General features: G+C 63.8%; 39 protein-coding genes. 18 read left to right on the forward strand and 21 right to left on the reverse strand.

The features are described from left to right. Positions 1–212: 212 nt before the first annotated feature. The 8 genes from CGS25_RS16790 to CGS25_RS16825 all read right to left on the reverse strand — a co-directional run bounded on the left by CGS25_RS16790 (position 213) and on the right by CGS25_RS16825 (position 9,310). A complete protein-coding gene (locus CGS25_RS16790; RefSeq protein WP_089032357.1) occupies positions 213–779 on the reverse strand; it encodes a DUF805 domain-containing protein in 567 nt (188 codons plus the stop codon). Positions 780–1,043: 264 nt separating this feature from the next. Further along, positions 1,044–1,454, reverse strand: coding sequence for a CBS domain-containing protein (locus tag CGS25_RS16795; protein WP_089032358.1), 411 nt, complete (start codon positions 1,452–1,454; stop codon positions 1,044–1,046). Between the two features lie 70 nt (positions 1,455–1,524). Next, entirely contained in the window at positions 1,525–3,660 is a 2,136-nt protein-coding gene (gene mdoH, locus CGS25_RS16800; RefSeq protein ID WP_089032359.1) for a glucans biosynthesis glucosyltransferase MdoH, read from the reverse strand. Beyond that, positions 3,657–3,911 carry a hypothetical protein gene (locus tag CGS25_RS16805; protein ID WP_101676173.1) on the reverse strand — a complete coding sequence of 85 codons (255 nt, stop codon included), beginning with the start codon at positions 3,909–3,911 and terminating at the stop codon, positions 3,657–3,659. The genes mdoH and CGS25_RS16805 overlap by 4 nt, the downstream gene beginning before the upstream one ends. Then, positions 3,911–5,461 (reverse strand): glucan biosynthesis protein G, encoded by a 1,551-nt coding sequence (locus CGS25_RS16810; RefSeq protein ID WP_232802456.1) that lies wholly within the window; start codon positions 5,459–5,461, stop codon positions 3,911–3,913. The genes CGS25_RS16805 and CGS25_RS16810 overlap by 1 nt, the downstream gene beginning before the upstream one ends. A gap of 328 nt (positions 5,462–5,789) precedes the next feature. Further along, on the reverse strand, positions 5,790–6,272 hold the full coding sequence (gene rraA, locus CGS25_RS16815) for a ribonuclease E activity regulator RraA (RefSeq protein ID WP_101676174.1): 483 nt from the start codon (positions 6,270–6,272) through the stop codon (positions 5,790–5,792). Between the two features lie 53 nt (positions 6,273–6,325). Continuing rightward, positions 6,326–7,021: an NAD(P)H-binding protein gene (locus CGS25_RS16820; protein ID WP_232802457.1), complete on the reverse strand. Its 696-nt coding sequence runs from the start codon at positions 7,019–7,021 to the stop codon at positions 6,326–6,328. A 42-nt stretch (positions 7,022–7,063) separates the two neighbouring features. After that, the gene (locus CGS25_RS16825; RefSeq protein WP_232802459.1) at positions 7,064–9,310 is read right to left on the reverse strand and encodes a response regulator; all 2,247 of its coding nucleotides are present in this window, start codon (positions 9,308–9,310) and stop codon (positions 7,064–7,066) included. A gap of 300 nt (positions 9,311–9,610) precedes the next feature. Between CGS25_RS16825 and CGS25_RS16830 the strand changes: the two genes are divergently transcribed. From CGS25_RS16830 to CGS25_RS16870, 9 genes are all read left to right on the forward strand, one after another. Beyond that, positions 9,611–10,018, forward strand: coding sequence for a MerR family transcriptional regulator (locus CGS25_RS16830; protein ID WP_089032363.1), 408 nt, complete (start codon positions 9,611–9,613; stop codon positions 10,016–10,018). Positions 10,019–10,039: 21 nt separating this feature from the next. Then, positions 10,040–11,203 carry an isovaleryl-CoA dehydrogenase gene (locus tag CGS25_RS16835; protein WP_101676176.1) on the forward strand — a complete coding sequence of 388 codons (1,164 nt, stop codon included), beginning with the start codon at positions 10,040–10,042 and terminating at the stop codon, positions 11,201–11,203. Between the two features lie 172 nt (positions 11,204–11,375). Continuing rightward, positions 11,376–12,986, forward strand: a complete 1,611-nt coding sequence (locus CGS25_RS16840) for a carboxyl transferase domain-containing protein (protein WP_089032365.1) — start codon at positions 11,376–11,378, stop codon at positions 12,984–12,986. A 174-nt stretch (positions 12,987–13,160) separates the two neighbouring features. After that, entirely contained in the window at positions 13,161–13,940 is a 780-nt protein-coding gene (locus CGS25_RS16845; RefSeq protein WP_101676177.1) for an enoyl-CoA hydratase-related protein, read from the forward strand. A 27-nt stretch (positions 13,941–13,967) separates the two neighbouring features. Beyond that, positions 13,968–15,908, forward strand: coding sequence for an acetyl/propionyl/methylcrotonyl-CoA carboxylase subunit alpha (locus tag CGS25_RS16850; RefSeq protein ID WP_101676178.1), 1,941 nt, complete (start codon positions 13,968–13,970; stop codon positions 15,906–15,908). Further along, the gene (locus CGS25_RS16855) at positions 15,905–17,890 is read left to right on the forward strand and encodes an acetoacetate--CoA ligase (protein ID WP_101676179.1); all 1,986 of its coding nucleotides are present in this window, start codon (positions 15,905–15,907) and stop codon (positions 17,888–17,890) included. Before CGS25_RS16850 ends, CGS25_RS16855 begins: the two co-directional genes overlap by 4 nt. 437 nt (positions 17,891–18,327) lie before the next feature. Next, the gene (locus CGS25_RS16860; protein WP_101676180.1) at positions 18,328–18,639 is read left to right on the forward strand and encodes a BrnT family toxin; all 312 of its coding nucleotides are present in this window, start codon (positions 18,328–18,330) and stop codon (positions 18,637–18,639) included. Continuing rightward, positions 18,560–18,808, forward strand: coding sequence for a BrnA antitoxin family protein (locus tag CGS25_RS16865; RefSeq protein ID WP_101676181.1), 249 nt, complete (start codon positions 18,560–18,562; stop codon positions 18,806–18,808). Before CGS25_RS16860 ends, CGS25_RS16865 begins: the two co-directional genes overlap by 80 nt. 44 nt (positions 18,809–18,852) lie before the next feature. Next, positions 18,853–20,049, forward strand: a complete 1,197-nt coding sequence (locus tag CGS25_RS16870) for a hypothetical protein (RefSeq protein WP_232802461.1) — start codon at positions 18,853–18,855, stop codon at positions 20,047–20,049. Here the strand turns inward: CGS25_RS16870 and CGS25_RS16875 are convergent. After that, the gene (locus tag CGS25_RS16875) at positions 20,046–20,480 is read right to left on the reverse strand and encodes an acyl-CoA thioesterase (protein WP_101676182.1); all 435 of its coding nucleotides are present in this window, start codon (positions 20,478–20,480) and stop codon (positions 20,046–20,048) included. The genes CGS25_RS16870 and CGS25_RS16875 overlap by 4 nt on opposite strands. A gap of 149 nt (positions 20,481–20,629) precedes the next feature. Between CGS25_RS16875 and CGS25_RS16880 the strand changes: the two genes are divergently transcribed. Together CGS25_RS16880 and CGS25_RS16885 are read left to right on the forward strand one after the other, a co-directional pair. After that, positions 20,630–21,709, forward strand: a complete 1,080-nt coding sequence (locus CGS25_RS16880) for an AsmA family protein (protein ID WP_089032372.1) — start codon at positions 20,630–20,632, stop codon at positions 21,707–21,709. A 55-nt stretch (positions 21,710–21,764) separates the two neighbouring features. After that, positions 21,765–22,262 (forward strand): hypothetical protein, encoded by a 498-nt coding sequence (locus CGS25_RS16885; protein ID WP_101676183.1) that lies wholly within the window; start codon positions 21,765–21,767, stop codon positions 22,260–22,262. Between the two features lie 153 nt (positions 22,263–22,415). Here the strand turns inward: CGS25_RS16885 and CGS25_RS16890 are convergent, their stop codons facing one another. Further along, positions 22,416–23,978 carry a GMC family oxidoreductase gene (locus tag CGS25_RS16890; RefSeq protein ID WP_101676184.1) on the reverse strand — a complete coding sequence of 521 codons (1,563 nt, stop codon included), beginning with the start codon at positions 23,976–23,978 and terminating at the stop codon, positions 22,416–22,418. Further along, positions 23,975–24,637 (reverse strand): hypothetical protein, encoded by a 663-nt coding sequence (locus CGS25_RS16895; RefSeq protein ID WP_232802463.1) that lies wholly within the window; start codon positions 24,635–24,637, stop codon positions 23,975–23,977. Before CGS25_RS16895 ends, CGS25_RS16890 begins: the two co-directional genes overlap by 4 nt. 615 nt (positions 24,638–25,252) lie before the next feature. Here CGS25_RS16895 and CGS25_RS19355 point away from each other — a divergent pair. The 5 genes from CGS25_RS19355 to CGS25_RS16915 all read left to right on the forward strand — a co-directional run bounded on the left by CGS25_RS19355 (position 25,253) and on the right by CGS25_RS16915 (position 31,604). Continuing rightward, positions 25,253–25,573 (forward strand): type II toxin-antitoxin system RelE/ParE family toxin, encoded by a 321-nt coding sequence (locus CGS25_RS19355; RefSeq protein WP_198588837.1) that lies wholly within the window; start codon positions 25,253–25,255, stop codon positions 25,571–25,573. Continuing rightward, positions 25,570–25,866 (forward strand): addiction module antidote protein, encoded by a 297-nt coding sequence (locus CGS25_RS16905; RefSeq protein WP_101676185.1) that lies wholly within the window; start codon positions 25,570–25,572, stop codon positions 25,864–25,866. The genes CGS25_RS19355 and CGS25_RS16905 overlap by 4 nt, the downstream gene beginning before the upstream one ends. A 281-nt stretch (positions 25,867–26,147) precedes the next feature. Next, positions 26,148–26,900 (forward strand): hypothetical protein, encoded by a 753-nt coding sequence (locus CGS25_RS19075; RefSeq protein WP_157933861.1) that lies wholly within the window; start codon positions 26,148–26,150, stop codon positions 26,898–26,900. After that, a complete protein-coding gene (locus tag CGS25_RS16910; RefSeq protein ID WP_157933862.1) occupies positions 26,897–28,327 on the forward strand; it encodes a Y-family DNA polymerase in 1,431 nt (476 codons plus the stop codon). Before CGS25_RS19075 ends, CGS25_RS16910 begins: the two co-directional genes overlap by 4 nt. A gap of 142 nt (positions 28,328–28,469) precedes the next feature. Next, on the forward strand, positions 28,470–31,604 hold the full coding sequence (locus CGS25_RS16915; protein WP_101676187.1) for an error-prone DNA polymerase: 3,135 nt from the start codon (positions 28,470–28,472) through the stop codon (positions 31,602–31,604). Between the two features lie 65 nt (positions 31,605–31,669). On the opposite strand, the gene CGS25_RS16920 is transcribed toward CGS25_RS16915, so the two are convergent. From CGS25_RS16920 to CGS25_RS16930, 3 genes are all read right to left on the reverse strand, one after another. Beyond that, positions 31,670–31,963: a type II toxin-antitoxin system RelE/ParE family toxin gene (locus tag CGS25_RS16920; protein ID WP_089032378.1), complete on the reverse strand. Its 294-nt coding sequence runs from the start codon at positions 31,961–31,963 to the stop codon at positions 31,670–31,672. After that, positions 31,960–32,184 carry an addiction module protein gene (locus tag CGS25_RS16925; protein WP_089032379.1) on the reverse strand — a complete coding sequence of 75 codons (225 nt, stop codon included), beginning with the start codon at positions 32,182–32,184 and terminating at the stop codon, positions 31,960–31,962. The genes CGS25_RS16920 and CGS25_RS16925 overlap by 4 nt, the downstream gene beginning before the upstream one ends. Positions 32,185–32,451: 267 nt before the next feature. After that, a complete protein-coding gene (locus CGS25_RS16930; protein WP_101676188.1) occupies positions 32,452–32,733 on the reverse strand; it encodes a putative quinol monooxygenase in 282 nt (93 codons plus the stop codon). 192 nt (positions 32,734–32,925) lie between these two features. Between CGS25_RS16930 and CGS25_RS16935 the strand changes: the two genes are divergently transcribed. Further along, positions 32,926–34,104, forward strand: a complete 1,179-nt coding sequence (locus CGS25_RS16935; RefSeq protein WP_101676189.1) for a saccharopine dehydrogenase family protein — start codon at positions 32,926–32,928, stop codon at positions 34,102–34,104. Between the two features lie 96 nt (positions 34,105–34,200). Here CGS25_RS16935 and CGS25_RS16940 read toward each other — a convergent pair whose 3' ends face one another. The 3 genes from CGS25_RS16940 to CGS25_RS16950 are packed head-to-tail and all read right to left on the reverse strand — an operon-like array spanning position 34,201 to position 35,381. Continuing rightward, on the reverse strand, positions 34,201–34,551 hold the full coding sequence (locus tag CGS25_RS16940; protein WP_157933863.1) for a hypothetical protein: 351 nt from the start codon (positions 34,549–34,551) through the stop codon (positions 34,201–34,203). Then, a complete protein-coding gene (locus tag CGS25_RS16945; protein WP_089032383.1) occupies positions 34,548–34,853 on the reverse strand; it encodes an antibiotic biosynthesis monooxygenase family protein in 306 nt (101 codons plus the stop codon). Before CGS25_RS16945 ends, CGS25_RS16940 begins: the two co-directional genes overlap by 4 nt. Before the next feature lie 21 nt (positions 34,854–34,874). After that, positions 34,875–35,381, reverse strand: a complete 507-nt coding sequence (locus CGS25_RS16950) for a DUF2244 domain-containing protein (protein ID WP_101676191.1) — start codon at positions 35,379–35,381, stop codon at positions 34,875–34,877. Between the two features lie 115 nt (positions 35,382–35,496). Between CGS25_RS16950 and CGS25_RS16955 the strand changes: the two genes are divergently transcribed. After that, positions 35,497–36,594 (forward strand): NAD(P)/FAD-dependent oxidoreductase, encoded by a 1,098-nt coding sequence (locus tag CGS25_RS16955; protein WP_101676192.1) that lies wholly within the window; start codon positions 35,497–35,499, stop codon positions 36,592–36,594. 74 nt (positions 36,595–36,668) lie between these two features. Here CGS25_RS16955 and CGS25_RS16960 read toward each other — a convergent pair whose 3' ends face one another. From CGS25_RS16960 to CGS25_RS16975, 4 genes are read right to left on the reverse strand one after another with little or no spacing between them, the layout of a single operon-like run. Continuing rightward, positions 36,669–37,388: a proteasome-type protease gene (locus tag CGS25_RS16960; protein ID WP_101676193.1), complete on the reverse strand. Its 720-nt coding sequence runs from the start codon at positions 37,386–37,388 to the stop codon at positions 36,669–36,671. A gap of 31 nt (positions 37,389–37,419) precedes the next feature. After that, the gene (locus CGS25_RS16965) at positions 37,420–38,217 is read right to left on the reverse strand and encodes a transglutaminase family protein (protein ID WP_089032387.1); all 798 of its coding nucleotides are present in this window, start codon (positions 38,215–38,217) and stop codon (positions 37,420–37,422) included. Continuing rightward, complete coding sequence (locus tag CGS25_RS16970) at positions 38,214–39,140, reverse strand: alpha-E domain-containing protein (protein WP_089032388.1); 927 nt, start codon at positions 39,138–39,140, stop codon at positions 38,214–38,216. The genes CGS25_RS16965 and CGS25_RS16970 overlap by 4 nt, the downstream gene beginning before the upstream one ends. After that, positions 39,134–40,570: a circularly permuted type 2 ATP-grasp protein gene (locus tag CGS25_RS16975; protein ID WP_089032389.1), complete on the reverse strand. Its 1,437-nt coding sequence runs from the start codon at positions 40,568–40,570 to the stop codon at positions 39,134–39,136. The genes CGS25_RS16970 and CGS25_RS16975 overlap by 7 nt, the downstream gene beginning before the upstream one ends. Between the last annotated feature and the right edge of the window lie 296 nt (positions 40,571–40,866).

Consider the following 40,866-nt stretch of genomic DNA (forward strand, 5'->3'; position numbering starts at 1 on the left):
GGTGCCTGGAGGGAGCTGTTTGGCCAGGGATGGCCAAACAAACAGCGACTAGGGATGGCTTGAGCGGTCCCGGAAGGCACCGCCCTTGTCCCGCGCCCTCAATAGCGCCACCCAGACACAATCCCAAAAGCCAATTCCCGCCAAAGCGCGATGAACCTTTTTTTTGCGGTTGAACACGGAAAACGAAACACCGAAGACAACCGCGACGGCGATCAATAACTCTGGTACTGGCTCTCAAACTGCGCCCGCTGCACGTAATCCTGATAGGCCGGCACGGCCACCGCCGCCATCACGCCAATCCAGGCCACGGTTAAAACCAGCAGCACCACCAGCGCGGCGATCAGGCCACCGCTGTTGGCGGTGGGTTTAACGCCGTATTTGTTGGCGCCCTTGCTGCCCGGCACGAAAAACAGGATCAGCGCGATCACGAAATTGGCGATCGGTACGAACAGCAGCAGAATCAACCAGCCGCTGGCATTGATGTCGTTCAATCGGCGGATGCCATAGATGATCGACATCACCGTGGCGAACACACCGCCCACCATCGCCAACAGGCCGACCACGTAAATCAGCGGCCCCGGCTCGCTGGAAAGCATGCCCACCAGCGCACCGACGACGCCAATGGCCACATAGACCAGCAGCGAAATCGTCATCGCATACACCACATAGCGGACCCGCCCAAGCCGCCCGCTGGCCTGCATTATGCGCGGTTGATACGTGGTGTGATTGTCACCGCCCTGGGTGAGGTCGGCGTTCGGCGCTTGATAAGGTTGATTCATGGTTTCCCCCTAGGGCCTGTTCACACTAATTTTGATGGTCGCGCCGGAGGCCGCTCGGGTTGCGCCCCAAAGCGGGCCAGGCGGTGTTGCTCGTCGGTCATTTAGCATACTAAACCTCTCTCCTCGCGCCTTGCCTGGCCCGCTTTGGGGCAGCAACGCGGCCGTCTAAATTAGTGTGAACAGGCCCTAGTGCGAATAATGAATCAGCGGCAGTGTATCCATGCGTGCCCGGCGCCGCTGGGAACCGGTACGCGTCTTTTACTTTCAAGACGGCAACGACGGCTCCGCGGAGGCCATGGCGGCACGCAAAATATCATTCCGATTCAACTGGCCGATCAATCGCTCGCCGCTCACCACCGGCAGGCAGCGACGGTGATGGCGCAAAAAAAGTTCAGCGGCTTCCTGCACCGTGGCCAGGGAACTCAGGGTGTGCAGCTCACGGCTCATGTAATCCGCGACGCGGCCCGGGTCGGCGCCATGATAGCCGGCGTCCAACGCTCCTTTCAGGCCGTCGGATTCCGAGAACATGCCCACCAGCCGGCCCTGCTCTACCACCGGGGCGCTGGAAAGCTTGTGATCAAGCAGCCCATCAATGGCCTGGCGCAAGCCCATTATCGGGGTCAACGTGAACGGGTCACGTTGCATATAATCACTGATCTGGAGTGTTTTTGGCATGGCTTCTTCCCTTGAAGCTTATTGTTCTTCCGTGCAATCGGCGTAACAAAGCCTAACGGCAAACGGGCGGCTATTCCAGGCCGCGCGCCGTGTCGTGAGATCGCCGCTCACTTTGGTGAGCCATCCATATCGCCAACCGGCCGCCCCAAAAGCCGCGCGCCGATGCCTGCCAGGCATGCTCATGCAAAATGGCCAGACTGTCGGCATCGTGGGCCAACAGGTTCAACTGCCGGCGATTGAGCGCGGCGGGGCCGAGGTCACGACAGCGCTCCCGGCAGTGCGCCAGCTCGTCTTGGTCCAATACCCGGCGGCGGCGCGCATGATGCCGATGCAGACGGTTCAGGGACGGGTCGATCACCGCCGCTTCAAAGCCGTTGAGAACAACGTCCTCCAATTGCACCGGCTCGGCGATGGCACTGACCAGCACTGAACGCTGCTGCTCCTCCGGGGTGATCAACAGACGCCGCCGGCGCAGCCAATCACCGATCGCCACCCGGCTCAGCAACACCGAGGTGGGCGCGGCGAAAATCAATGGCAGAGCCACGGGCAGGGACCAGAAAAAAAACATCCGGTCCAGCCACCAGGCGAACGCCGCCCACCCCAAGGCCAGCACGGTGCCCGGCGCCTGGCTGAGCAGAGCCTGGCGCCAGCCGGTCTCTTCGTCGCGGTTTTGCCCACCCCAGTGCAGCGACATGTTGGCCAGCGCTTCCAGCACATAGCGGCTGTGAGCGAGCATGCGAATCGGCGCCAGCAAGGTGGACACCAACAGCTCGCCCAGCACCGATACCAGCAAGTGGGGGAAACCCCCAAACTGACGACGCCGGCCAGTCAGAAGCACATCGACGATGGCCAGCAGTTTGGGAAAGAACAACAGAAACACGGTGCTCAGAATCAACCCCACCGCCCAATGCGGATGCCACTCCGGCCAGACCGGGAACATGCTGCTTTGCCGGTCGGGAAAATAGTTGATCGGCCACAGTGTCAGCCGCGTCGCTTCGATACTGGTGAGAATCAGGAACACCAGCCAGATCGGCGACGCCAGATAGGAGAGGATGCCATTGAGAAACGCCATGCGATGGGCGAAACGCAGCTTATGGCCGACCAGAAACAACCACAGATGTTGCAGATTGCCCTTCGCCCAGCGCCGGTCCCGGGTCAGCTCGTCCACCAGCGTGGGCGGCGATTCCTCATAACTTTCACCCAGCTCCGGCTCCATCCACACTTCATAACCGGCGCGCCCCATGTAGGCCGCTTCGACGAAGTCATGGCTCATGATCGAGCCCCGAAACAAACCCAGGCCGGGCAAACGGCGCAACCCGCAGTGCGCCATGAAGGCGTCGCAACGGATGATCGCGTTATGGCCCCAATAGGCGGCCTCCCCCAGTTGGATCGCCGCCAGGCCGGTGCTGAACAGGGGGCCATAGATCTGGTTGGCGAACTGCTGAAAGCGGGCGAACGCGGAGCGGGCATTGACCAGCGTTGGGTTGGTTTGCAGGATCCCCACCCCGGGCTCCAGCTCCATATGGCGCACCAGCCTGACCAGGGTGTCGCCGCCCATCAGGCTGTCCGCGTCGAGCACCACCATGTAACGATAATCACGGCCCCAGCGGCGCAGAAAATCCGCCACGTTGCCGCTTTTGAAATTCAGATTGACCGGCCGGTGACGATAAAACAGCCGGCCCTGCACACCCAGGTCGTCGCACAAGCGCTGCCAACCACCACGCTCGGCCAGCCACACGTCGGCGTCGCGGCTGTCCGAAAGCACGTAGAAATCGAAATAATCCAGCTCGCCGGTGGCGCGCAGGGATTCGATGGTGGCACGCAGGCCGGCCAGCGTGCGCGACACTGGTTCGTTGTAGATCGGCATCACAATGGCGGTGCGCGCCAGGGGCGTGGCACGCAGGCGCGCGGCATCGTGACGGCGCACCAGGGAAAATCGATCGCCACCAAAACGACGCACCACGAAACCCAGCATGGCGGTCCAGAAGCCCACCGAAATCCACGCGAACAGCACCGCGAACAACACCACGATGCTCTGCTCCAGATAATTGCTGGCGTGATAAGGCAGCACCGAGATCATCACGTAGACCCCGGCCAGGGTCTGGCTCAACACCAGCAGGCTAAGCAGGGAGCGACGCCACACCGCCGCGCGCTTCCAATGGCGACGGCGGCGTTCAAGCCGGGTGTCGTGGGGTACGTCGTTCATCGTTGCGCGGCGTAGCGAATGCTGCCACGGTGCAACGCCGGCACCGCCGATGGCAGCGGCGGCGCCGGCAGGTCGAAGTGGTCGGGCAACCGTTGCATCACCCGCGCCAGCAATCGCTGCGGGTCATCCATAAGCGCCTGCCCGATCAGCCGCAGCACGTCGGCGGTGACCGCCGGTGTGATGTCCACGCCGGCGCCGTGCAGATAGGAGAGAACCCGCGCCAGCGCCTGTTCCGCCAGGGTGCCTGACATCAGCGGCGGCCGCCGAGGATGTCGTTGTTGACGGGAATTTCGTAGGACCAGGTCTCGGACACTGTGTCCTCGCCTTTCTTGAGGAAAGCGCGCAGCTGCAGGGGCTGGCCTTCCGCCGGCCTGGCCAGGATCGACAGGCGCCAGCGCTTGACCGGCGCCAGGTATTCCACGAAGTGTTCAATCACCTCGCCGTCGCCGCCCGCGGTGACGTTGCTGGTCACCGCGGCGTCCGCGGACAGACTGTCCAATACGCCATCACCGAAGTCGATAATGACCCGGTACGCCCCTTCGCTGTTGCCGCCGCCCACCTTGTTGCCATCGCCCACGTAGGTGTCCAGCGCCTGGCCGGTTTGAATACCGGCGATGTCACGGTCGCCAAACGTCAGCCGGTAATCAAAGCTCAGCGTCTGATTCTTGGTAACCGGTTCCATGGGGGTCCAGAAAGCGACAATATTGTCGTTGGTCTCGGTCCGGGTGGGCAGTTGCACCAGGGTGATTCGGCCCTTACCCCAATCGCCCTGGGGTGCCACCCAGGCGCTTGGACGATCCTGATATTTGGCGCCGAAGTCGGCGAAATCCTCGAAGCGTTCCTGGCGCTGCATCAGCCCGAAGCCGCGCACGTTTTCGGTCAGGAAATAATCCATCTTGAGCCCGGCCGGGTTCAATAAAGGCCGCCACAGCCATTCCCCACTGCCGCCGTTCTGAATCAGCAAACCGTCGGAATCGTGCACCCGGGGCCGCCATTCGCCCAGTGGCCGGCCGGTGTTGCTGCCGTAGAAAAACATGCTGGTGAGCGGAGCGATGCCCAGCATCTGGATGCCATCACGGGGAAACAGCCGCGCCTTTACGTCGATCACCGTGGCGTCGCCGGCGCGCACATCGAACCGGTAGGCGCCGGTCAGGCGGCGGCCGTCCAGCAACGCATAGATGCTTACCACCTCGTCACCGGCGGCAGGACGCACCAGCCAGAACTCGGTGAAAGAAGGAAACTGCTCGCCGGAGGGCAGCCCGGTGTCCACGGCGATGCCCCGTGCCGACAAACCGAAGGCGTTATCGCGGCCCACGGCGCGGAAGTAGCTGGCGCCGGCAAACACCAGAAACTGGTTCTGGGTGCCCGCGTCGTGCATCGGGTAGGTCAGCTTGAAGCCGGCGTAGCCCAGATCCGCTGGCACCCGGCGGCTCAGTTCTTCGTTATCGAAGGTGAAATTGCTTTTGTCGTAGTCGATGTCGTGCAGACCCTGCGCATCGATGACATGCATGCGCACGGCGTGTTTGAAGAACAACCCCGGCGACACCAGCATCACCTGGAAGCGGGATTTGCTCGGCGCCCACAGGCTGTTCTGTGGTTTAAAGCGGATTCCCTGATACTGATCGTAGTTCAGATCCTGGAGAAACTGTGGCACCGGCGGCGGCGGCTTATACGCCTGATCCGCCAGACCTCGGGCCTCGGCGATCACATCGTCGAAGTCAAACGCCGTCGCCAGCGACGGCAACATCATTACCAAGACCGTTAACAAGCAGGATGCCAGCGCAAAACGATAACGCTTCATGGGCAAGCATCCAAAGCAAAACCAGAATGAATAACCGCGAAACACAGCATTAAAAACCAATCCTTGGCGCCACCGGGCCCAGCGCCCAGCGTTATCGCTATCATCGGCCAGGGACCCGAATGTGACAACACCGGGACGATCTCAGCAACGTATTAAAATATAAAATGGGAGGGGTGGCAGGCGCTAGACGCCGGACGCCGGACGCCGGACGCCAAACCCTGGCACCTCAACGATCGGTGCGCGCAAAGTGCGCTTGCGTAGCCGCAATGCTCGTAATATTGGGTTTTGATCCTAGCGTCCGGCGTCCGGCGTCCGGCGTCTAGCGCCCCTAAAGCAGCGCTTTCGGCGCGGTGATCACGCCGTTATTGTCCGCATAGACGTACTCGCCGGAGCGGAATACCACGCCACCGAAGACGATCTCGACATCAAGCTGGCCTTCGCCCCGGCGCACCGATTTGATCGGTACGCACCCGAGGGTCATGACGCCCACATCCAGCTTGGCCAACTCATCCACATCCCGGCAGGCGCCATGAATAATCACCCCTTGCCAGCCATTTTTCACCGCGCTTTCGGCGATCATGTCGCCGATCAGGGCATTGCGCAGGCTGCCACCACCGTCCACCACCAGCACCTTGCCGGTGCCGTCCGTGGCCAACCGCTCCTTGACCCGGGAATTGTCCTCGAAGCATTTCACCGTGACGATCTCGCCGCCGAAGGCCTTGCGGCCGCCATAGCTGAACCAGTTCAGCCCGGTTACCACCGACACCAGATCGGCGTTGTCATCGCACAGGTCGCAGGTGACGAAGCTCATGTTCACTCCTTGATTGGGGCCCGCCAAAGGCGGGCTGATTGGACGATTCAGGATTAGAAGGTTTGCGGATAACGCTGCTTGAACTGACCGGCGAACACCGGGAAATCCCGATAGCGCACCCGGTAAGTGCCGGTGGATGGCCCAAGCAGGGCCATGCCGACCATCGCCTGCGCCACCAGACTGGCCTGCACCGGCAGCCAGTGGGCGTCGGTCCAGCGGGTCACCGGCTGCAGCCATTTGGAAAGCCGCGCACCCAGGGCTTCGGCACGGCGTGCCTCGCTGCGCTCTCCGAGCAGCAACGAGGGCTGCATAAACGCCAGCATCGGCAAGCCCATTGTTTCCAGACGCTGCTCCATTTCGCCTTTCACCCGCGCATAGAAAAACGGTGAGCGGGCCCGCGCATTCACCGCCGAAACCACCAAACACCGTTGCACGCCGGCCTGCAGAGCGAGCCGCGCGGCGCGCACCACCAGGTCTTCATCGACACGCCGGAATGCCTCCCGGGAACCGGCCCGTTTCATGGTCGTCCCCAGGGCACAGAACAGGTCATCGACCTGGAACTCATGGTGATGCTGATCCAGGTGATCCGGATCAATCACCGTCTGACGCAGGCGCGGATGTTCAATGGCCAGCGGCCGGCGTGTCAGCACGCGCACCTCGTCATAGGCCTGGCTGGCCAGCGTCAAGCGCAGGCACTGACCGCCCACCAGGCCGGTGGCACCGAGGATCAAGGCTGTACGGGTCATCATCTCTTCCCCTTGCCCGGCGGGCGATGGAGATTGCGCCGATGTTCAGCCGCCGACGCCGCTTCCAGGGCCCGCGCCGCTCTCGCCGGAGTCATCGTCGGTGTCCGGGGGCGGACCCGCCAGCCAGCGCCGCAGTACGGTTTCCAGCTCCTGAAGATGCACCGGTTTGGCCAGAAAGTCATCCATGCCAGCGGCCAGACAGCGCGCCTGGACGCCGTCCGCGGTATTGGCGGTAATCGCGATCACCGGGGTGCGCGGCAGACCCTCGCGCTGCTCGCGTTCACGCAAAGCGCGGGTGGCGCTGAAACCGTCCAGCTCCGGCATCATGCAGTCCATCAGCACCAGGTCGAACGGCTCCTGCTCCAGCAGCGCCAGGCCGGTCTCCGCGTTGTTGACGGTTTTCACCGGGTAACCGAGTTTGCCCAACATGCCCCGCGTCACCAGTTGGTTGACTTCGTTGTCTTCCACCAGCAACAGGCGGTTAAGACCACGCCGGGCACGCTCTTCCGGGGTCTCGGTGGGCATGTCCCGCACCGGCGTTTGCCGTGGCACACCGAGCAGCTTGCTGAGCGCCGTGCGCAGGCTGGTGCGGTGCACCGGGCGCACCACCGTGACCAGGCCGTGGCGTTCCAGAAGACGTTGTATGGAGGGCTCGGCACGTTCTTCGATGGTGCACATCAGAATCAGCTTGACCGGCCGCAAGGCGGGGTCGTTCAGCACGCTGCGACACAGGTTCAGCGCCAGGTCACGGCGCCCCCAGGTGTCCACCAGCAGCAGATCGAACGCCACCTGTTCGCGGTGGCCGGCGCGCAGGGCCTGCAGCCCATGGTCGTAATCGCGTGCGCCCTGGCATTGGCTGCCGAGCGCTTCGAACTCCTCCTGCAAACAGGCCTGGGCGCCGGGCGCGGCGCCCACCACCAGACCCTGCAAACCGCCCATTGCCTTGATCAACTTGTAGGATTCGCTCATGTCCGCCTGCATGCCCAGACGCACGGTGAACCAGAAGGTCGAGCCCTCGCCCTCCACGCTCTCGGCGCCGATGGCGCCGCCCATCGCCTCGATCAGGCCCTTGCACACCAGCAGGCCAAAACCCGCGTGGCGCACCGCGAAGGCGTCCTTGCCGCCCTCCAGGAACTGATCCTCGAACAAATGCTTGAGGGTATCCGGGTCCATGCCCTGGCCCTGATCCGCCACCCGCACCCGCAACACGCCGTCGTTTTCCCCTTCGGCGGTAAAGTCCACGTCGATGCGAATCTCGCCCTGGTCGCTGAACTTGATCGCGTTGCTGAGCAGGTTGGTGAGCACTTGGAGCAGCCGGTCGCGGTCACCGCGCACCCGGCGCGGCAGCATCTGGTCGATCACCGCGGAGATCTCCAGCCCCTTGCTCTGGCCCATTGGCCCGAACGCTTCCAGGGTTTGCTCGAGCGCCCCGCGCAGGTCGAAGTAATCCGGGCTCAGGGTGATGCGGCTGGTGAGGATGCGCGAATAATCGAGCACATCGTCGATCAGCGTCAGCATCAGCTTGCCGCTCTGCCCGGCCACCTGCAGGTATTCCTTCTGCTCGTCGTTCAGCTCGGTCTCTTCCACCAACGACATCATGCCCATCACCGAATTCATCGGCGTGCGCAGCTCATGGGCGAGCCGGTAAACCAGGCTGAGCTGGATGTCGGTGCTGGCCGGAAGATCGCGGCGCTGCTCCGGGCTGCCTCGGCGCTCGCGGGTAACGGCGTGCCAGAACAGCTCGTACTGGCCACGGTAAAGGCGGAACAAGTAGAAGGTGTAAGCGGCGATCAGCAAGCCCAGCAGCCATTCTTCCAACCCGCTGTGCAGCATCAACGACCCGGTCACCGGCAGGAACATCATCAGAATATAGATCTGACGCAGCCGCAGACCCGCCATCCAGGAACTGCCCAGGGCGGTGGTCACACCCACGTTGTAGAGGATCACCACGAAGAAGTTGAAGCCAGTGCCCACGCGCCACACCAGCCACGCCGGGATCACGCCCCACACCAGCGCGTGCATCAGCAGGCCAACGCCGAACAGCCGCCGCCAACGCGCCGGCCCGGCGCCGTACAGAGCGTCGAAGCGCGCCACCAGCCACAGGCGGTACGCGGTCACCACCACCACCGCGCCACCGGCCAGCATGGTCTCCAGTTCGTAGGCGTAATACACCCCGCCCCAGGCCGTGACCAGGGCATACACCACAAGGGCCGCCAACACCCCCATCAACGAGTTCTTGGCGGCCCCGAAATCAACGCGCTTAAGGACCTTACGATCTTTCCGATAAATCACTGACCCTCACCCTCGGAACCAGCGGGCGCTAAAGGTAACACGGTGTGCGCTGCGCGGCACGCAAACACGCTGGACGCTGGACGCTGGACGCTGGACGCCGGACGCTGGACGCTAAGACCCCTAATCGGAAACTACCGGTGTGTTTCCTGCCAAGCCAGGAAAGCACCCCAGGAAACACGCCAGTGATGTCCGAACCGGTTTTAGCGTCTGGCGTCTGGCGTCTGGCGTCTGGCGTCTGGCGTCCGGCGTCCGGCGTCTAGCACTTTACGTTTACGTAAACTTCCCTTAGCCTCTCACCCCATGACCATCAAACAAACCTACGGCATCGGCGAGTTGGCGCGGGAATTCGACGTCACCACCCGGACCATCCGTTTCTACGAAGATCAGGGGTTGCTCAGCCCCCGCCGCCGTGGCCAGACGCGCATCTACACGCCGGCGGATCGGGTGGTGTTGAAGCTGATCCTGCGCGGCAAGCGGCTGGGGTTTTCGCTGGCCGAGTCCCGTGACCTGATCAGTCTGTACCAGCCAAGCAGCGATAACCGCCATCAACTGGACGCTCTGCTCAACAAGATCAGCGAAAAGCGCGAACAACTGGACCAGCAGTTGCGGGATATCCAGGGCATGCGTGAGCACCTGGACGACGCCGAGCTGCGCGCCCGCGAGGCGATGCGGCAACTGGCCGACAACGCGGAAACCTTCAAAGAATAACCACCGGGAGAAACACCGACCATGTTCAACGGCGGCCTGGATTTTCAACTCGACGATACCCTCACCGCCCTGCGCGACAGCGTGCAGGCGTTCGCCCGCAAGGAGATCGCGCCGATCGCCGCCCGCGTGGACCAGGACAATCTGTTCCCCAACGAGCTGTGGAAGAAGCTCGGTGATCTGGGCGTGCTGGGCATCACCGTCAGCGAGCAATACGGCGGCGCCGGCCTGGGCTACCTGGCCCACACCCTGGTGATGGAGGAAATCTCGCGGGCGTCGGCGTCCATCGGCCTGTCCTACGGCGCCCACTCCAACCTGTGCGTGAATCAGATTTTCCTCAACGGCACCGACGCCCAGCGGGAAAAATACCTGCCCGGGCTGGTCAGCGGCGAGCACATCGGCGCGCTGGCGATGAGCGAACCGGGCGCCGGCTCGGACGTGGTCAGCATGAGCCTGCGCGCGGACCAGAAAGGCGATCACTATCTGCTCAATGGCAACAAGATGTGGATCACCAACGGCCCCGACGCCCACACCTACGTGATCTACGCCAAGACCCAGCCGGACGCGGGCCCGCGTGGCATCACCGCCTTTATCGTCGAGCGCGATTTCCCCGGTTTCTCGCAAGCGCAGAAACTCGACAAGCTCGGCATGCGCGGCTCCAACACCTGCGAACTGGTGTTCCAGGACTGCCCGGTGCCGCGCGAAAACATTCTCGGCAAGCTCAACGAAGGCGTGCGGGTTCTGATGAGCGGCCTGGATTACGAACGCACCGTTCTTTCCGGCGGCGCCACCGGCATTATGCAGGCCTGCCTGGACGTGGTGATGCCTTACGTTCACGAGCGCAAACAGTTTGGCCAGGCGATCGGCGAGTTTCAGCTGATGCAGGGCAAACTGGCGGACATGTACGTCACCCTGAACGCCAGCCGCGCGTATCTTTATCAGGTGGCGCGCAACTGCGACGCCGGCCGCGGCAGCCGCAAAGACGCCGCCGGCGCCATCCTTTATTGCGCTGAGAACGCCACGCAAATGGCCCTCGACGCAATCCAATGCCTGGGCGGCAACGGCTACATCAACGACTACCCCACCGGCCGCCTGCTCCGCGACGCCAAGCTTTATGAAATCGGCGCCGGCACCAGTGAGATTCGACGCATGCTGATCGGCCGGGAGTTGTTTAATGAGACGGTGTGAACCGCCAGACGCCAGACGCCGGACGCCGGACGCCGGACGCCGGACGCTTTGTCGGCTTTCGCTATGCTCAAGCCGACGTACAAAAACAGCGCTGCAGGAAACACCGCAACGAATTCCGAATCGGGTTTTAGCGTCTAGCGTCTAGCGTCCGGCGTCCAGCGAGGTATAACCCATGCCAAAAATCATCACCCAACTCAACAAAAGCGCCCCCGAGTACGCTCAATACCGCGAACACAATCTGGCGTTGCGTGAGCAGTTGCAGGAAAAACTTGAACGGGTTGCCCATGGCGGTGGCGAGGCGGCGGAGGCGCGGTTGCGCGAGCGTGGCAAGTTGCCGGTGCGCGAACGGATTCTGCGTTTGCTCGATCCGGGTTCGCCGTTTCTGGAAATTTCCGCGCTCGCCGCCGACGGCGTCTACCCGGGCGAGGATGTGCCCGCCGCCGGTTGCGTCGCGGGCATCGGCCGGGTCAGCGGCGTGGAGTGCATGATCGTCGCCAACGATCCCACCGTGAAAGGCGGCAGTTATTATCCGCTGACGGTCAAAAAACACCTGCGCTGCCAGGCCATCGCCGCCGAGAACCGCCTGCCCTGCCTGTACCTGGTGGACTCCGGCGGCGCCAATTTGCCGCGCCAGGATGAGGTGTTCCCGGACCGCGACCACTTCGGCCGGATTTTCTTCAACATGGCCAACATGTCCGCGCGCGGCATTCCGCAGATCAGCGTGGTGCTCGGCTCCTGCACCGCCGGCGGCGCCTACGTGCCGGCCATGGCCGACGAAGTGATCATGGTGCGCAATCATTCCACCGTGTTCCTGGCCGGCCCGCCGCTGGTGAAAGCCGCCACCGGCGAGGTGGTCAGCGCCGAAGAGTTGGGCGGCGCCGCGTTGCACGGCGAGCAGTCCGGCGTCGCCGATCACCTGGCCGACGACGAACCCCACGCCCTGGATCTGGCGCGCCGTTGCGTGGCGCGCCTGAACTGGCGTAAACCCGAGCAACTCGACGTCAGCGAGCCACGCCCGCCGGCGTTCGACGCGGACGAACTGTACGGCTTGATTCCGCCCACCACCCGTTCGCCGATGCCGGCGCGGGAATTGATCGCGCGCATTGTCGACGGCTCCGATCTGGACGAATTCAAAGCCAACTACGGCACCAGCCTGGTCACCGGCTTCGCGCGCATTCACGGCTATCCGGTGGGCATTCTCGCCAACGACGGCGTGCTCTATTCGGAATCCGCGCTCAAGGGCGCCCACTTCGTGGAGCTGTGCAACCAGCGCGGCATTCCGCTGCTGTTTCTGCAGAACATCACCGGCTTTATGGTCGGCAAAAAATACGAAGCCGAGGGCATCGCCAAACACGGCGCCAAGATGGTCAACGCGGTGGCCTGCGCCAGCGTGCCCAAATTCACCGTGATCACCGGCGGCAGCTTTGGCGCTGGCAACTACGGCATGTGCGGGCGCGCCTACGACCCGCGCTTTATGTTCATGTGGCCCAACGCGCGCATCTCGGTGATGGGCGGCGAACAGGCGGCCAGCGTACTGACCCAGGTGAAGGCCGCCTCGCTAAAGAAAAAAGGCGAACACTGGAGCGACCAGGACGCGCAACGGTTCCAAGACGACATGACCGCGCAATACGAAACCATGGCGCAGCCCTGGTACGCCAGCGCCCGCCTCTGGGACGACGGCGTCATCGACCCCACCGACACCCGCGATGTTCTGGGTCTGGCGATTTCGGCAAGCCTTAACGCGCCGATTGGGGAGACTCGGTATGGGGTGTTTCGGATGTGACGATAACGCCGGACGCCGGACGCCGGACGCTTACACCCGGCTTTGAAAGGATCGGCGTGTTTCCTGTCAGCTCGGCACAGCCTGTCAGGAAACACGTCACACCTGGACGCCCAGGGTTAAGCGTCTGGCGTCTGGCGTCTGGCGTCCGGCCTCCCCCAAACTTCGGAGAAAACAATGAGCGTGGAAACCACCACCACCGGCCCGGTGACCCGCATCACCCTGAACAACCCGGACAAACGCAACGCCTTCGACGACACCCTCATCGAAGCGATGATCGAAGCGTTCGAGCGGGCCGGCACCGACGGCCATACGCGGGTGATGGTGCTCGACGCCGTCGGCAAACACTTTTCCGCTGGCGCCGATCTCAACTGGATGCGCGCCATGGGCGCGCTCGACGCGCAGCAAAACCGCGACGACGCGCTGCGCCTGGCGGCGCTGATGCGCGCCATCGACCGCGCCGCCAAGCCGGTCATCGCGCGGGTGCAGGGCGCCGCTTATGGCGGTGCCCTGGGGCTGATTTGCGCCGCCGACATCGCGGTGGCCGCGGACGACGCCCGCTTTTGCCTCAGCGAAGTCCGCCTCGGCATTCTGCCGGCGGTGATCGCCCCTTACGTGGTGCGTGCCCTGGGCGCGCGCCAGGCACGGCGTTATTTCATGACCGCCGAGGTGATCCCGGCGCCACGCGCCCTGGCCCTGGGCCTGGTCCACGAGGTGGTCCCGGAAGCACAATTGGACGCCACCGTGGAGACCCTGGTCGAGGCATTGCTGGCCGGCGCGCCCGACGCCCAGTTGCGCGCCCGTGAGCTGGCCCACCGAGCCGACCACAGCGCCGTCGACGACGCCTTGATCGACTACACCGCCGCGCTGATCGCGGAATTGCGCACCGGCCAGGAAGGCCAGGAAGGCCTGGGCGCCTTTCTGGATAAGCGCGCGCCGAACTGGGTGACCCCATGACCACCGCCTGCCAACGAGGGTAAACCGATGCCAGCCATCAATACGCTCCTGATCGCCAACCGTGGGGAAATCGCCCGACGTATCCTGCGCACCTGCCGGCAACAGGGCATCCGCTCGGTGGCGGTCTATTCCGACGCCGACGCCAGCTTGCCCCATGTGCGCGAAGCGGATCAGGCGGTGCGTTTGGGCCCGGCCGCCGCCCGCGACAGTTATCTGGACATCGACAAAGTGATCCAGGCGGCGCTGGACAGCGGCGCCGATGCGATTCACCCCGGCTATGGCTTTTTGTCCGAGAACACCGCGTTCGCCGCCGCCTGCGAGCGCGCCGGGCTGATCTTCGTCGGCCCCGACGCCAAGGCGATCCGGGTAATGGGCGACAAAGCCGCCGCCCGCCAGTTGATGGCCGAGAGCGGTGTGCCGGTGCTGCCCGGCTTCGACCAGGAAGGCGCCGACGACGCCACCCTGGCCGCCGAGGCACAACGGGTCGGCTTTCCACTGCTGATCAAGGCGGTCGCCGGCGGCGGTGGCAAAGGCATGCGCGCGGTCAACGAAGCCGCCGGCTTCGACGAGGCCCTGGCCGCCGCCCGCCGAGAGGCGAAAGGCGCATTCGGCGATGACCGGGTGCTGCTGGAGCGCTACCTGCCCACCGCCCGCCACGTGGAAGTGCAGGTGTTCGCCGACCAGCACGGCAATGCCGTGCATCTGTTCGAACGGGATTGCTCGGTGCAGCGCCGCCATCAGAAGATCATTGAAGAAGCGCCCGCCCCCGGCCTCAGTGAAGCGCAGCGCCAGGCGCTGGGTGAGGCGGCGGTCAAGGCCGCCCTGGCGATTGATTATCGCGGCGCCGGCACCGTGGAGTTTCTGTTCTCCCCCGAGGGAGAATTCTTCTTTATGGAGATGAACACCCGGTTGCAGGTGGAACACCCGGTCACCGAAATGATCACCGGCGAGGATCTGGTCGCCTGGCAACTGACGGTGGCCCAGGGCCAGCCGCTGCCCAAACTGCAATCCGACATTCACCGCCACGGTGCCGCCCTGGAGGTGCGCCTGTACGCGGAAAATCCCTACCAGCAGTTCCTGCCCTCCTCCGGCACGCTGTCGCCGCTGCGCTGGCCCGCCGGCATCCGCGTGGACAGCGGCTTTGAACAGGGCGACACGGTGTCCGACCACTACGACCCGATGATCGCCAAGCTGATCAGCCACGGCGAGGACCGCGATCAGGCACGGCGCCGTCTGGCCAACGCCCTGGAATCACTGATGCTGGGCGGGGTTCATCACAACGGCGCCTTTCTGCACCGGGTGCTCAACAGCGACGCCTTCGCCAGCGCCGAACTGGACACCCGCTTGCTGGAGAAACAACCGCGACTGATGGAACCGGCGACGCCGCCGCAAGGCGCCATGGCGGTGGCCGCCGCGGCCCTGGTCGCCGAGCGCATCGAGGGCAACGGCCCTTGGCGAACACTGAACAGTTGGCGGCCACTGGGACGGCGTACCACCCTACTGCCAATGCGTCTTGATGAGCGGCTGGTCACGGTGATCCTGGATCGACACAATGCCAGCGTGGACGGTGAACGCAACGCTTACCAATGGCGCTGGCAAGCGCCGCGCTTCGAGCTGAATTGGGGCGCTCAACACCTGGCCGGCCACGGCCTGCATCACGATGGCGTGACCTGGCTGTTTATCAACGGTCAGGGTTACCCGATTCAAACTCATCCCAGCCGCGAGAGCGAACGCGCCGGCGGTCAGGGCGGTTTCAGCGCGCCGATGAGCGGCACCATCGTCGCCTGCCACGTGCAACCGGGCAGCACCGTCACCGCTGGCGCGGCGGTGATCACCCTGGAAGCCATGAAGATGGAACACACCCTGCGCGCCCCGGCGGCGGGCACGGTACGAAGCTTTGCGGTGAGTGCCGGCGACAGCGTCGCCGAGGGCGCCCTGCTGGTCGATTTTGCAACGGAGGAAGAATGACAACACAATCCACACCTCTCCCGACCCCTCTCTGGCAACCGGATCAGGCGCGCCTGAGCCACAGCCAGTTGAGCGACTTCTGGCGCCAGGCCGAGCAGCACAGCGGCGAACGCTTCGCCGATTACCGGGCCCTGCACCGCTGGTCGGTGAACCAACCAGAAGCGTTCTGGGATCAGGTCTGGCGTTTTTGCGACCTGCGCGGCGAACCAGGCGCCCGGGTGCTGGAAGCCTCGGGCACCTTCCGGCATACGCGCTGGTTTCCCGAGGCACGCATCAACCTGGCGGAAAATCTGCTCGCCCGCCAGGACGACCACCCGGCGCTGGTGAGCATCGGCGAAGGCGGTGACCGCCAGGAAATCAGTTACACCGGCCTGCGCGTGGCCGCCGGTCAGGTGGCGGCGCAATTGAAAGCCGCCGGCGTGCAGCCCGGCGACCGGGTCGCCGGCTATATGCCCAACCGCATCGAAACCGTGGTGGCGGCGCTCGGCGCCGCCTGGATCGGCGCGATCTGGTCCTCCTGTTCTCCGGATTTCGGCATCCAGGGGGTGATGGATCGCTTCGGCCAGATCGAACCCAAGGTGTTGTTCGCCTGCGACGGTTATCAGTACAACGGCAAGTGGATCGAACTGGACGATCGCCTTCACCAGTTGCGTGAACAATTGGCGCCGCAATTGATGGTGGTGATTCCCGGCAAGGGCGAGCGCACCGCCGTGCGCCAGGCACTCAACTGGAGCGACTGGCTGGCCGCCGCCGAGCCGGCGCCGCCGTTCGCCGAGCTGCCGTTCAATCATCCGCTGTATATCCTTTACTCCTCCGGCACCACCGGCGCGCCCAAGTGCATCGTGCACGGCACCGGCGGCACCCTGATTCAACACGCCAAGGAACACCGTCTGCACGGCGACCTGACCCGCGACGACGTGTTGTTCTATTTCACCACCTGCGGTTGGATGATGTGGAACTGGCTGGTCGGTGGCTTGCAGACCGGCGCCACCCTGGTGCTCTACGACGGCAACCCGGCGTGGCCGGACGCCACCCGCCTGTTCGATCTCGTCGACGCGGAAAACATCACCCACTTCGGCACCAGCGCCAAGTTTATCCAGGCGGTGGAGAAAGCCGGCGCCGTGCCGCGCGACAGCCATGATCTCGGCACCCTGCGCACTTTGCTCTCCACCGGCTCGCCGCTGCTGCACGAGAGCTACGATTTTCTTTACCAACAGGTCAAACCGGATCTGCTGGTCAGCTCAATTTCCGGCGGCACCGACATTATCTCCTGCTTCGCGCTCGGCAACCCGATGCTGCCGGTGTACCGGGGCGAGTTGCAGTGCCTGGGGCTGGGCCTGGACGTGGCGGTGGTCAACGACGACGGTCAGCCGGTGAGTGGCGAAAAAGGCGAGCTGGTGTGCCTGTCGCCCTTTCCCGCCTGCCCGGTGGCCTTCTGGAACGACCCCGACGAGCAGCGCTTCCACGATGCCTACTTCGAGCGCTTCGCCTCGCTGGGCAAGGACATCTGGGCGCACGGCGACTACGCGGAAATCATTGCCCACGAAGGCCACGACGGCTTGGTGATCCACGGCCGTTCCGACGCCGTGCTCAACCCCGGCGGCGTGCGCATCGGCACCGCCGAGATCTATCGCCAGGTGGAAACCCTGGAACAGATCCGCGAAGCCATCGTGATTGGCCAGCAATGGCAGGGCGACGTGCGCGTGGTGCTGTTCGTGGTGCTCGCCGACGGTGTTGAACTTACCGATGATCTGCAAAAAACCATTCGCGCCACCATTCGCGCCGGCGCCAGCCCGCGCCACGTACCGGCGGTGATTCTCACCGTGCCGGAGATTCCACGCACGGTGAGCGGCAAAATCGTCGAGCTGGCGGTGCGCGACGTGGTACACGGCCGCGAAGTGCGCAACCGCAACGCGCTGGCCAACCCGGACGCGCTGGAGCATTTCGCGGATCGGCCTGAGTTGGGGGCGCGTGACGCTTGACGCCGGACGCCGGACGCCGGCCGCTAAAACCCGGCGCGGAAAGAATGGACATGTTTTCTGCAACGCAGACGTAACAGAAAACACGTCACACCAATCCGATTAAGGGTTTAGCGTCCAGCGTCCAGCGTCCAGCTTCCGACGACGTCTTTTGGCCCAATGGCACGGCACTGTTGCCTCGAACCTTACGAGGCCGGGGCGCCAGCGCACGTGTTAGCGTGCAGGCGTGCTGCGTGTAAGCGCGCCAGGCTATCTCCCACGGCGGCGCTGCAGCGATGCCGGGAACAGGTAGCGCGTCCCGCCGCACCAGCTCGTCGAAGCACTGCCGCTGTTTTCCTACATTCCAAATCGTTTCTGACGGACAGACCCGCCCTACCTTGCCTGTTAGCGTGATGCACAACAGATTGTTGTTGTCATTCACTTTTATGTAACTACAATAAATGAATATTAGCTTTGATCGCGCTAAGCGGAAATGGACGCTGGCGGAGCGCGGTTTGGATTTCGCCGAGGCGGCGGTAGTGTTCCGCGATGTTCATTTCACGTTGATGGACGAACGATGGAATTATCAGGAGCTGCGCTATATCACGATCGGTCATTTACGGCGCCGTCTGGTGGTTCTGGTGTGGACACCACGAAACGACGGCCGGCGCATTATCAGCATGAGGAAGGCCAATGAGCGGGAAGAAAAACGTTTCCGAAGCGTCCTGGCCGGATCGGGACGAAGCCCCGGAGATCACCCGGGAGATGCTTGACCAGGCGGCGCTATACGAGGGTGAGAAACTGGTGCGGCGCGGTCGCCCGCCGGTGCGTAATCCGCGCAGGCAGGTGACCATCCGTTTGCCGCAGGACGTGCTGGAAAAATGGAAGGCCACCGGGCCTGGCTGGCAAACGCGCATGGCGGATCGATTATCCGATATCTGACGCTGTTCCTCTTTCTGCTGCTGGCGCCGACGGCATGGAGCGCGGTGCTGGAGCTGCACGGCCCGGCCCTGGGCCCGTTGCTGGGCCGTGATCCGGCGGCCCTGGAACTGGCGCGCTACGCCAACGGCGGCTTTCAGAGCGTGCCGCACCAGTGGATTGCCTGGTCCGATGGCCGCCAGCCCTACTTCGACAAAGACAAGGACGCCGAGCGGCAACTGCCGACAAACCGCATCGGTGCTGGCGACCGGCTGCTGTTGCGCGATGAGGACGCCGGCGCGCCCCGGCCCGGGGCGCTGCCGGACAACGTGGTGGCGACGCTGACACTCGGCGGTGCCGGCCCAAAACGCACCCTGTATGTGCTTGATCGCCCACCGTTTCAGGGCTTCCCCCCGGCGGTGACGCTGACCCGCTCGCCCCTGGCGATCTACACCGCGCACTACCGGCTCAACCTGGAAGACGACAACCTGTTCCAATGGGGCGACTTCCTCTATGACGAGTACCAGCCGCCGGCGGACCACGGCCCGAGCCTGCTCGACAGCCTCAAGCTGCGGCTCAGCGCCGGCGTGTTCAGCGCCGGCGCCCGCCTCACCCTGACCAACGAGAATCTCGACCCGATCATCCGCGAAGTGATCGAAGGGCCGCTCGCCACCCTGGTCTACGCCACCACCCGGGTGCGCGTGGCCGGCCTGCCGGTGCTCACCGTGCACAACTATTTCATTCTTATGGACAACGCGGTGGCGGTGCACAGCCGCTTAACGATCCCCGGCTTCGCCGCCGCCGTGCTGCGCGAACCCTCGGCGCGGGTTACCGTGGACGGCAATGCTCTGGAAGGCGCGCGGCTGCGCACCAGTTGGACCGGCGACCTGGAAGCACGGGTGGACGGGCGCCTCTCGGACCCCGAGCGCGACATGATGGAGCAGCCGGTGGGCCGGGAAAACTGGCTGTGGTTCGGCACCGGGCGCGGCTTTGACCTGCTCGCCCGACTGCATTTCGCGGACGGGTTCGACACCGCCGCGCGCTTTATTTACCAGGACGACCCGGCCCTTGATGATGAGCCCGAGCGTTTTCCCGGCCAGCGCCCGAACGTAGGCTTTCGCCTGCAAGGGTTGCCGTTCGGCGACGAATTCTATTTCGTCGCCGAACTGTACTTTTCCCGCGACAGCCACGGGCTCTCGGCCGCCGGCTGGGCGCGGCGGCAATTCGCGCCACCGGCGATCACGGTCAACGCCGTTTCCCGTTAATGAACCAGCTTTTCCAGCGCCGCGCGCAGGGTATCGGGAATCGCCACCGGCCGGCCGCTGGCGCGATCCACGAACACATGCACCACGAACCCCAGCGCCTTGGCCTGGCCGGTCTCGCCAAACAGAGCCAACCCATAGCGCACCGAGCTGTTGCCCAGCTTATCCACGCGCATGCCGATGGCCAGGCTCTCCGGGTAAGCGGCCGCCTCGAAATAGTCGCAACCCGAACTGACCACGTAGGCGATCACCTCGCCTTGGTGGATATCCAGGCCACCGTGGTCGATCAAATAGCGGTTGATGGTGGAATCGAAGTAGCTGTAATAGACCACGTTGTTGATGTGGCCATAGACGTCGTTGTCCGCCCAGCGGCTGTCCACCGGGCACAGGTAACCGAATTCCTCGCGCGGCGGGCGGGTTTTGGCGTCACTCATGGGTACTCCTTGGCTGGGAAGGCATCGCTGCGGGAGTGAGCGGAAACACATCCACACAGCGCCGCGCAATGATAACCTGTGTGTCCCGGTGACAGAACCGCGCTCCGGCCGCCATCGCGGCTCGTCACGCCAACCGCAAGGATGCCGTTATGAAACGTCGATACCGGATTCCTCTGATCGGCCTGATTACCCTGGCCGTGCTGCTGCTCGCCCTGCACCTGGCCCTGCCCTGGCTGGTGCTCAACTACCTCAACGACAAACTCGCCGATCTGGGCGATTACCGTGGTCATGTGGAAGACGTGGATCTGGCCTGGTGGCGCGGTGCTTATCGCATCGAAGGGCTGAGCATCGTTAAAACCAGTGGCAAGGTGCCCGCGCCACTGCTGGATGCGCCGGGCATTGACCTGGCCGTCAGCTGGCGGGCGCTGTGGTATGACCATGCCCTGGTGGCACGAGTGGTGTTCGAACAGCCCCGGCTCAATTTCGTCGACGGCGGCGACAACCCGGACCAGGGCCAGACCGGTGCCGGCACCGACTGGCGCAAGCAGCTTCAGGATCTGGTGCCGATCACGCTCAACGAAGTGCGTGTGGAAAACGGCCGGTTCGCGTTCCGCAACTTCACCTCGGAGCCGCCGGTGGCGGTGCTCGCCACCCAGGTCAACGCCAGGGTCACCAACCTCACCAACGTGTCCCAGGGCGAAGGCCAGGGCACCCGGGTAGCGCATCTGCGCGGCACCGCCCAAGTGCTCGGCGAAGCGCCGCTGGAAACCAGCGCCGATTTCGACCCGTTCGGCGATTTGCGCGATTTCGACTTTCTGCTGCGTGTCACCGATGTGCGTCTGCCCCGCCTCAATGACCTGTCCCGCGCCTACGGCAACTTCGACTTCGCCGGCGGTCACGGCGACCTGGTGATGGAAGCCCACGCCCGGGACGGCCAGCTCTCCGGTTACATCAAACCGCTGTTCAAGGACGTTGACGTCTTCAACTGGAAGCAAGACATGCGCAACCCGGACAAAGGCTTCTTCAGTGGTCTCTGGGAAGCCCTGGTCGGCGGCACCCAGACGCTGCTGAAAAACCAGCGCCAGGACCAGTTCGCCACGCGCGTGGAGCTCAACGGCAGTGTCGATCAGAGCGAAATCAGCACCTGGCAGGCGTTCGTGGCGATCCTGCGCAACGCCTTCATCAAGGCGTTTAACCCCAACTTCGACAGCGAAGAGCGGGATCAATAAAAGCGCCCGCGACCGGCTACACTACCCCGCCGGTTGCGGCTATAAGGAGAACACCATGGCGCGATATCCGGCCTGGCCATTGTTGCTGTTGCCGTTGCTGCTCAGCGCCTGCGTCAGCCCGCCGGCGTTTCAGCCCACGCCCAACGCCGTGGCGCACAAACGCTGGCAATACCAGTTGCGTATTGATCCGCCCCTGCCCGCCAGTGAAGTGCGCGTGGATGTGCTCTACAGCGCCGGCAACACCAGTTGCCCGGTCGGTGAAGTGGGCTTTCAGATCGACCCGCGCGAGCAAGGCCAGAACCTGCGTTTCGACCTGCTGCTTGATCAGTTCCAAGACAGCGAATGCGACTGGCGCGCCAACCAGATCTGGATTGGCCTGGGCCAGGACAGCGGCTACGCCACCCGCTTCAGCCTGCCCATCGGCAGCGCCCCCCAGGTGCGCTGGTGCCGCCTCAACCCCCAACACGGCGCCTGCATGGCCAAGGAAAGCGACATCCGCGCCTACCAGATTCCCGGCAACGTGTATCGGGTAATGATTTTGCGGGGGGAATGAAGAAGGCAAAACATGTTGAAAGTTAAAGGTTAAAAGTTGAACGCGATAAAAGCTCAATCGGATTGCTCGCCCTGCCCGCGGTATGCCCCTGCGTGTCGGCGCGGCCGGGCCCTATCGGCAGGCATGGGCTCTCCCGCGTTTAACTTTTAACTTTCAACTTTCAACTTTTCCAACTCGCCCAACCATCCTCTCCGCGATCCGCGTAGCCAACGCGTACACCGTGACCTGCGGGTTAACGATGATCGAGGTGGGCAACAGGCTGGCGTCGGCGATGTAGAGGCCTTTGACATCGTGGCTTTCGCCGTCCACGTTGACCACGCTGTGCTGCGGGTCGGCGCCCATGCGGCAGCTCCCCTGCGGGTGATAGCTGACCATGCGCAAATGCTGCGGGGCGTTTTCCAGGGCTTCAACGGTGGCGTCGATGTCCGCCTCGGAGCGAATTTCCAGGCGTTCGCTGGAGGGCACGTAAACCACCTCGGCGCCGGCGGCCAGGTGCAGGCGCGCGGCGGCTTTAAGCGCACGTTTCATGGACGGGAAATCCGCGTCGGCAAGCTGATAATCGATCACCTTGCGCTCGTCGTCCCAGCGGATGGTGCCGACGTTGTGGTCATGAATCAGAGTCACGATGCCGGCCAGATAACGGGCGTCGCCCATGAAATCCATAAACGGCTTGCCGGTGCCGGGCTCGGCGCTCATCGCCATTTCCACCACCCCCGCGCCGCCGTCCTCAAGCACGAAACCGCCGTTATCCGGGTGCATGAACTGATCCACGTACACCCCCAACATGGCGCCCCGCCAGGCGTGCACCGGCTGCGGATAGCGAGCGGACACGTACAACGACGGATGGCAGGCGAAGTTCTTGCCCACCTGCCCGGAACGGTTGGCAACGCCGCTTTTCAGCAACAGCAAAGGCGTTTGCACCGCCCCGGCGGCAACGATCACCCGTGGCGCCTTGACGGTCATGTCCGCCACCTTGACGCCATCGTGGCCAATCACTTCGGCACGCACGCCAATCGCCCGGTCGTTGTCGGTAAGCACCCGGGTGACCCGCGTATCGGCATAAATGCGCGCGCCGTGTGCCGTCGCCCAGGGCAAATAACTGACCAACATCGATTGCTTGCGCTCGGTCTTGCAGCCAGACAGGCAATGGCCGGTCAGCGCGCAATCGCGGATATTGCGTTTGAACGGTTTCACCGACCAGCCCAGCTTATTGGCGCCAGCCCGGATCAACTGGCCGTGGCGGGCGATCTCATGTTCCTTGTTTTCCTCGATGGACAGGTTCTTCTCCACCCGCTCGAAATAGGGCGCCATCGCCTCCGGGGTCAGCTCCGTCAGGCCGAAATCCCGCTGCCAGTCCTGGAGAATGAAATCCGGAGTGCGGAAGCAAACGCAGGCGTTGACCACCGTCGAGCCGCCCACGCAGGCGCCCTGCAGCACCAGCAGATCACCACTCTTATTGGTCTGCGCGCCGTGATCCTGATACAGCGTCTCCAGGCTGGTGGCGAAACGTTCGGTGAACGCCCGCGAAGGAATGTACGGCCCCGCTTCCAGAACGATCACCCGCTTGCCGCGCCGCGCCAGTTCATAGGCGGTCACTGCCCCGCCCGCCCCGGAGCCAACGATCACCACGTCCGCCTCCAGATTGACTGTGGCCTCGGCAATATCGCTGGCCTGCACCACCGGCAAACCACTGGACTGCCATTTCATCGCGCTCATACGGACGCCCCCCGGCCGGCTTGCGGCCGTACCGCATCCGGCGGCTCCGCTGCTGGCGGTTCCACCGGCAGGGGCGCGTTGCCCAGATACGCCAGCCCCCAGCGCTCGGACACCGGGCCATCGAACTCCACCGCCGCCCAAGTGCTGGGATGCCGCCAATAGGCGCTGTAGGTCAGTTGCTTGATGACCGTGGCCAGGGTGCGCTGCAGGGTGTTGCCCGCCCCCCACTGATCAAACCAGAGCCGCGCCTGCTGTTCATCCAGATCCACGAAGCGCTTGCCGTGGCTGAACACCGCCGCGTTATCGAACAGCGTGAACGCCATGGCCAGATCCTTGCGGGTAGCGGCGTCCACGAACCCCAGCGTCCTCTGCACATTGGCCACCACCGGCACCCGGTCCGCCGGCGTCAAAACGCTGCCGGCGGTGGGCAGCAACGCCACCCGGGCGCGATCAAACAAATGAAATTCCTGCCGGCTGAGGCCGTCGGCCCACGCCGGCGGCGGGCGCCGGTCCAGCGGCGAGCGCCGCAACAGCGCAAAACCGCCAGCGGCCACCGCCGCCGCGCCAGCCGCGCCGATCAGCGTCCACTTCAGGAACCGCCGGCGCGTGACGCCGCGCTGCAGAGTCGCCGCCGCCTGGCGGGCATGATGTTGTGTCATAGAGGGGCTCGCGGGCTGCCGGGTATACATTTTCAAGCTACTGAAAAAGCCCCATGGGGACAATGTGTTTACCCGACAGCGGAACTTGACCGCACAGCACAACCAGCAACACCCCGCGCAAATTTATGGTGCATCGCATTTTAGCGGGAATCCGTTTTTGACCAGAGGCTTTGCGGTCGGTTTTTTGAGGTGGGGTTGGTCTCTCCATCTGGGGTCGGGCAACCGGGTCGGGCTGGCCAGGACACGCAAAAAGACGCCTCCGTGCGGGCTCGAGTCCGGCCGTCCATGGCCGGACACGGTCCTGGCCAGCCCGACCCGGTTGCCCGCCTTGGGTAGCAGGACCCGCCCGGGGTGCCGCCGGGGGCTTGCTGAAGTCGGGCCCGTCCAGGGTGGCTTGCTGGTGGCGTCTTTAAACCACCGCCCCGCGGGCTTATTCTTACGTTCGATCAGCCGCTGCCCGTTCACCGGCGTTTACGACGGTTTCTTTGCAAAGCCTCTATCCAGGACGGCGAGCAACGCCTCAAGTGGCACCGAATCGAGGTCAAGGCGGGCCCGCCCGGGACCGTGTTTGGCCATGGACGGCCAAACCCGAGCCCACATGGACGTGCTCGTGGCGTGTCCCGGGCGGGCCCGCCTTGTCCTCGATTCGCCCTCAGAACATCACCACACCGCCCAGCGAACCCGATAAAACAAAACACTTTCCCGTCAATCCGCGATCGGATCGACCGGCTAAAAGAGGGCCTGGCCGGCGACACCAAGCAACTTGGGCATGGTATCAACGAATTGAGAATTCATTATGGGCCCGGCTACCGGGTTTATTTCCATCGCCACGAAGATACGTTGATACTTCTTCTATGTGGCGGCCGGAAAGCGAGCCAGAACCGTGACATCCGACGTGCCCGGTCGCAGTTGAAAGCATGGAGGGACAACCGATGAACTCAGCCTTCACTACTTTTGATCCCGCGGAATATCTGGATAGCCGGGAAGCCATTGTCGTATTCATCAGCGACGCACTCGAAACCGGCGACGCAACCTATATCGCCCATGCCATTGGGGTAGTCGCGAGAGCCCGAGGCATGTCTCAATTAGCCAACGACACCGGCCTTTCACGGGAGCAGTTGTATCGCTCTTTCAGTGAGCACGGCAATCCTACCTTGAAAACGATGTTAGCAGTCTTCCGTGCATTCGATATTCATCTGACCGCACAGGCCGGAAACGTTCTCCCCTGAAGATTGGCTGCGCCACCGGTCCAGGTTATCGGGCGAACTGATCACTACCGATGAGCTGGTTGCGTCGTATAGCCGTTTCGATCTGGTATTTTTTGTCATCGGCCATTCCTTGTTGCGCGCTCAGAAAGAGCGGGGCCTGAAGTACGCATCCGCAACGTTTTTTCTCCAACCGCCCTTCCAAGCTCCATTGGCAAAGACGTCACGTGCTCTCACTCGCCGGTTGAAACCGGCGCCACATAGAGGTACTGTTCTTATGTACAGTATCTCTATGTGGCGCCTTTATGTGTTCCGACTTCCTGCAACAGCTTCTCGCCCGCCGGGACACCTGGCGCGGCCGCGACCCGGACGCCGCCATGCGCAGCGGTCGTGCCACCGGTTTCCAGGCCCTGGATGGCCTGCTGGAACAAGGTGGCTGGCCGGATTCCGGGCTGGTGGAGTTATTGTGCACTCTGCCCTGCCCGCCGCTGATGCACCTGCTGTTGCCGTTGCTGGCCGGCGGCGATGGCGCACGGGTGATCGCCAACCCGCCGGCGCGCCCGTCGGCGCCGGCGCTGGCCCGTGCCGGGGTCGATCTGCGCCAATTGCTGGTGCTGCAAAGCCGCGAGCGGGCGCCGCTGCTGCGTGCCTGCCTGGAGGCCGTCGCCAGCGACAGCGTCGGCGTGATGGTGCTGTGGGCCCCGGGCGGGGCCCTGCCCGCTGGCACGCTGCGTCGTTTCCATCTTGGCGCCCAACAGGGCCGTTGCCTGCTGATCCTGGTGCGCCCCCGGCGGGCCGCCAGCCAGCCCAGCCCGGCACCGTTGCGCCTTGATCTGAGCTGTTCCGCGCCCGGCCAGCTGACCGTCGCCGTGCACAAGCAGCCGGGCGGGCGCCCGGGCGCCCATTGTCAGGTTACCGTGCTGCCGGAGCATCTGCGCCGGGCGCCGCCGGCTTGCGCCACCCTGCCGGCGCTTACCCGGCGCCCGCTCGTCGATCACTTGCCTTCGCCCCTGCCCCCGCCGCCCGGCCCCCTGCCGCTGAGCGAGTTGCGCCCGTGAGCGCGCTGTGGGTGGCGCTGCGCTTTCCGCTGTTGCCGTTGGAGGCGGAGGCCGGCCCCAGCACCGCCCCCCGGGCACTGGTGCGCCGCCACCGTATTGAGCTGGCCAATGGCGCCGCCCTGGCCGCTGGCGTCAGCCCGGGCCTGCGACTGGCCACCGCCCGCGCCCTGTGCGAACACCTGGAAATCCAGGAGGCCAGTGCCTCCGCCCGGGAGAACGCCCTGGCGCGCCAGGCACGGCATCTGCTCGCCTTGACGCCACAGGTGTGCCCGGCGCCCCCGGACACCCTGCTGCTGGAAGTGGGCGGCTGTCTGAAGCTGTTCGGCGGCTTCCGCAACCTGCTGGCCCGGATCGACCAGTACCGCCTGCATTGTCCGCTGACCAGCCGCCTGGGGCTGGGCCACACGCCGCTGGCGGCTTGCCACCTCAGCGAGCTGCCGGCCCTGGACACCCGGCCGGAGACCGCCCGTTTCCAGGCCTGGCTGGCGGAGTTGCCCCTTGCCGGGTTGGACCTGGAACCGGCTTTGCGGGAGCGCTTGCAAGCGCCCGGCTTCCGCACCCTGGGCGAGCTGTTTCCACTGCCTCGCCCGGCTCTGGGAAAGCGCTTTGGCGCCGCCTTTCTGGACTGGCTGCAACGGTTGCTCGGCGAGAAAGCGGACCCGCGCCGGCCGATTGCCCCGCCACGGCCGTTCCGCGCCCATCGGGAATTCGATCAGCCGATTGAGAACCTGACCCTGCTGGAAACGCCGATGGCCGCCCTGCTGGCGGACTTGGAAGACTCCCTCCGCCGCCACCAGGAAGAAGTGGCGGCGATCCGCTGGCACCTGATGCTGAACAACCGCCAGCGCGACACCCTGATCGTGCGGCGCGCCCGGCCCGGCCACGATGCCGCCACCTGGCTGGATCTCAGCCGCCGGCGCCTGGAGCACCATACACTCGGCGCCGGGGTGCTGGGCCTGGCCCTGGACAGCAGCCGTTGCCGGCCGCGCAACCCGGCCCTGGCCGAGCTGTTCCCCGACCCCGGCGCGCGCCCGCCCCTGGAACGGCTGGTGGAGAAGCTGGCGATGGAGCCGGCGCTCAATCTTTACCAACCCTCCGACGGCGGCGAACACTTACCCGAACAGGACGAACGGGCCCTGCCCTTCCTGGGCCGGCCGGCCACCGCTCGTCTGGCGGAGCCCTCCCCCGGCCGCGTCAACGACCGTCCGCTGTGGTTGCTCGATCCGCCCCGGCGCCTGGACGACCACAACAACGTGCCCCACTGGCGCGGCCGCCCGCTCACCCTGTTCCCGCAAAGCGAGCGCTTCAGCCAGCCCTGGCACGGCGCCGCCCCGCGCCGCTACCGCGTCGCCCATCATCCGGATGGCCTGTGTTGCTGGGTCTTTCAGGATGACCAGCATGGTTGGTGGTTGCAGGGGTTTTTTTAGTTAAAAGTTAAAAGTTAAAAGTTAAAAGTTAAAAGTTAAAAGAAAATGCTCGAGCGCGACGTCGGCGATCCCGTTGCCACGGCCCTGGATCGCGTTTTAACTTTTAACTTTCAACTCCCCATCCAGCCCCCTGGAGACGCTTTTGCCCTTCGCCGAACTGCACACCACCAGCGCTTTCACCTTTCTCACCGGGGCGAGTCTGCCTCAGGAGCTGGTGTATCAGGCCCATGCGCTGGGCTACGAAGCGTTGGCGATCACCGACGATGGCTCCCTGGCCGGGGTGGCGCGGGCCTACCAGGCGCACAAGACGCTAAAAAAACGCCTCGCTGAGGAAGGCGGAACCCTGACGTTGAAACTGATCGTCGGCAGCCATTTCCGGCTCAGCGATGAACACGGCGAGCTGCGGTTGATTCTGCTCGCCCGGGACCGCCAGGCCTACGCCGAGATCGCCACGCTGATCACCCGTGGCCGCCGGCGCGCCGAAAAAGGCCACTACCGGCTGCATTGGCGCGATCTGGCACGGCTGGAGCGCAGCAGCCTGTGTCTGTGGCTGCCCGCCGGCGATGAACGCGACCCGCATCACGCGACGCTGCTCAAGGCGCATTTCGGCGAGCGTTTCTGGCTCGCCTGCGAACTGCTGCAAGAAGGGAACGACGCCCTGCATTACCGTTACTGCCACCAACTGGCCAGCCGCTTCGATCTGGCTATGACCGCCGCCAACGATGTGCACTACCACGGCCCGGAGCGACAGCCCCTGCAGGAGCTGCTCACCGCCCTGCGGCTGAACACCACGGTGGCGCAACTGGGCCGGCGCCGGTTCCAGAATGATCAGCGCCATCTGCGCCCGCTGGAGGATCTGCGCGCGGTTTATCCCGAGGCACTGCTGCGCGAGGCCGCCTGGATCGCCGCGCAGTGCCACTTCGAAATGAACGAAATCAGCTACCAGTACCCCGAAGAGGTGGTGCCACCGGGCCAGAACGCGGACCAGTATCTGGCGGCTCTGGTACACCAGGGCGCCAGCGCCCGCTACCCCGATGGCGTGCCGGTGTCCGTGAGCCGCTTGCTGGAGCGTGAACTGGCACTGATCGGCGAGCTGCGCTACGCCCACTATTTTTTGACCGTGCACGACATCGTCGCCTACGCGCGCGGCCAGAACATTCTCTGCCAGGGGCGGGGCTCGGCGGCCAATTCGGCGGTCTGCTATTGCCTGGGCGTCACCGAGGTGGACCCGGGCCGTAGCCAGTTGCTGTTTGAGCGCTTTATCTCCAAAGAGCGCGACGAACCGCCGGACATCGACGTGGATTTCGAACATGAGCGCCGCGAAGAAGTGATCCAGTATCTGTACCGCAAATACGGGCGTGACCGTGCCGCCCTGGCGGCCACCGTGATCCATTACCGCACCCGCTCGGCGGTGCGCGACGTGGGCCGCGCCCTGGGCGTGGACATGGACGTGATCGAGCGCCTCAGTGGCAACCTGGCCTGGTGGGACAAACCGGATTCCCTGCTCGAACGCTTCCAGGAGGTGGGCCTGGGCAACTCCACCCTGGGCCGCCAGTACCGCGAGCTGGTGCAACAACTGGTGGGCTTTCCCCGCCATCTTTCCCAACACGTGGGCGGCTTCGTGATCACCCGCGATCCGGTGCATACGCTGGTGCCGGTGGAAAACGCGGCGATGGCGGATCGCACGCTGATTCAATGGGACAAGGACGATCTCGAATCCCTGGGGCTGATGAAAGTGGATGTGCTGGCGCTGGGCATGCTCACCGCGATCCGCAAAACGCTGGATCTGATCGGCCTTTACCGGCCTCGCCCGCTGACCATGCAGGCGATCCCCGCCGAAGACCCGGCCACTTACCAGATGCTCTGTAAGGGCGACAGTCTGGGCGTGTTCCAGGTGGAATCCCGCGCGCAGATGAACATGCTGCCCCGGCTGCGCCCGGAAAAGTTCTATGACCTGGTGATCGAAGTGGCGATCGTGCGGCCCGGGCCGATTCAGGGCGACATGGTTCACCCCTACCTGAGACGCCGCGACGGCCTGGAAAGAACCGACTACCCGGATGAAAAAGTGGCAGCGGTGCTGGAGCGCACTCTGGGCATTCCGATCTTCCAGGAGCAGGTGATTCAGCTGGTGATGGTGGCCGCCGGTTTCTCCGGCGGCGAGGCGGACCAACTGCGCCGGGCGATGGCCAGCTGGGGCAAAAGCGGCGAGCTGATGCGCTTTGAAAGCAAGGTGATTCAGGGCATGCTCGCCAACGGCTACAGCGCCGATTACGCACGCCGGTTGTTCGAACAGATGAAAGGCTTCGGCGGTTACGGCTTTCCCGAATCCCACTCCGCCAGCTTCGCGCTGCTGGTCTATGTGTCCGCCTGGCTTAAGCGTCACCACACCAGCGCCTTTTACTGTGGCCTGCTCAACAGCCTGCCGATGGGCTTTTATTCGCCCTCGCAGATTCTTCAGGACGCCCAGCGCCACGGCATCGAAACCCGGCCAGTCGACGCTCTGCACAGCCACTGGGACCACACCTTGGAGCAGACGCAGCGGCAAAAGCTGGGCGTGCAACCGGCCCTGCGGCTGGGGCTGCGGCAAATCAAAGGCTTCAACGAAGAGGCCGCCCTGCGGCTGGTCGCGGCCCGCTCACAGCAGCCGTTCAGCAGCGTGCGCGATCTCTGCGAACGGGCGCGCCTGAACCGCCGCGAACGCGAAGCCCTGGTGGCCGGCAATGCCCTGCGCGGGCTCAGCGGCCACCGCCACCAGGCACACTGGGAAGCGCAGGCGCTGGAAGCCAGCCGCCCGCTGCTGCCCGATGCCCAAGGCCCCCGCGATGACCACGATGGTGTCTATCTGGACGCGCCCTCGGAGCGCACCAGCCTGATCGAAGACTACCGCCACCTGGGCCTGACCCTGGGCCGCCACCCGATGGCGCTGGTGCGCCATTTGCCCCGCTTCAAGGCCTGTCGGCGCGCCAGCGAACTCAAGCGCGCCCGTCCCGGCCAGCTGGTGCGCGTCGCCGGCCTGGTCACCAACCGGCAACGCCCCGGCTCCGCCAAGGGCACCCTGTTCATGACCCTGGAAGACGAAACCGGCAACACCAACGTGGTGATCTGGAGCGCCATTCAGGCGCGTTTTCGCACCGTGCTGCTGAAAAGCCCCCTGGTCACCGTCACCGGCACCGTGGAAATCAGCCCCGAAGGCATCGTGCATCTGATGGCTGGCCGCCTCGACGACACCAGCGACGCTCTCGACGAACTGATCGTCCGCTCAAGAGATTTCAAATAACGGAAAGAGAACGGATCGTTCACGAAAGGATGGCGCCAGCCACTCGGCGCGGCACCAGAGGCCTTCTAAAGCCTGCCAAGCCAGTACTGAGGCCGCCGCCGATCATGCGCAACCGCCAGAATCTGAAGGCCGTCAGACTGTTCTCGATAAACGATGGATAACGGAAAACGATGGAGGGGAGCCCTGCGAATATCCGGCTCTTGTTCAACCTGCCAGACTTTCGGTGTCTCGCCAATGAAAGTGGCCATCGCCTCCACTTCCTCAATGAAGGCACCACCCAATCCCGGAACTCTCGATTCATAATAACCGACTGATTCCAGAAACTCGGCTTCCGCTGCCGGGTGGAAAACATAGTTCACTTAATCAGGGCCCGTGCCTTTCTCATGACATCATCCCCGGGTACAGCCTGAACCGAGCCGTTATCAAGTTCTTCCGCCCTCCGCCGGGCTTCCAACAACCAGTCGGACCGAAGCTCCTCCCCCGAGGGGGCATCCAGACTCAATACCAACCGGTGGATTAATTGCGCGCGTTCCTCTTTGGGAAGATGGAGCGCCTCATTCTCGATTTTCTCCAGATTCATGGGAAACCTCCCGTTCACGTAAGCCCGATTTTGACACGGATGGATAGCAGCTGCCACAGAGAAGCGACGGGCCAGGCTAACCAGTCCTATCCTGCTGACCGGACCTGGCCTGCGCGCGAAGGGCGCCTCATGGCAGGCTCCTCTAAAGCTGCCAAAACCCGTGATCGTTACCGCCGAGGATATAAATCGCGAACTTACCGTGAGCAGCCTCATACGCTGTGCATACGGCGTCCACATCCTCGGATACGATCTCCAGATAGTGAACTTTCATGGTCTCTCTCTTATCTCGTAATGCCGCTCCGCATTCACTGATATCCGTCCCCAGGCTGAATCACGGACACGTTCCTGGTGGCACTGAAACGCGGCCTTATCGACAAACTCCTCGTACACATCAAAGATGTTTTTGTGTTCAGCACTTTGAATGACCTCAAATTTCAAACAGCCTTTTTCCTGGCGCGAGAGATCAATATGGGCTGGGAGGGCATCAATAACGCCCTTGAGATCCCCGTCGGGGACAATAATCCGGCCCGCTAGGATTACTTTTCGCATCGCGCTGCTCTTTTTTAGTCCCGGCAATTAACCAGAAAGGTTAACCACTGACAATACGCCCCTTCACCCGCACCGGGAAGAATTCCGCCCACGACTGTCCTGCCCATGAAAAAGCCGTTCCCCACCCTGCCCAGGGGCACCGCGCCGGGTCTATAGTGGGCGCATCATTCGCAACAGAACGGATTGCCGGTTATGAGCAACGGGAGAGAGTTCGACATTGTGGTGTACGGCGCCAGCGGCTTTACCGGCCGGCTGGTGGCGGAGTATCTGCATCAGCAGTACGGCGCCGATGCCGACCTGAAGTGGGCCATGGCAGGCCGCAGCGAGGAAAAACTGAAAGCGGTGCGCGAGGAAATCGGTGTGCCGGATTCGGTACCGCTGATCAGCGCCGACGCGGATCAACCGGCCACGCTGCAAGCTCTGGCGGCACGCACCCGCGTGGTGCTGACCACGGTGGGCCCGTACCAGCTTTACGGCGAGCCTCTGGTGGCCGCCTGCGCGGAGGCCGGCACCGATTACGTGGACCTGTGTGGCGAGCCGGCCTGGATGCGTCAGATGATCGACGCCCACGGCGACACCGCCAAACGAAGCGGCGCGCGCATCGTGTTTTCCTGCGGGTTCGACTCGATTCCCTTTGATCTGGGCGTTTTCTTTTTGCAGGAACACGCCAGAAAAACCCTGGGCGCCACCCTGCCCCGGGTCAAAGGCCGGGTGCGCAAAATGAAAGGCACTTTTTCCGGCGGCACCGCCGCCAGCCTCAAGGCGACCCTGGCGGCGGCGAAAAAAGACCCGAAGATCTATCAGCTTCTGGTCGATCCGTTCGCGTTGACGCCCGGTTTTAGCGGCCCCAGCCAACCGGAGCCCAAAGAGCCCGAGTACGACGACCAGCTCAACACCTGGCTGGCACCGTTCGTGATGGCGGCCATCAACACCCGCAACGTTCACCGTTCCAATGCGTTGCTTGGCCATCCCTACGGCGAAGACTTTGTCTACGATGAGATGGTCATCACCGGGCCCGGCGAGAAAGGCAAAGCCACCGCCGAGGCGGTCACCAATGACCGCTCCCTGGCCGGCGACAGCGCCCCCAAGCCGGGCGAAGGCCCGAGCAAGGAGGAACGCGACAACGGTTTCTACGATGTGCTGTTTATCGGTGAAAGCGCCGATGGCCAGATACTCAAGGCCAGCGTCGGTGGTGACCGCGACCCCGGTTACGGCTCCACCTCACGAATGATCACCGAAAGCGCGTTGTGTCTGTTGCGGGACGCCACCGACACCCCCGGCGGCATCTGGACCACCGCCCCAGCCCTCGGCGACAGGTTGATCCGGCGTCTGCGGGACAACGCCGGGCTGACGTTCCAGATCGAGGAATAGTTGCGTCAAAGGCGAAAGGCGAAAGGCGAAAGGCGAAAAAAACACGGTGCGTGATCGCTGTGTCTTCCATTTTCGACTTTCGGCCGTTCTCCGATTTCAAGGCGCCAGCGTCACCGTCTCCGCATCGATCCAGCGCCCCTTATTCGCGGCGAAGTGAAAGGTGCCGGTGACGCTGACGCGCTCGCCGACATGATCGGCCACCCGCTCCATGGGCCGGATTTCCACCCGGTTCAGATCCTTATCCTCGACCCAGTAATGGCGCGGCTCGGCAAAGGTGCGCACCACCCCGGTGGTCACCACCAGGGTATCCTGGTAGGTCTCGGGGTCACTGGCGAGCAAATGCAAAGGCGCCGCCTGCGGTGCCTCGGAATAATCGCAGCCGCCGAGCACCAGCAAGGCGAACAGGCCCATCATCAGAGGGTTCATGGCGCGGGCCCTGTCAGTCATGGCAACACCTGCCACTCCGGTTCATCGAATTCACCGACCACGGTGATCTCGCAGGTGCGTGCGTGTTTCTCCAGAATCGCCTTCACCTTTTCGCTGCGGGTGTCGTCCTTGGCGTCACGCAGTGCCTTGGATTCCCAATGGGCAATCGCCAGCAGCGTGTCCGGCTCGCCAATCTTGCGGTGCAAATAGGTCCCCAGCGCTCCCGGCGCCTGCTGGATGATCTCGCTGGCTTCAACCCAGGCCTGGGCGTATTGCTCCACGGTGTAGCCGTGTTTCATGCGCACTTCAAAAATAAATTTCATCTCTGTCTCCTGATCCGTGGCTTACCGGCCGGTCTCCCACCAACGGTCCGAGGTCTCCACCAGACCGGCGCCGAGCAGCGCGTGGCGCGCCTGCTCACGCCCCTCCGCGTTGAGAAAGTCCGCCACCGGCAATTGCAGCTGATCGTCTTTCAGCCAAAGCAACGCCAGGTGAAAATCATTGACCGGTTTGTTCACATGCAGATGCGCCTGGGGGCGCGTCAGAATCCATTCGCGCTGGGCGCTCTTGATGCCGCGCCGGATCACCACTCGTTGCGGCTCAATGATAATCTGCTGGGAAAGGTAACTGAGGCGGTAACAGACGCGGTACATAAAGTACGCGACCAGGCCAAACTCCAGCCCGGCAAACGGCAGCACCAGCCACAAGCCGGCAGCGCTCCAACCGGCGGCGACCGCGAACACCGCCGTGGCCAGCAACAGCAAAAAGCGTTTGTTCTCGGGCCAGGTGGCGGACAGGTGCGGCGACAAGGTGACGATGGTCCCCCGCGCCGAGGTTTCAGTAACAACCATGAGCGGGCACTGATCTCCTCATCGGTCGGCCTTTCACCATAGCACAGCCTCGACGCGCTCATGCACCCGCGCCGCCAGCGCGTTAGCATGGGCCCAACGAAGCACGGAAACCCCTATGGAACAGGTGGACACAGTAGTGATCGGCGCCGGCGTGGTTGGCCTGGCGGTGGCCCGGTCGATGGCGCGGGCCGGCGGTGACGTGGTGGTATTGGAAGCGGAGGCACGGTTCGGCGAGCACCTTTCCTCGCGCAACAGCGAGGTGATCCACGGCGGGCTGTACTATCCCCCGGGCTCGCTGAAAGCGGACACCTGCCTGCGCGGCAACGCCCTGCTGTACCAGTACTGCGCCGCCCGTGGCATCGCCCATCGCCGCTGCGGCAAGCTGGTGGTGGCGGGCCCGGGCCAGCAGCCGCAACTGCAGGCCCTGTATGACAACGCTCTGGCCGCCGGTGCTCGTGATTTGAGTTTCAAGAGTGCCGCCTGGCTGGGCCGCGAGGAACCCTGGCTCAGCGGCGCCCAGGCTCTGCACAGCACCCACAGCGGCATCGTCGACAGCCACGCCCTGATGGCGTCGCTGGCCCGCGACGCCGAAGACGCCGGCGCCGTGCTCTGCCTGCGTCACCGGGTCAGCGCAATCGGCTGCGAATCTCACCGTTTCACTCTGCGTGTCACGCATGCGGAGGGCGAGTTCGACCTGCGCGCGCAAACGTTGATCAATGCCGCCGGCCTGGCGGCGGTGCCTCTGGTGAAGCGGATGCAAGGGTTTCCCCGGCGGTACTGTCCCGAGCAGCGTTTCGCCAAGGGCAACTATTTCCGGCTGGCCGGCGCCAGCCCCAGCCGGCGGCTGATCTATCCGCTCCCGGAAGCCCATGGGCTCGGCGTGCACCTGACCGTGGACCTGGCCGGCAAGGCGCGCTTCGGCCCGGACGTGCAGTGGGTCGAGACGCCCGACTACCAGGTCGACGAGCAGCGCCAGGGCGCCTTCGAAACCGCCATCCGCCGTTACTGGCCGGCCTTGCCCGCCGCTAAACTGCACCCGGACTACGCCGGCGTGCGCCCCAAACTGATCATCGATGACCAGCCGCACACGGACTTTCTGATCCAGGACAGCCGCCACCACGGCGTCGCCGGCCTGATCAACCTGCTGGGCATCGAATCCCCCGGCCTCACCGCCGCCCTCGCCCTCGCCGAACGAATAACCGAACAAACCTGAACATCACAAAGCGCGACGCAGGATTCGCAGCGCCCCACTGAAAACTGAACACTGAACACTGATTCTCCGCGCCTCTACCATTCCATCTCCGGCAAGGTATGGAACAGATTACGCAAACCCTGCGACCAGGCTTCACCGAGCGCGTGAAAGCTCTGGTGGTGCTCGTCCACGTTGAAATGGTGCTCGTCGGTGTAGCTGTCGCGGTGATAGCGCAGCACGTCCAGAGGCAGCCCCACCGAGAGGTTGGAACGGATGGTGGAATCGATACTGAGCAAGGCGCATTTGATTGCCTGGTCCAACGGCATGTCCTGATCCACCACGCGGTCCAGAATCGGCTTGCCGTATTTGGTCTCGCCAATCTGGAAATACGGGGTGTCCGGGGTGCATTCGATAAAGTTGCCCTCCGGATAGACCAGGAACAGGCGCGGTGGCTCGCCGCGAATCTGCCCGCCAATGATAAAACTGCTGCCGAAGTCCACGTTACCCTGGCTCAGGCCGCCGTCGCGGCTGACCACCTCCCTTCCTGTGGCGCCGACGATGGCGGCCACGTCGTATAAAGAGTGGGCGGTGAACAGATTGGGGTGGCGGCTGTTCAGCCGCATGCGCATCAGGCTCAGCACGCTCTGGGTGGTGGCGAGATTACCGGCGGTCATCATCACGATCACCCGCTCACCGGGCACCACGAATTTGTGCAGTTTTCGGAACGTGGCGATCTGGTCGACGCCGGCGTTGGTGCGTGAATCCGCCGCGAACACCAGGCCCGCCTTCAGGCACATGGCCACGCAATAGGTCATAACCGATACTCCGCGCCGGGCGCGTGTTGTCTCACTGATGATCGACGCCGGGATTCTGGCTGACCCGGGCCACCGCCTTGAGCGATTCGATGCCGCCTCCGAAACGCACCCCGCGCACCGGGCAGGCGTCCATGTAATCCAGCCCCACCGCCAGCTTAAGATGACGGCGCGGCAGGCGGGTCTGGTTGGTGATGTCGAAGGTGTGCCAGCCATCTTCGTGCCAGACCTCCGCCCAGGCGTGGCTGGCCACGTGCTCGGAATCGTCGGTGTAAAGATACCCGCTTACATAGCGCGCCGGTATGCCCAGCACACGGCAGCAGCTCAGAAACACATGGGTGTGGTCCTGACACACCCCCTGCCCGCCGGCGAACGCGGTGATCGCGTCGCTGCCGGAATCGGTGACGCCGGCGGTGAAAGGCATCCGTTGCAGGATCGATTCGCTCAGCGTTTCCAGGCGTTCCAGCACCGGGCTGCCACGGTGCGCCTCGGCCAGGTCGACCAGGCCGGCGTCAGGGCGCGTCAAGGGTGAGAAGCGGCTGAACACCAACGGCGAAAGCCGCACGTCATCGTCCTCGCCATCCTCATCGATGATCTCAACCTGGCCGCGCGCGGTCAGCTCAATGCTCTGGTGCGGCTGATCCAGCGTCAGCACATGCAGAATGTTGTCGAAGCTGTCCGAGGCGCGCGCCGCCTGTTCGGGCAAATCCAGTTGCCAATGGAGAATGCGCTGGCGCGGCGACGGGCGCGGTGTGAGTCGCAAGTACTGGGTACTGTGGCGCACTGGTTCGGAGTAACGGTATTCAGTGCTGTGACGAATCGACAACTTCATACGACCTCCAGATATTCCTCGCGGATGGTGTCCGCCAGTTCGTTAACGCGGCGCAGAAAATCGGTCAGGTATTCGTGCAACCCGATTTCCACGATGTGCTGCAGATCGCCATATTGCAGGCGCGCGAACTGCACCGCCGCCAGCCGTTTCGATTGCAGCCCGGCCTGCCCCTCAATGGCCGGCAACAACTCGCAGAGCATTTGCATGCAAGAGTGCAGCGAGCGCGGCACCTCGGGCCGCAGAATCAGCAACTCCGCGACTCGCTCGGCGTTGATCGTTTCGCTGTAGATTTCCCGATAGGCTTCGTAGGCGCCCACCGAGCGCAGCAGTGCGTGCCAGCGGTAGAAGTCCACGGCGGTGTCGCCGGCCAGGCTGTTCTGGTGTTTCACATCAAGAATGCGCGCGGTGTTGTCGGCCCGCTCGATAAAGGTGCCCAGGCGCAGAAACCGAAAGGCGTCGCTGCGCATCACGGTGCCGTAGGTCGCGCCCCGAAACAGGTGCGAGCGGTTCTTCACCCAGTCAAAGAAACTGGTGGCGCCGTAGCCATCCAGGCCCAGCTCACGAATATCGCGCAGCTCCAGCCAGGTACTGTTGATGCTTTCCCACATCTCAGCGGTGATTTTTCCGCGCACCGCGTGGGCGTTTTCCCGGGCCGAGCGCAGGCAGTGAAAAATGCTGCCCGGGTTGCTTTCGTCCAGCGTGAAGAAATGCATCACCTGGTTGACTTGAATTTCGCCGTACTTTTCCCGGTACAGCTCCAGCCCGCCGGTGATGATCAGTGGCGCGCTGATCTCGTCGCGCGCATCCACCGCGAACGGGATCAACGACAGGTTCCAGGCCACGTCCAGCATGCGTGCGATGTTTTCCGCGCGCTCGATAAAGCGCGACAACCAGTACAGCTCGGCGGCGGTGCGGCTCAGCATGGCGCATTCTCCAGAACCCAGGTGTCCTTGGTGCCGCCGCCCTGGGAAGAATTCACCACCAGAGAGCCCGCCGTCATCGCCACCCGGGTCAGCCCGCCGGGCACCAGCCGGATGTCCGGACCGCTGAGCACGAACGGCCGCAGATCAATGTGCCGGGGCGCGATGCCCTGCTCCACGAACACCGGACACGACGACAACGACAACGTCGGCTGGGCAATGTAGTTGTCCGGCCGCGCGCGCACGCGATCACGGAACGATTCGATCTCGGCGGCGCTCGCCGCCGGCCCCACCAGCATGCCGTAGCCTCCGGCGCCATGGACTTCCTTGACCACCATTTCCGAGAGGTGCTCGAGCACGTAGGCCAGATCTTCCGCCTTGCGGCACTGCCAGGTGGGCACGTTCGCCAACATCGGTTCTTCGTCCAGGTAGAAGCGGATCATCGCCGGCACATAGGGGTAGATCGACTTGTCGTCCGCCACCCCGGTGCCCACCGCGTTGGCGAGCACCACATTGCCCTGGCGGTACACCGACAGCAGGCCGGGCACGCCGAGCATGGAATCGGCGCGGAACGCCAGGGGGTCCAGGTAATCGTCATCAATGCGCCGATAGATCACATCGACCCGTTGTGGGCCGGCGGTGGTGCGCATATAGACAAACCCGTCCTTGACGAACAGATCGGCGCCCTCGACCAGCTCAATGCCCATTTGCTGGGCCAGAAAGGCGTGTTCGAAATAGGCGCTGTTGAAACGCCCCGGGGTGAGCAGCACCACGCTCGGGTTGGCCACCACGCTGCCCTGTTGCAGGGTCTCCAGCAACAGCGACGGATAGTGCTCCACCGGCGCCACCGATTGATGGCTGAACAACTCGGGAAACAGGCGCATCATCATGCGCCGGTTCTCGATCATGTAGCTGACCCCGGAGGGTGTGCGCAGGTTGTCCTCCAGCACATGCCAGGTGCCTTCGCCATCGCGGATCAGATCCACCCCACTGATCTGCGAATAGATCTGATTATGCAGATCCACGTTCTGCATGCAGGGCTGATACTGGGCGTTGCCAAAGATCTGCTCGGCGGGCACCCGGCCATCACGGATGATCAACTGCTCATGGTAAATATCGTGCAGAAAACAATTGAGCGCGCGCACCCGCTGGATCACGCCCTGCTCCAGGCGCCGCCATTCGTCGCCGGGAATAATGCGCGGCAGGGTATCAAAGGGAATCAGCCTTTCGGTGCCGCTTTCCTCGCCATACACATTGAAGGTGATACCGACGCGGTGAAACCGCAGTTCGGCTTCCTTGCGTTTGCGCATCAGCACATCACCGGTCTGGCCGAGCAACCATTGGTGATAGCTGCGGTAATGGGAGCGCACCTGACCCGCGGGCAACAACATCTCATCGAATCCGGATACCTCCGGCAAGGACAACGATCGCATGATGCTTTCCCTGATCAAAAGGAGTTCCCAGCGGGAAACTCCAGGTCATGGGGAGTGTGGCGCGCGTCTTCCCACTCAAGACTGCGCGCCGTCGTCCATCTCACCCTTCAGCTCACCCCTTCAGCTCACCCCTTCAGCATAAGCAAGGCCTATGCCAGAAAAGGTAAAACTTTGGGGCACAACGGCGCCTCGAAATGGGGCATGGAGGGGGATTCAGGGGGGGTGGTGCCCCGTTGGGAGGCAGGGGGGGGATTCAGTGTTCAGTGTTCAGTGTTCAGTGTTCAGTGTTCAGTGTT

Origin of the sequence: Alloalcanivorax mobilis (assembly GCF_002864685.1) — a bacterium.
Lineage (GTDB): Bacteria > Pseudomonadota > Gammaproteobacteria > Pseudomonadales > Alcanivoracaceae > Alloalcanivorax > Alloalcanivorax mobilis.

Coding starts and splice junctions, on each gene's coding strand:
- CGS25_RS16860 (WP_101676180.1), top strand. CDS start 18,328: ATGAATATTAGCTTTGATCGCGCTAAGCGGAAATGGACGCTGGCGGAG.
- CGS25_RS16795 (WP_089032358.1), bottom strand. CDS start 1,454: ATGCCAAAAACACTCCAGATCAGTGATTATATGCAACGTGACCCGTTC.
- CGS25_RS16905 (WP_101676185.1), top strand. CDS start 25,570: ATGAACTCAGCCTTCACTACTTTTGATCCCGCGGAATATCTGGATAGC.
- CGS25_RS16850 (WP_101676178.1), top strand. CDS start 13,968: ATGCCAGCCATCAATACGCTCCTGATCGCCAACCGTGGGGAAATCGCC.
- CGS25_RS16790 (WP_089032357.1), bottom strand. CDS start 779: ATGAATCAACCTTATCAAGCGCCGAACGCCGACCTCACCCAGGGCGGT.
- CGS25_RS16960 (WP_101676193.1), bottom strand. CDS start 37,388: ATGACCTATTGCGTGGCCATGTGCCTGAAGGCGGGCCTGGTGTTCGCG.
- CGS25_RS16955 (WP_101676192.1), top strand. CDS start 35,497: ATGGAACAGGTGGACACAGTAGTGATCGGCGCCGGCGTGGTTGGCCTG.
- CGS25_RS16875 (WP_101676182.1), bottom strand. CDS start 20,480: ATGAGTGACGCCAAAACCCGCCCGCCGCGCGAGGAATTCGGTTACCTG.
- CGS25_RS16895 (WP_232802463.1), bottom strand. CDS start 24,637: ATGACACAACATCATGCCCGCCAGGCGGCGGCGACTCTGCAGCGCGGC.
- rraA (WP_101676174.1), bottom strand. CDS start 6,272: ATGAGCTTCGTCACCTGCGACCTGTGCGATGACAACGCCGATCTGGTG.
- CGS25_RS16805 (WP_101676173.1), bottom strand. CDS start 3,911: ATGTCAGGCACCCTGGCGGAACAGGCGCTGGCGCGGGTTCTCTCCTAT.
- CGS25_RS19075 (WP_157933861.1), top strand. CDS start 26,148: ATGTGTTCCGACTTCCTGCAACAGCTTCTCGCCCGCCGGGACACCTGG.
- CGS25_RS16975 (WP_089032389.1), bottom strand. CDS start 40,570: ATGCGATCGTTGTCCTTGCCGGAGGTATCCGGATTCGATGAGATGTTG.
- CGS25_RS16865 (WP_101676181.1), top strand. CDS start 18,560: ATGAGCGGGAAGAAAAACGTTTCCGAAGCGTCCTGGCCGGATCGGGAC.
- CGS25_RS16845 (WP_101676177.1), top strand. CDS start 13,161: ATGAGCGTGGAAACCACCACCACCGGCCCGGTGACCCGCATCACCCTG.
- CGS25_RS16925 (WP_089032379.1), bottom strand. CDS start 32,184: ATGAATCTGGAGAAAATCGAGAATGAGGCGCTCCATCTTCCCAAAGAG.
- CGS25_RS16970 (WP_089032388.1), bottom strand. CDS start 39,140: ATGCTGAGCCGCACCGCCGCCGAGCTGTACTGGTTGTCGCGCTTTATC.
- CGS25_RS16810 (WP_232802456.1), bottom strand. CDS start 5,461: ATGAAGCGTTATCGTTTTGCGCTGGCATCCTGCTTGTTAACGGTCTTG.
- mdoH (WP_089032359.1), bottom strand. CDS start 3,660: ATGAACGACGTACCCCACGACACCCGGCTTGAACGCCGCCGTCGCCAT.
- CGS25_RS16855 (WP_101676179.1), top strand. CDS start 15,905: ATGACAACACAATCCACACCTCTCCCGACCCCTCTCTGGCAACCGGAT.
- CGS25_RS16965 (WP_089032387.1), bottom strand. CDS start 38,217: ATGAAGTTGTCGATTCGTCACAGCACTGAATACCGTTACTCCGAACCA.
- CGS25_RS16835 (WP_101676176.1), top strand. CDS start 10,040: ATGTTCAACGGCGGCCTGGATTTTCAACTCGACGATACCCTCACCGCC.
- CGS25_RS16945 (WP_089032383.1), bottom strand. CDS start 34,853: ATGAAATTTATTTTTGAAGTGCGCATGAAACACGGCTACACCGTGGAG.
- CGS25_RS16890 (WP_101676184.1), bottom strand. CDS start 23,978: ATGAGCGCGATGAAATGGCAGTCCAGTGGTTTGCCGGTGGTGCAGGCC.
- CGS25_RS16885 (WP_101676183.1), top strand. CDS start 21,765: ATGGCGCGATATCCGGCCTGGCCATTGTTGCTGTTGCCGTTGCTGCTC.
- CGS25_RS16880 (WP_089032372.1), top strand. CDS start 20,630: ATGAAACGTCGATACCGGATTCCTCTGATCGGCCTGATTACCCTGGCC.
- CGS25_RS16950 (WP_101676191.1), bottom strand. CDS start 35,381: ATGGTTGTTACTGAAACCTCGGCGCGGGGGACCATCGTCACCTTGTCG.
- CGS25_RS16830 (WP_089032363.1), top strand. CDS start 9,611: ATGACCATCAAACAAACCTACGGCATCGGCGAGTTGGCGCGGGAATTC.
- CGS25_RS16935 (WP_101676189.1), top strand. CDS start 32,926: ATGAGCAACGGGAGAGAGTTCGACATTGTGGTGTACGGCGCCAGCGGC.
- CGS25_RS16820 (WP_232802457.1), bottom strand. CDS start 7,021: ATGATGACCCGTACAGCCTTGATCCTCGGTGCCACCGGCCTGGTGGGC.
- CGS25_RS16930 (WP_101676188.1), bottom strand. CDS start 32,733: ATGCGAAAAGTAATCCTAGCGGGCCGGATTATTGTCCCCGACGGGGAT.
- CGS25_RS16940 (WP_157933863.1), bottom strand. CDS start 34,551: ATGACTGACAGGGCCCGCGCCATGAACCCTCTGATGATGGGCCTGTTC.
- CGS25_RS16840 (WP_089032365.1), top strand. CDS start 11,376: ATGCCAAAAATCATCACCCAACTCAACAAAAGCGCCCCCGAGTACGCT.